We start from the raw sequence: 57671 nt of genomic DNA, 5'->3' as shown, positions 1-57671 counted from the left end.
CGGACTTTCCTCACCTGCCGCATTTCAGCATTAGACAAGCGCGGCTGCCCAGCCGACTGACGCATTAATTTATAAAGCATTTTCTGCTCCGTGAAAATAGCATCTTAAAATATTTTATAGCAAACCCGTCTAAAAAGATGTTTTTATTTTAATGAAGCCAGATAAGTTTTCACTTTTGCGCAATATTTCGCCGAAATGGAATTCATTTTTTTTGCAGCATGACCTGCGTTATATTTAAGGATTGTACCACACGTACTTCCACCACTGAGTTTATACGCCCGTGCCAAATAACGCATACCATATTCAAGATTGGTCGCAGGATCGTACAAATCCTGTACAGAACCACTAAAGCCCAACCCTCGTGCCGTAGAGGGTTTAATTTGCATCAAACCTATTTCGCCAGCAGCCCCCTTTATACCTGCCTTATAATTACTTTCAACTTTTACAACAGCATGTGCTAAATTAACGGGAACATTATATTTATTCGCAAGTTTCTGAATAAGAAACTCATAAGGACGATCAGGAATCTTAGAAGCAACAATCACTGAGGCTTCTCCTGATTCCGCAACATTTAAGACACTATGAGCCCAACTTACATCAAATACAAAAAATACAGCACACGCTGTATTTAACAAGATTTTCAAAAATTGCATTTTCTTTCTCTTCACTCAAACATTCTCAAATTCTAGCTGCAAATAATTTGCAAACGTATTGTACAAAAAAAGAAAGCAAAAGAACGGCTTGAAAAAGGAAAGAGTAAGACAATTTCAAGATAAAATTCTGCAACAAAAGAAAATCTCTTTATGCACAAATTATAGATTTATCTATATCATAAAATAAAAAAAATAAAGAGACTATAATTAATCTTATAGCGTATTAAATAAAATGATATAATCTGTAAGTTTCTGCTATCACTATTGTATCACTCAATTTTTATATTTAAAAAATAGCATCTTAAAGAGAGACAAGAACATCTTTTTACCGAAGATCCTCAATATCAAAAAAGTTTCACAAAAAATATAAACTGTTATCAACACTTCTCTCTGGTTAATAAACACCCACAGCACTCTTTATGTCCGATAAAACCCCAACAAATCATAAAACAAATCCCCACTCCCATCATTGCGCATAAAAAATTCATAAATATACTAAAACCATCATACTCTTTACCAATTCAAAATATTGCAACAGACTTTTAGCTCTCAAGATGCCTCAAAGAAGCTTTTTACTTCTTCTTTTGAAAGAGCTTTTATCCACACAAGCCTCTCACTTGTAGTGTACAAGAAACTAATTTTGATTTTTTCACCATGAATAAATTTAAAACGAGAGAATTTTACAATTCTTAAGATTCTCACTCAATATGAAAATGACAAATTATCATTACAAAACAATATGCTAAAAAAGCTATATACGTCTTTGTCTCTACAACAAAGCTTAACAATTACTTTTGTCTGTTTTTTGAAAAATGTTAGGAAACTCAATACCCCCAAAGCCTTTTAAATAAAAATAAACCCTCATCTTCATTCAAATATTTTTTTCTTTGTCACAAACTATCACCTTATCAGCCTTGCACCTCATTTTCAGAAATCATACAAATGAATAAATATCCTAAGATCCGTAGAACAAAGGAAGCTTAAATCCTTTAAAAATTTTTTTATTTGCCTATACAAGATAAAAAAATAACTGGCATATAAAATACGATTAACGTGCTTTATTATAGCCAATACTGCTTTTGCTTTTGTCATTGTAGCGATTGATAATACAATTAACTCGACCAATACCCTTGACAGACTTGCTTTCACTCCTGCAATGATTGCAACATTATCCTTATACTCTGATTGCTTACCTTTTGAGTAAGATAAACTTTGCTAATTATCTTACAAATTGATTATCTCCTCGCACTTTTCAAAAATTCATGAAAAGCTCTTGCTGCTTAAAATAAAACCCAAAAGCGCGATTAAAAAAACAGCTAAAAATAAGCATTAGCAATGGAAGGACGAGAAATCGCTTTTGAAAGAGCCATAGCAACAGTTTCACCAGATTTGTGAGCTTGCTCAAGACTCTGACCACTTTTAAAAGCAAGCGCAATTACATCACGACGCAGCTGCGCAATAAACAACTCTTGCTGTTGAGGACTCATCTTAGAAAGATGCTTGATAATATCTGGAAAAGATACAGACAACCTCTCTAACAACTCCTCCTCTGTTACATCAAGCTTCTGAGAAGAAAAAGAAGAGCGGCCGGAAAAAAACTGATAAACAGCACTACTTTGAGAAGCAAAAAAGACAGCGCCAAAAATAAAAAATACAAATAAAATAAAAACAATACGATGCGAAAAAGATTCCATTATCTCTTACCTAAAGATCACAGAACACAAACATAGATTCCTTTTATGATTCTCCTTATAGCATTCAACGATGCCTCAATAAAGAAAAATCAAATTATTGAAAATGAATACGCTAACACGATCCGCCCAACAAGACCTGCCCCTCTATGTATTTAGGTAGTATAGGCGAAACAATAACAGATCTTACACTTCCCCCTAATAACACGCTACAACATCCCCCAAAACAATTATAAAAAGCCTGACTGAGGAAATCCTCAGTCAGGCCAGACAATCTAGGGGATCCACGCGGGGGGGGGGGGAGGAGGTTCCCCGATCGTCCTCTCACATCAACCACTAAGATAGCCGATGCAATATTCTTGCTATGGAATAAAATTCTTTAAACAACAAGAAATTCTTATCATCTTCTACGCAAAAAAACATAAAAGAGTTATAAATTGTTTAAAAATGTTTAAATTTAGGCAAAAAAAGTTTAAAATGACCCAATTTGAAGCAATTTTATTTCAAGAAACATCAATTAGAATCTACGATCATTATAACTTTTAAATAGTTTCTTTCATAACTCTGATGACCATAATTAAAAAAACCGTAATTTCTACGTATCCACCCTATAAAAATCAAACTATGTAAAAGTAGAATCACTTTTCCAACAGCAATCACCACAAAAATAAAAATGTAGATTTTTAAAATCTTACACAAATAACCGTAAAAAATGAAAAACATCTTCTTGCAAGAAAACAATAAATTAGAGAAATAAAATCTTATCTATCTTCATAAAAAATTCTGTAAATGATTATTAAAATATTGTCGCATCTCTCATGTAACAATCAATGAAGAATTTAAACAGCTTAATTTTATGAAAAAATGAGAACTCTGAAGATATTTGTTTCGAATCACGTTCTATAATCATTCCAAATAACGATAAACTATTTTACAATAACCAACAGGCTCTAACGCATTTTAACATAACAAACCGAGATCAATGCAGACAGTTTCTCTTAATCTCTATCATTTAAATGATTCCGTAAAATAATACACACAGTAGTTTCTATGCTCAAAAAATGTTATAGTCTGTTCTTCTAACGTAAATAATGCATTGATTTACAATCATAACTCATCATTTTACAACTTACATGAGAGATCTCAAGAACGTAAAATTCCCTTATTTTAAATCTTCGTCTATTGAATCAATGAATAGCCATACTACGGCACATCAAAAACAAGAAAAAGCATATGGATAAAAAACATAAAACAATGATGCCCTATCAATTTTACGCTATACTAACGAGCTGCGTCATAAAATGAGCGGTAAGCATAAAAAGAAAAAAACACTTTTGGCAAGAAAAATGGACTTATTTAATAACCTTTTTAATAACCTTCATACTTCTCATGATAAAGAGATACGAAACTTTAGTGTAATATCACGCTTTTCTTTTCTACTTTCAGCCACGGACTATCCATAGATTATCGTCAATCTTATTTTTATGAATATAATGAAAAACACATAGACGAACGCCATATATGAATGCTTGTAAGAAGAAATAAACGTAAAGTCAGATACGCTATTATAACCATTGTTGTACAAAATGTTTTTAAAATTCAGAATATCACTCCAATCCATTACTAATTTATGAGTAATTTTATGGCGTCATCTACCAAGCTTTTACGTTTGCTATTACTTGTAAATCAACACCTGCTCCTAACATGGCAATGTGCTTGAGATAAAGACTAGAGCAAATGAGAACCATGTAAACAGTCCCAGCTTTTATATGCCCAATTAGAGTAAAAATATTTACGTCTGTTTGAGTAATCTTAAAAAAGCCATCATTTATTTTGAACAAAACATAAAAGCCCAAAGATAAAAACCTATTGCCATCTTTACCATCCTTTTCATTTGCCTTTACGACTTTCAAACACGCTCATAACGCTGTGTTTTAAATAATGAAAATCATGCATTGTCTTACCCTTTTACCCCTTCGTCTTTTTAGAGCATCTTTTTGCACCCTTCACTAAAAATTCCAAGGTACTTCTTATCTAAGCACCTGTTTTAAAGAGACATCGTAAGATCTATTGGGTACCACCATTTTTGACATTTATGAAGGTATGAGCCATTACTATATTATATTGTGCGCTATTACATCATATCGCCGCCGCTCTCATATTTAGAAATATGTATTTCCTTTTACAAACGGTATTATTTAGATAAATATCTTCTCTTGTAACAAACAAACAGACTCTTTTGGATTCTGAAACAGGAAATTTGAAATGAAAAAATATTCCTATATTCGAGCCTCTCATTGAAATCTAAAAAATCAATATATTGGCTAATAAAACAAATATGATATCAAGACACCTTAAATAACGATCCTCATAGGCTTATCTCTATAGAAGGTGCTTTCAGTACACAGCCACCAAGCCCCTGTAAAACACCAATACTCTCATATAAAAACATAATACAAATGTAAAAAACAATAGATTATCAATGATTGAATAAAGTTTTATCTCTACGCTATTCCTTAAAAAATCAGAGAATAAAGCAGGTCAACAAACGCGATTTATGCAAAATCGACTTGTTTATCTTTGATATCGTCAACTAATAAACGCGGATCACGAGCAAGCCAAAGCGTAACCATACCCTTCTCACTGTTTTCATTTTGTATAGGAGTAAGACAAACCGTTTGTTCTAGAATAAGTCCCGTATTTTTAAGCCATTGTTCTATTTGTAAAGCCGAAAATCCAAAACGCGTATGTGCTTGATCAGAATATGAAGACTCAATTTCATGATAACCAAAATCCACAATCAATAAACGTCCATGAGGACGCAAAACACTTGATATCTCATGAAGAAACATTTCAGGATTTTCAAGAAAATGTAAAACCCAATGAAGAATAACTAAATCAAAAGTTGTATCTCCAACAGACAAGTGAAAAACATTGCTATCAAGCACAACTTCAACCGCATGCGTATAAAGATTAGAAAACAATTTTAAGACAGAGTCTCCACCTATTCCAATATTCAGCATCGTTTGAAACGGTTTATCGCCAATGATTTCAAGTAAAGCGTTTTCTACACCATGATCTGCCATATAGGATGACCGTAATACATCCCATTGCAACGTATTTTGTAAAAAATGCTTCTTCCTCGTTTTTTGACGCTGCTTTTTAACATCCTTCAAACGTTCTAAATCATGCGCTAACAACATATCATGCTTTGGCAAAGCCGAAAGAACATCCATCACAATGTCTTTACCCAAAAAATCATGACAAAGCTTAAAATAAAGGCTATCTCCCTTCTGATAACGCTCAATCAATCGTGCTTCGTACAACAAACGTAAATATCGTGATATACACGCTTGCGACTGATCAAGAATAAAAATAAAATCAGGAATTGTTAAATCTTCATGACGCAAGAGCGTAAGAACACGTAAATGGTTTATTTCTGCGACCGCTTTTAGCAGCACAATCATTGCATCTAAACTTACACTTTTTTTCATAATTATCCCTTAAACATTCCTATAAACATTTGTTTACAGAAAAAAAAGTCAAGTATAAAACGCATATTCTCGTCTATTTTGTTCTCTCTATTTTATTATACTATGAAAAAAATAGGCTACTGTAAAAAACGAACAGATTATTCCCCTGCTTCTCGTTATAATGATAATGCATTGATTTATAATAATAATTAATCATTTTCAACTTGAATAAAACATCGGAGTACCGTAAATTTTCCTCATTTCAAACCTATTCATGATAAATCAATCCAAATTATTCTCTTACAGCTCATAAACAGAGGAGACATATGGATAAAAATACTTTTTATAGTCATCTCAAAACAAGAACTGCACACTATTGAGAGAAAATAAATAACATGATGGTGCCAGCTTGCATTTTTATTAAGTAAAAATGATAATGCTCAATGACTAGAGCATTTGTAGAAATAGCGCTATACTCTTCATCCCCTCCTTTTCATTACAATACAATTTTACAAGCAATAGTCGGTTATATATCATGAGTAGAATAACCCTATCTAGGTCGTAATTTCATAAAGTATCTCTTACTATTTTCAATGAATAAAAACTTCCACAGAGTACACTCACACTTTATTTATGAAATAACAAATGCAATAAAATACACCATTTTTTCAAAAACGTTGAGATAAGATAAAAAATTCTAGCGTGTAAGAGGTTTATAATTTGCATGCTTAGGATTAAGAGATTCCGCCCCAAGACGACGAACTTTATCAGCCTCATATTCAGCAAAATTACCTTCAAACCATTCTACATGGCCATCACCTTCAAAGGCTAAAATATGTGTTGCCAATCGATCAAGAAACATACGGTCATGCGATATGATAACTGCACAACCAGCGAAATTTTCCAATGCATCTTCCAATGCACCCAATGTTTCAGTATCAAGATCATTTGTCGGTTCATCAAGAAGAAGCACATTCCCCCCCTCTTTTAGAAGTTTTGCCAAATGTACGCGATTGCGCTGCCCTCCTGATAAATTTGCCACCTTCTGCTGTTGATCTGCCCCCTTGAAATTAAAAGCCCCGCAATAAGCGCGACTATTCATCTCATATTTGCCTAATTTAATAATGTCATTTCCACCAGAAATTTCCTCCCAAACAGTTTTATTCCCCACCAAGGAATCGCGACTCTGATCCACATAACTCATGTGAACTGTTTCACCGATACGTATTTGACCTGAATCGGGCTTTTCCTGTCCCGTCAACATTTTAAACAAGGTCGACTTTCCCATACCATTGGCCCCAATAACGCCGACAATGCCACCAGCAGGAAGTTTAAAAGAAAGAGAATCAATCAATACACGCTCACCATAAGCTTTAGAGAGATTATCAACTTCAATAACAACCTGTCCTAATCTTTCTCCAATAGGGATAATGATTTGCGCCTCTCCAGGACGACGCTCACGTGCTGCTTGAACCAACTCATCATAAGCCTTAATCCGAGCTTTTGACTTTGCTTGTCGCCCTTTTGGACTAGAAGCAATCCATTCTTGCTCACGTGATAACGCACGTTGACGCGCTGCCTCTTCACGTCCTTCTTGAGCCAAACGCTTGGCTTTAGCCCCCAAATAAGCAGAATAGTTCCCCTCATAAGGAATACCTCTCCCGCGATCTAACTCTAAAATCCAACCCGTTACATTGTCGAGAAAATAACGATCATGGGTTATCAAAAGCACAGCCCCAGGATATTCACGTAGATGCCTTTCAAGCCAAGCCGTCGTTTCAGCATCTAAATGGTTTGTCGGTTCATCCAAAAGTAACAAATCAGGTTTTGACAAAAGCAATTTACAAAGTGCAACACGCCGCTTCTCACCACCTGAAAGTTTTGTTACATCCCCATCGGCTGGCGGACAACCAAGAGCAGCCATAGCCATTTCCACTTGACTTTCTAAATCCCAAAGATTCTGACTATCAATAATGTCCTGAAGCCGTGCACTTTCATCAGCCGTTTCCTCGCTATAATTCATCATCAATTCGTTATAACGCTCAAGAATTTCTTGTTTATCTGCAACACCTTCCATCACATTGCCACGCACATCTTTGCTCACATCAAGCAAAGGTTCTTGTGGTAGATAGCCACAGCGTGCTCCTTCAGAAATCCATGCTTCTCCCGTATATTCCTTATCTAGCCCAGCCATAATACGTAAAATAGTTGACTTCCCTGCACCATTCGGCCCTAAAATACCGATCTTCGCATCTGGATAAAAAGACAAATGAATATTTTCTAGAACTTTTTTATTGCCGTAAGACTTGTTAAGCCCAGCCATATGATAGATAAATTGACGTGCCATAAATTTCTCTTTATATTGTGCGATATTAAAGATTAGGATTTTGAAAAAACTGCTTTTGCTTTTTGAAACTGTACAGTAAATAGCACTTACATTGTATCAAAAGCTTTCCGCTTTATATTGGTACATTTTTTCTAATCTCACAAGCCCCAGTATGGTCCTGAATGCAAAAAAACATCCCCCCAAAAAGCAAAAAGCAAATCTTTTTAGCTGTACCTGAAACCTGTTATCAAACATTGCCTCTCTTTTCCATACCAGATATAACATTGTATTTTTATCGTATTAAACCAACTTATCAATGTAATATGGTACCAAAAAGAAAAGCAATTCTCTATGCACCTTCTTTTTTCGCTTTATGGGCTTTATATTACGCAGTAAAAAATCCTTCCCTTTTTTCATCGATTTTTTGCTACGGGAAACAATGGTCTTCCCCCCTTGCCTTGATATGGCTTAAATTACGTTTACAAAATGATCGCCGCCTTATGGGATCTGACGTCCCAAGCCCAATGATCATGAAAGCTTTGCATCAACACGTAGCAACAAATGACTACAGTGCACTTCCCATTGGTACGTGGTTACAATTCGTAAAAAACTATAAAACCAATTGTAAAAACTTATCCATCCCCCTCTTTTGGCTTGATAATTATAAAAATAATATCAATATTCAGCAAATCATTTCAAAACTTCAAGACGAAATATAGCTTTTTAAAAATACGATAAAAGATCATCTCATATAGGAATATATTTATGGAAAAAAAAGCCTTAATCGTCATTGATGTTCAAAATGACTTCTTACTAGGTGGAGCACTTGCCGTACCACAAGGTGATGCTATCTTACCCGCCGTCAATAATCTCATAAATCATTTTGACCACGTTATCTTAACCCAAGACTGGCACCCAAAAAACCATTGTAGCTTTGCTTCCTGCTATCCTGAAAAAAAGCCCTATGATACCATCATTCTTGACTATGGTCCTCAAATACTCTGGCCTGATCATTGCATACGAGGAACACAAGGAGCAGAATTTCATCCATCTCTTAGAGTGGAAAAGGCACAACTTATCCTTAGAAAAGGCTATAATCAAAAAATGGATAGCTATTCTGCTTTTCTTGAAAATGATCAAAAAACACCAACAGGTTTACAAGTTTATCTCAAAGAACATGGTTTTACCAAGCTCATTATGTGTGGCTTAGCAACTGATTTTTGTGTCGGATTTTCTGCTCTTCACGCTATACAATGCGGTTTTAAAGTCAGTGTTTCATTAAATGCCTGTGCTGGTATTGATGTAAACGGATCACTAAACACTATGCTTAAAACTATGAACGAAGCTGGTATAGAGCTTTTAATGGTCTCTTAAAATATTCTTCTCTAATCTACTACTATAATATACTGATTTATAAAGGATAAATTATTTTTCACATATTTAAGTGAGAGTCCAGAATATCGTAAACTCTCTGATTTCAAACCTGTTTCAAAACCATTCTCCTACACGTTACAAAGAGAATCAATGTATGAATAAAAATCATTCAAAAAAACAGTAAAAATGCTTCTTATGAACCATTAAATGCAGGAGCTTGTCATAATATTGAAAGCTGGTAAAAAGTATAGCATCAGCTTTCTGTTTTAAATTTAGGTCAAAAAGCACCCTAGAGATTGTACACTATTCCCTTCATGGGTAGTATCATGCAATGGGCTCAACTTTAAAACAAAAACGCAAATAAGCAATAAAATAAAATAGTATTTTATTTTGCATAAAAGACCTCTTTCTATTCAAAGATATGCGATAAATAAAAGCCTGAGAAAAGAAGAAATCTCCATTACTTAGACACAACATGTTTATCCAATTGACGATGCTTAAAACGAATCGAAGAATATAATGCCATTCCAATAATACAGACTCCTACAAGTCCTGTTAAAACTTCAGGAACCGATATAATCGTTTGCAGATACATAATCACTGCAAGAACCAAAATTGCATAAAAAGCACCATGCTCCAAATAACGATAATGCAATAATGTTCCTGATTCAACCAACATAATTGTCATAGAACGAACGTAAAATGCACCGATACCAAGACCTATCGCAATAATAAAAAGGTTGTGTGAAAAGGCAAAAGCACCAACCACGCCATCGAAAGAAAAACTAGCATCAAGAACTTCTAAATAAAGAAACGCCCCTACTCCCCCGTGAGTTACTGTTGTTAAAGTCTTTTGAGGGGTATCCAAGAGATGACCGACAACTTCAACACCGATAAAGGTCAAAAGTCCATAAAGGGCTGCCAATAAAAAAGTTATTTTATCTTCTGTGTCAATCTGACCTGAAACAAATAAGATCAAAATCAAAACAATTGCAATATCAATCCCAACAAGCGCCCCAAACTTTTGAGCAGGTCTCTCTATAACATTAAGCCAATGTACCTCTTTTTCAGAATCAAAAAAATATTTTAAGCCAACCATCATAAGGAAAGTGCCTCCAAAAGCAGCAATCCCCATATGTGCATCGGTTAAAATTTCCGCATATCGGTGTGGTTCCCATATCGCTAATTTGACTGCCGCAATTGGATTAATCCCAACAGCAACGACAACCACCAATAATGGAAAAACAATTCGCATCCCAAATACAGCTATCAAAATGCCCCATATAAGAAAACGACGACGCCACAACGGATCCATTCTACTAAGAACACGCGCATTGATAATAGAATTATCAAAAGATAAAGAAATTTCCAAAACTCCTAAAACAAAGCAAATAAAAAAATATTTAAGAAAACCAGTAATACTTTCCGTTTCAAACCAACCAATAACCCCTCCTAAAAAAACACCAATAATCGTGAAAAAAAAAGCAAACCCAAAATAGCGTAATAGGGCCATGATCATTCCTCAAATTTTATTTTCTCATTCATCTAAAACACACCCAGTCCAAATCCAAAGTTTGCATCTCTTTAAAGTTGCATCTATTGATGCAGAAGTGTATAGAATATATATGGTAAAGTTACATGAAAATTCTCTCAAAAAAAGCAAGAGACAAATGTAGCAAACAGAGAATTTTGTTTTGAAATGAATATCAATTGTCAATACAACAAGCGAAAGATTTCTTTCTATCCACGAAAATAAAAAAATAAAAAGAAATTAAAGCTATAAATATTGACATTATATCATAGAATATTAATACATAGTGTGCTTTTATTATTTAATGATTTATACCATGATGATTTACTGAGGGAGATAATTCGTGGCACGTCCTGAAACTGAATCAAAAACCATATTTGGAAAACGTTTACGTTATGTACGTCTTGCTTTAGGCGATCCATCACGTGAGACCTTAGCTAAAAATTTTAGCATGACAAAAAATTCCATTGCTTTTTACGAGCGTGGAGAGAGAGAACCCAATCTTAGTGTCTTACAAACATACCGCACGTTATATGGTGTCAATATTAATTGGCTTTTAACTGGGCAAGGAAAAATGTTTGACACCGAATATACAAAAGGTGATTTTGACTGGAATTATTTTATTAAAAAAATCGAAGGACTGGAAGAAACACTTGCCAATAGTGATCGTAATGAAAAACCAAATCAAGAAAAAATCGACAGTTCTTATGAAAAATTGCAGCAATATTTGTCAAGACAAGGTTTATCAAATGGACTTAACCCCAAGACTACAACCTCTCTGATCGATATGAAAGCTAAAATGGCCAATTCTTATACTCTTAGCTTATTCATTGATTTACTCATTCGAAGCGTATCCCAAAAAGAGGTTATAGCTAATCAATAAACGTCTGTTTCAAAAGAAAAAGCAAGAAATGATAAAACTCTACCAGTATGGAGAAGAGTATTTTTTACTTTATCCATGCTGGTGAAATTTTGTATAATTTATAAAATTTATTTCTGTAACGACAATAAAAACATTCGCATTTTAAATGAAAGTATAGGGTCTTTAAATTAAAAAAAATAATTTTATAGTATAAAATTCTCATTCATATCTTATTGACAAGAATTTTTTTCTTGTTAAAAGAATAATAGCTCTCATAGAAATTATTTTTTAAGGTCAGAAAATTTAAGGGGAATATATTGACGACTTCCTATAGAGACATACATTAGTATTCACGTACGGATTAGTTAAATATTTATCCTGAAAATTATCAGCTATTTTATGAGGTGGGAAGCATGTATTTTGAGGTGTTTCAAGGTGTTCACAATCAATGGTACTGGCGTTTAATCTCAGGAGATGCACAAAAAATTGCTTTTTCTAGTAAAGGTTATCCAACAAAACAAGATATCCTAGTCAATATTGAACAAATCAAAGAGATTACACATAAGGCTCTTATTAGAGAACTACAGTCCTGACGTTCTTTACCATTAAAACAAACGTTTATTTTGTGTAATGGTATGGTGAGTTGCTTTTGTGACAAAAAGAAGTGATGGTTTTTCCCTCAATGGGAGGAGGTTTTTGTATTATTTCTGATACTCACAATAACAATCACATTCTTGCAGATTATTATGTTTGTTTTCAATCATACTTAAGTCTCTATAGCATTTATCAAAAAGAAAGTCTCTTAAGTCTTGTATTTTTCATAAAAAATAAACACACATGAAGAAAAGATAATTTATCAATGAGAATATAATTACTTTACAAGATATTAATATCTTTTATGTTCATATTCCTCTTCTGCATTTGATAATCATAACTGACTTACCCATTTCATCTTCATAAAACGAAAATATCTCTTTCTTTCTATTATTATGCAATTTTTTAGACATATTAGCTGAAACTATCGTAGCATTTATATCTTATATCTAAAAGGAACGTGCAAAATTGTTTCAAGCATACTGGATTGTATAGACGCGCTTTTTAATAACCAGTATACCTATAAACTGGTTTATCATCATAAACTCTTATTTTATAATCAAAGACGCTCTGTCTTATAAACTTAAATGTTTTCATAAAATCAGAGTAAACTTGAATATTCTCTTTCAATACAATCTCTCCATCAGCACCATAATTGGCTTCATTAAAGTTTATCTCTCTCGTCATTCCAATCTTCCTAACACATTTCCAAGCCCTTTAATGCAAAATATAAATACAATCACTCTTTATCATCTTCAGATTTAAGCATTTTTTGATATTTCTTTTCATTTTTTTCATATTGTTTAATTTGTTTTTTCAGTTTTTCAATTGCTTGGTCACGTCTTTTAATCACCATACTTTGCTCTCTAATAGCTCTATCTCGTTCTTCAGTCATCTTCATAGAATCTCTTAAAAACTCATGCTTTATTCTTCTAGATTCCTCTTTTAAAACTTTCACTTGACTGCGATAATATAAAGAAAACCGAAATATAACCCCACTGCACAACAAAACAACAACCATTGCTCCCAATAAAATTTCGTTTACACTCATTTGGATCTCCCTTAATTGTCGCTCAAGTGATCATCTTGACCAATTTGTTTCATCCTCAATCAAAAAAAGAATGCAATAAACCGCATGTTCCAAGTGTGAACAATCACTCTCGGCATTCTTATTTTCTCCATTAAAGCCATTGATAAATGACGCAAAAAAAATCTCTGAAAGCGGCTAAATCTACACGCTTACACCAAATTATTTGCGACACATTTATTGACACAAAAAACAAAAAATAAGGAACGTCAAATAAAACTAACGACGCAACGCAATCGTACAAGCCTTGCCCAAATCGTTCCTATCTTCCTTTTTACGCCATGGGGAATGCGGCTATATATGAAAGTTCTTCATTATTACAAAAATCATCAGTGTCACAAAGCACAGCATTTCTGTAAAATTTTGCCTTCCCAAAAATCTTTACATCACAATAAATTAAAGCATCACTATAAACTCGAGCCTTTCTATAATCACGAGTATCACCATAAAATTCAATACATTGAGCATTCAAAACTTGATCAAAAAAGACCCCATTAGCGTAAACATATGCATCTCCACTCATATTCAAATAACTATAAAGTTCTTATCTTTCATAAACATGCAAACTCTTAGGAACGACTACACAACCATATGTTAATACATTGTTATAAATAACAATATCATTGTAAACACAGACTTCATTATAAACTTCAGCTGCCTTAAAACACACTCACCCCCGTAAGGGCATTGATCGAATGTATACCCCCTACCAAACAACCACCTATGTGACTCAGATTACCTTCCTGTTTAATAAAATATCCAAGATCACTTCTTTGATATTTCCCAAATTTTTTAACGCATATATACGATATACCATCTGATAGTGATCTAATTTATTACAATAAAGCAGAAATCAGTATTCTTTGCCTATGAATTTACATTTTTTCTACAGCCATTATCCTATCTCTTAAGGCTCTAAAGCTTCGTTATACTCACACACCGCCTCAACGCAGAATTTTTTTTACAAATTCTGATGTTGGGGTATATCTTGATTTATAATGCTGCTACGTATACTATCACAGTGAAATCTCATAAACATACGAGTGTGTATCGCCATTTCTGGTATACACGTTTATTTTTTCACAACCGTGGAACCAAGCAACCATTTTTTATTGATTCGAATCTGAAAGTGTATGGGGACATTTTGTTATTAGTTAAAAACAACTCTATATGCTTCATTAGCGAAGAGCTACACATGGATATTTTCACGCTCCTTGTATCATATATTCTGGATTCGCAACGCAATATTAACGCTATAGCGTAAATATGTAAAGGTCTAAAAATGACAAAGACTGAAAAAGATTGGTTCCAACGCTTAGTTGAATTGATTAAAAGTGACGGACGAACAATGATTGAAATAAGCAGAGCTGCAGGCTGTGGACAAAATTACGTCCAACAAATGATAAATGGAGGAAAGAGGCCTTCAGTAGATAAACTCATGGCTATTTTGAACACACTGGGAAATGCTAGTGCCATATATGTAATAACTGGTTTCAACATCTCCGATGAAGACTTAAAACTCATAACTTTGATTTCGTCTGGAGATAAAAAGAAGATTGAAGCCTTAAATGTTCTGTTGAATGAGCAGAATCTGTAGAATTTTCTACTCTATCTAATATCGCTTGCTTTTGAGACGTCGACAAAGACTCCCATTTCACAATAATATCAGATAAAGTTGTTTCAAATTTTTTATCATTCTTCATAGTCATACTCCATGTAGTCAAACTATATAACGCTAAAGCGTTTAAATATATCTCATACCTTAGAAAAAAATATTTGCAATAGGCAGTATGGAAGCAATTGTGTACAAACTTATTTTACAAAATCAGATGAAGTTCTATTAGTCATGTACCATGGTGAAACAGAAAGCATCACACGATCCAGATCTTCTTATGAAAATTGGTATGATCTATCAAAAATGCGAATAATGTTACGCATATCTTGTGATTCGGACCAATAACAAACTAATGTGAAAATATCCCTGAAGACACTCCTGAACTCTATATAAGAGAACACGAAAAAGCTTTTTTGAAAAAAAATATATCACAATTTTATTCTACATAGCACCATCTATGTTTTTTAAACAATATTGCAAAGCAAGAATATAACAATGTTATAGGAATAAATTCTTATAAACAGAGCCACACTACCTAAAACTCTGTAACACGTTTATAGGTAACCTCCCCTCTAAACGCACCTTGTAAATACTAATATAAGTCTCTACCATAAGCAAAAATGATACTATTAAAAAATAAAACGAATCACCACGCATACTCTTTGCACGTAAATTGTATTGCAGATTTACAACAAGAGAGAAATTCCTTTATGTAAATGAAGAATTATATTTTCAAAGTATGATTTTGAAGAAAAGTATACTTTTCCAAAAAAATTACCCTCTCTGCCAATAATTTTTCATAAGAGAGAAAACTCATAACAAAAATAAAACTCTCTACACAATCAATACGAGAAAAATGTTAGTAATACAAAAAAGTGCTAGGTTTAGCGAAATATTGCCAATCCCTTATGAGAGTAAAATCAAAAAAGACTTCTGCTCTTCAATAATAATTCGGATTACATGAAAACTCTATAATTTGAGCCGCAAGCGAAAAAGACAGAAAACGGCATTTTAACGAATTTTCCAATATAATAGAAAACATTTCTTACAGAATAATAAAATGCTTATTACAATAAAATCTGGATGATGCAAAGCGATAGAAACAATCACTCAATTGACTTTTCAAAGAACAATTGATGAAATCCTTTTCAGAAAACACGCCACCGTCAATATTTCTCAAAAATCAAATAGAACTCCTCTTGGAAAAAAGAAAATATCAACAAATGTTATCATCGTTGACCCCATGAATACATACGATCGCCTATGGATCACATTCTCTTATATACAACCTTTTATCACGATAATGCTATTCGAACGTCTAAAAGACATTAACATCACCCAGAAAAAAGCAAATTTACCCTAAATGTTTTTTGAGCTATTTGTTCTAAACAGGTACAATCTTTAAAATTGGTTTTATTGGGATCTGTTTATTTACAGAACAAGCATAAATAAACTTATCCAATGAAGCTTTTAGCCTTCTATTTTATGAAGAACATCATACAGAAAAAGTACAAAACAGTATATGAATTAAGAAAGTAAATAGCGCCACATATCAGTTAATCCAAATGCTACAATGTTTCAAATGAGAGCACTTCTTTAATGAGACTAAAAAATTTAATGAGACTAAAAAACATACCATCACTTTATATTAAAGCGACTGATAGAAAAAAACAGCAACAAACAATGACAAAGGATTTTAGAACGAACAGGAAAATAAATAAAAAACGAAAAAGGTAGAATCCCAAAATTTTTATATAAGCGATCCATTTTTCTATTGGCCATTTCCCTATTGGTGGGCCCGGAGGGACTCGAACCCCCAACCAAGCGGTTATGAGCCGCTGGCTCTAACCAATTGAGCTACAGGCCCCATATATAGGTTGTTTCTCTCTAAACTAAAATGCCCTATGATACAAGAGCTGACAAAGATTATAACCCATCTTTTTCTCTTTTCTATTGGTTTTTTTTTCAGTGCCCTAATTTCTTTACAAGAACTCTTAAAAATGAGAGAATAGTTAACTGACAAATATAAAGGTATAGATATGATAGAAAAGAAAATTCAACCACTGAAGGGTTCTCTGGTTAAAGCAGTTATATTAGCATTTACACTCTTAGCTACATCGTTGACTGTACGTGCTTATGCTGAAGAAAATAAAATGAAAAATGCAACGATTACAGTGACTGCAATCGGAGAAAGTCAAGCTGCACCGGATATGGCAATTATTAATCTAGCCGTTGTTACCTATGACAAAACTGCCCAAAAGGCATTAGCTTCCAATAATCAATCCATCAATGATATTATACAAGCTTTTAAAAACAATGGCATCCAAGCAAATGATTTACAAACATCAGGTTTATCCATTTATCAGTCGACTTCTGATAAACACCACGAAAAAAAGAATAATGAAAAACTCTATCATGTTTCAAATTCTTTAACCGTGCGCATTCGTGATCTTGCCAATGCTGGTAAAATCTTTGATCAAGCGATGACTCTAGGTGTTAATTCAGTTAACGGCATTACTTTTACCAACGCAGATACAAAGCCGTTTTATCAAGAAGCACGAAAAAAAGCCATTACTGAAGCCATTGAAAAAGCGCAAACGATAGCGCAAGCAGCCGATTTAAAATTAGGAAAAATTATTGAAATCAATGAAAGGGATGATTACTACCACCCAACACCACGTCTCATGAGTAGAGCAGCAGATGCAAGCTACGCAAATACAAATTTTGCAGGTGGTGAATTAAATTATAATGTGAGCGTCACTGTCGTCTTTGCGATCGATTAAATCACCAACTGTTGTATAAAAAATCACATTACTGGCCTTTACATAGAAGACCAGTAATGTGATGAAGATAATCTTCCTCAGATAATAATTCGTCTTCGTAAACCTCTATCTGTCCGCGTGCAGAAATATGCGCTGTATGTACCGTCTGGCAATCTCCTGATACCAATGGATGCCACCAATGAAGATCTTTTCCCTCATAAATTAATCTATAAGCACAACTTTCTGGAAGCCAACGCGCTGTTTTAACTGTTGTAATGTCTAGCGATATACAATCTGGTACAATTGATTTACGATGAGCATAATCTCGACACCTACAAGTTTCCCCATCTAAAAGACGACAAGCAATACTGGTTGCATAAAGGTCACCCGTATCATCGTCCTCAACTTTATGGAGACAACAACGGCCACAGCCATCACAAAGGCTCTCCCACTCAGAAATGGAAATCTCTTCTAATTTTTTTACTTTCCAAAAGGGAAGTTCTCCACTCATAAACTCAGACACACCTTTTTTAATTAAGACGATCTATAAAAAATGAAACGTTTAATTTCTATAATTTCATCTATTTCTGTCTCTTAAAAAGATTCAACTCAATGTATACTTTAAACCGTTTTCTTAAAATCTATCTGAATAAAAAGAGAATATTCAAAAAATAGCGCATATAAATGAATATCACCTATTGAAACATCCCTCTATAAACTGACAAAGAATAAAATGCGTCACCTAAAATGATAGAAAAATTCCGCAACGAATACACATTTCTCATCAAAAAGTCCGTATGTTGCAATATAAGTTTATTCTTAATAAATCCTATTTCTTAAAAAACGAGCCGCTACACACAAGATAATGTTTTTCGTTCATTTTTTCAAATGACTACCACACCAGTATTTGCCCTACATCTGTTATTTTCAGAAAGAGAAATACAAAATTCAAAAGCTAAGAAAAAAATTAAACATCGTAAACTTTCTGGATTATTCAAATTCTTCCCATATTTTCTCAAAAAAGCATCCAAGTACAATGTGACACACCTCCCCTTCATTAAGAAGAAAGAGAGATTTATTAAAATACACACGAATTTCTTTATTTAAGAATCGAGAAAACTACGCAATTTTCGTGAACGGCTAGGATGTTTTAATTTACGAAGTGCCTTTGCTTCAATCTGACGAATACGCTCTCTTGTAACTGAAAATTGTTGTCCTACTTCTTCCAACGTATGATCTGTATTCATCCCTATTCCAAAACGCATCCGCAAAACACGTTCTTCCCGCGGTGTTAATGAAGCAAGAACGCGTGTTGTCGTATCTCGCAGATTAGCTTGGATAGCTGCATCAATTGGTAATAACGCATTCCTATCCTCAATAAAATCACCTAAATGGGAATCATCTTCATCACCAACAGGCGTTTCGAGTGAAATGGGTTCTTTTGCAATTTTCAGAACTTTTCGTACTTTTTCCAACGGCATAGAAAGCTTGCTAGATAATTCTTCTGGTGTTGGTTCTCGTCCAATTTCATGGAGAATCTGACGCGATGTACGAACGATTTTATTAATTGTTTCAATCATATGAACAGGGATACGAATAGTACGCGCCTGATCAGCAATTGAACGTGTAATAGCCTGACGAATCCACCATGTTGCATAAGTTGAAAACTTGTAGCCGCGCCGATATTCAAACTTATCCACAGCCTTCATCAAACCGATATTGCCCTCTTGAATAAGATCAAGAAACTGCAAACCACGATTAGTGTATTTTTTTGCAATTGAAATGACAAGACGCAAATTAGATTCTACCATCTCTTTTTTCGCAATTGTTGATTCGCGTTCACCTTTCTGCACCTGCATAACAATCCGACGAAATTCACCAATCGAAATAGCCGTTTCTTGCGCAAGATTTTGTATCTCACTTCGCAGTTTTTGGATTTCTTTTGCTTCCCGCATCGAAAATTCTTTCCAACCAGGTGTAGGCAAAGCAGCAATATAATTCATCCAATCTGCGTCCAATTCACGCCCTTGGTATTCTTTTAAAAAATCCTCGTGGCCAATGCCATAACTGTTGGCAATCCGTTTTAGCTTACCTTCATTATGAATCAATCTCTTATTGATGTCATAAAGCTGTTCAACCAAAGCTTCGATACGATTTTGGTTTAAAGAAAGAGATTTTACTGCTTGAATCAACTCACCCTTTAATTGAATATATTTCTTCTTCTGAGAAGATGTAAGGGCCCCCTCTTTACGCTCTGCCAAACTGCTTTCAACATGCTGATCTTGTAATTTTCGTAATTTCACATAGGTTTGAGCGATAAAATCCAATGTTTCCATAACTTGAGGACAAAGTTCATTTTCCATTGCAGCAAGCGATAAGTTAACATCGTCATCGTCTTCTTCATCATCGTCTTCAATGTTTCTCTCTCCTGCGCTCTCCCCCATATTACGTATACCAGAAGACATTTTTTCTTCTTCTGTCTTATTCACTTCACTTCGCTCAATAACAGGAGCCTGCTTTGCTTCTGGACCAGCATAAGTCGTTTCAAGATCAATAATTTCACGAAGAAGAATACGCTGTTCTTTTAACTCGTCACGCCATATAATAAGAGCCTGAAAAGTTAAAGGACTCTCACAAAGTCCCGCAATCATTGTCTCACGCCCTGCTTCAATACGCTTAGCAATGGCAATTTCACCTTCCCGTGAAAGAAGCTCAACAGCTCCCATTTCACGCAAATACATACGCACCGGATCATCCGTACGATCTGTTACTTCGCGTTTATTCGTTGTCGTTGCAATTGCGTGGCTAGAGGCCTCTACTAAATCACCACCCTCTACTGTAACTTCTTCTTCATAATTTTCAGACTCAACCTCATCCTCATCATCCACAACATTAACCCCCATCTCAGAGAACATCGCCAAGATATCTTCAATTTGTTCGGATGTAACCTCGTCAGAAGGAAGAACAGCATTGAGTTCATCCATTGTTACGTAGCCATTTTTTTTGGCAAGTTTAATCATTTTCTTGATGGCATCATCAGAAAAATCAAGAAGAGGACCATCCAAACTTGCTTGGCTTGTTACTTCTGCATTATCTTTCTGTTTAACCTTTGTTGCCATACCATAACTCCACTCGACCACTTCACAGTTTCCATGTAACCATAGTTTCCATGTGACCAGTTTTTTTTGCTCTCACTAAAATCTACCAATAGTTTCTCATATATACTTCCTTTTAAGAGATTACTATTGGAAAGAATACATTTTGTATACGCCTTAACATCCAGACAAGCTTGACATCCAGACAAAAACGCGGGAAAACTCCAGAAGTTTCCCCGACACCTCTCAGCCCTTCTGAGATAATCTCTGTACCCTATCGTAAGAACCAATTTCCCGCTTTTCCTAAAATTTACCCGCTTTTCCTAAAATTTAATTGCCATCTTTATGAAAATGTCACTCCCATAAACTTCCTCATCTAAAATTTAAGTGACTGATTCGCATTAAAAAAGCGAATCATTTTATCGTATCTTGTGTATTCCCGTCTATTTTTTCATCCAACCAACTTCCAAACCCTTCAATTAACGCTTCTGTTGCCTGCATCTGCTCCAGCTCATTTTTTACCTCACGAAGCAGATCAAAAACCTCACTCTTAGGATTTTCTACAAGTTGCTCTTTAATATCCTGTAATCTCTTATGTAGGTGGTGTTCTTGAAGATGCAAGTAGACAGCTTGTTTTAATATCGCACGTGCATCCTCTATAGAAGCTCTACCAAAAATAATACGCATACCAATATTTTGCACAAGATGTTTCATACGCTCTAACAGAGCCTTTTGCCCTCTTTTTTCTAAGAGCGCAACCATCGTCTCCTTATCATGAAGCTGTTGATTCCCAAGAATTTCCAACATAGCTTGATGAAAGCACATCAATTGAGTATTTTTTAATTCTAACTCAGAAAGAATTTCAAAATTTTCATACCACAACTCAGGGTAGTAAGCTAAAGTGAGTAAAATCACTGCTTCTCGCAAAGGAATAGATTGCGAAGAATTTCGTACTATTTCAGAATTTGCTAACAGAGAAAAGGATTGATCTTTAAAGATCCTATTTGATGAAGATTGATCATATCGCCCTTCTCCCTTTTTTTTCGAAAAAGAGGGACGAAAAAAATCAAAAAGGCGTTTTTTTACATCTTGCAAATAATAACGACGGACATCTTCATCCTTAATCGTAAAAATTTGTTGTTTTAGTTGTTTTTCTAGCGCTGCTCGTGTCTCTGGAGTTTCAAAATGCTTTCCATAGGTAGCTCGCCACCATAAAAGCTCACTCAAAGGAATTGCTTTTTGCAAAAAAGAAGAAAAAAGTTGTGCTCCACCAGCACAAACAATTTCATCAGGATCTTTTCCTTGTGGCAACAAAACAAAGCGTACACAAACCCCAGCCTTTAAAAGAGGCAACACACGATCAGCAACACGAAAAGCAGCGTTTAAACCAGCATCATCACCATCAAAACACAAAATGGGCTCCTTCCCCATCTGCCATAAAAGCTCAATTTGCGCTTCCGTTAATGCTGTCCCTAAGGGCGCTACAACTCCTTCAAAACCAGCTTTAGTCAATGCAATGACATCCATATACCCCTCAACAACAAGGAGTGAATGATTTTTTTCATCGCCAACAAAGCGACTGTTTTTGCGAGCTGCTACCGCGTTATAAAGTATATTTCCTTTATGAAACAGCACTGTTTCAGGGCTATTGAGATATTTTGCTCGTGTCTCTTTCTCTAATGCACGCCCTCCGAAAGCCACCACACGTCCGCGCAAATCTTCGATAGGAAACATAATGCGATTTCTAAATCGGTCATAAGAATCCGCACTCCCCTCACGCACTGTGAGAAGTCCACATTCTTCCATTTGCTTTATTGAAATGCCCCGTGCACTCAAAGCTTCTTTCAAAGCTGTACGCCTTACCGGTGCAAAACCAATGCGGAAACGCTCTACGAGCTCTGGTGTCACACCACGTGCATCCAGATAACGACGTGCTTGCACACCTCCTTTATCGCGTAAATTATATTGAAAAAAATCTGTAGCAATTTTCATCACATCATAAAGTTCAGCTTTTTCCAGTTGACGTTTATGACTTTGTGAATCCAAAATAGGGAGTTTCATTCCCGCAAAATCAGCCAAACGCTCTACACTTTCTGAAAAGTGCAATCCATCAAGCTCACACAAAAAGGTAAAAATATCTCCACTGACACCACAACCAAAACAATAATAGCGCCCTTTATGATCATCACAATGAAAACTTGGCGTTTTTTCACCATGAAATGGACAACAACACCAAAAGTCTCCCCGTGAAGGCTTACTTTTTCGAGGATCAAAATCCACCCGTTGACCAATCACTGTTGAAATTGGGAGTCTAGTACGCAGTTCATTAAGGAAATCGGGCGGAAAACGCATTATCTCTCACAGAGTTTGAAAATTCTTTTTTGCATATTTAACGACTTTAGAGCATAATTCCAATACTTCCTCTTAAGTAGTTGTAAAATTTTAAACTCTTAACTGCATATAATTTTAGAAATGGAGAGTGGAAAAGTGATCGAATTTATTGTTCAATATCCGTGGTTAGAGGCTATTTCTTGGCTTATTATTCTTACTATATTTGCCCTTTTAGTCAACTTTCTAGGACGAAAATTACTTATTCACGGAGCAAAAAAACTCTCTTCTTTTCTCCCCAAAAATACAACGATCGATATTAATAATGCTATTCAATACATAGCGAATATCATTTCAGCCTTTATTATTTCAGTTGGAGTTAATTTTATACCAACATTGCCCAATGCATTCAGTACTGTCATCGGTAATGTTGCTAACGCCTTCATTATCTTTTTTGTTGTTCTGACAATTTCTGCCTGTCTCAATGTCATTAACATCCTCTACGAACAACAACCAACAGCACGGTTAAAACCAATAAAAGGTTATATTCAAATTGCTAAAATTGCACTTTTTGCTGTTGCGACAGTTTTAATGGTCGCTACATTGATTGACCGCTCCCCTCTTATTCTCTTCTCCAGTCTTGGTGCAATGGCCGCGGTTCTCATGTTAATTTTTCAAGATACGCTTCTTTCTCTCGTTGCCGGTATTCAAATTTCATCCACTGACATGGTTCGCGTTGGTGATTGGATTGAAATTCCCAATCTCGGTGCCGATGGTGATGTTATTGAAATTGCCCTGCATACTGTTAAAGTTCAAAATTTCGACAACACCATCACCTCAGTTCCTATCCGTAAACTTGTGACCGACCCTTTTAAAAATTGGCGTGGAATGCAAGAATCGGGTGGAAGACGCATCAAACGCTCCCTTTTTATTGATCAATCAAGTATCCATTTTCTCACAGAAGAAGAACAAAAATATCTTTCCCGATTTAATTTATTAGAAAATTATTTCACGCAAAAAGTAGCAGAAATTGACCAATGGAACGCTCAATTAGATAAAAATCATGATGTCTTAGCCAATACGCGCCGTTTAACCAACATTGGAACTTTTCGTGCTTATGTTTTTGCTTATCTACAACAACATATAAACATCAACCCTAATATGACCTTTATGGCACGGCAATTACCTCCTACAGAAAATGGTTTACCATTGGAAATTTATTGCTTTACGAACACCACCGTTTGGATAGACTACGAACAAATTCAAGGTGATATTTTTGATCACCTTTATTCCATTCTTCCCTGTTTTGGTCTAAAGGTTTTTCAAAATCCAAGCGGTTATGATTTTAATCAAGTATTAAAAGCAAAAGCGAAATAAAAACGATAAACTTTAATTTATCAATTTTGAGGCAAACATACTCATAACAACAGAGAAAGAATAAAGTATCATGAATGGTTCATTGGTACTCCTTCATCTTGCCGGCGCTATTTCTTTACTTCTCTGGGCCACACGCATGGTGCGCACAGGAATTGAACGCGCCTATGGTGACAAACTTAAATATAAAATGTGCCACGTCATTTCAAAACCATTGTTTGCGGTAAGTTTTGGGCTTTTTACAGCAATGATTTTACAAAGCTCTACAGCAATAACGCTCCTTGTTGGTTCTTTCGTTGAATCTGGTTTTGTCTCTGGAGTAGCGGGACTTATGGCTGTACGCGGAGGAGAATTAGGATCAGCAATCGTTGTTAAAATTCTCACCTATGATCTCACACTTGTTGTACCCCTTTGTCTTTTAATTGGCACTTGTATCTTCATGACAACAGAAAAACGTGAGTGGCGTCAAATAGGACGTATTGTCATCGGTATTGGTCTGTTAATTTTATCTTTAGAGATGATAAGTACAGCGACAGAACCTTTACGTGAAAGCGAAATTTTGCCTAGCATCATTCGTTATCTTTCAACCGATCCTGTTTCCACTTTTTTGTTGGCTGCTGGCTTAACCTACCTCTTACATTCATCTATTGCAGGAATCATTTTGCTGGTCAATTTTGCCAACTACGATCTTATCCATACGCAACTCTGTGTTGTCATGGTTCTTGGTGTCAACTTTGGCTCTTCTCTTATAGCACCACTTTTAACGCGCAACGCCTCTCCTAATACCCGCCTCGTTCCCTTAGGAAATTTACTCATGCGTGGGGCCGGTTCAATCCTTGTACTTATCTTATTTCTCTCCTTTCGCCCTCCCATCACATGGCTTGGCAATAACGCCCCTACTCAAGTGATCAACGCCCACATTATTTTTAATGTTTTCATTCTCCTTGCTGGAATACCGCTTTCAAAATGGGTTTTAAAATTAACCACTCAAATTGTTCATATAAGTGCAAAAAAAACGCAAGCCGACAAAACGCTCAATTTATCGGATCAAACAGCTCTTGATGACAGTGTGCTTGAACGCCCCTCTCTCGCTCTCTCAAATGTCATGCGTGAAGTCATTCATATTTGTGATCTTGTAGACATCATGCTAGAAAAAATCATGGGACTTTATGAAAATCCTGATCCCAATATTATTCGTGAACTTAACCAACTCAACACCATATTGGACAAAAAACATATCGCCATCAAACTTTATCTTGCACGATTAGCGGGACAAAAATTATCTGACGAAGAAGCTCTTCAAACGCAAGAACTTCTAGGCGCCTGTATAAAATTAGACCAAGCAGGCGATATCATTATTCATAATATGCTGATGCTGGTTAAAAAGAAACAACAAAAAGGTTTACAGTTCAGCAGTGAGGGCTGGAATGATCTCCTTCGTTTCCACGCCATTGTACTAGCCAACGCGCATATAGCATTTAACGTTCTCGTCTCACGTGATACACACACTGCACACCTATTGGTACAAAAAAAGGATCAACTACGAAACTTAGAAAAGGAGATGAGTTTAAAACATTTTAAACGTTTGCGTGAAGGGGATCTCAAAAATATAGAATCATCCAGTCTTCATCTCGACACTGTCCGCGACCTCAAACAAATCAACTCTCTTTTGACCTCAATGATCTACCCCATTTTAGAAGAACAGGGACTTCTTCAAAGTTCTCGCCTACGCAACCCTGCTGAAGAACAAACAGAAAAACCTTAAACTTTTAAATAACTTGAATAAGAAATACATCATATCGATTACTCGATTTTGAATATGGTCAAGATATTGATTTAATTAAAATATTTTATTATTTGACAATTTAAATGAGCTTTCTGCATCGTAACTTTCTTTCATTTAAAATCTATTCATGATGAATTACTCAAAGTCATTTGCTTGCACATTATAAACAAAGCAGCATGTAGAATAGAACTCTTGAAGAAAGACGTAAAAATGCCTAATCATCTCAAAACCAAGACTGTTAAACACATAAAGAGAAAGTCAAGAGTATAATAGTTCCAACCTAAACTCGCCTTGTAAAAAGGAATTGCCCCACAGTAGCAGCAAAAACAGAAATACTCTAATAAGGGATGCAAAACTCCACAAAAATGCAACATTTATATCAAGATTGGTAGAGGCTCAACCTATACAGCCATTCTATAACGTGTCAACAAAACAGTTTTAATTTCATTTCAAACATCATTGATATCAATTAGCAAGCTCCAAACTTTTAAATATCCATTTTACTTATTGCTTTAATCACAATTGTTTTTTTAAACTTAAGAGAGAGCTTAAAAAAGCTTATAAATAAACTTTATGACTTCTTAAAGCATTTTCACTAATACTTTCTTCTTTTATTCATATTTTCTCAAATAATTAATTTATTTATAAATTAAAATGTGTTATATATTTACGCTTGTTAAGTATTATTATGATATAAATGTGAATATTATTTTAATATAAAGGAAAATAATAAGTAAAATTTCTAACAGAAATATCCTTTCCACTGGATAAAAAAGGAATAAATCTTGATTTTTATAAAGTTTACTCTAGTTACAATTTAAGTTCAGGCAAAGGAGGGTATCATGGAAGATGCAAACATCGGTTGGATTGCAGCTATTATTATCGGCGGGATCGCAGGTTGGGCTGCACAGTATATTATGAAAAGCCAAACAGGAATATTGTTAAATATTATCTTAGGGATTATTGGCGCTGCGCTAGCAAGCTTTCTTTTTAGTCTTTTAGGTGTAAGTTTTGCTGGTTGGCTTGGCTATCTTATTTCAGGTTTTATAGGAGCCTGTATTCTTATATGGATAGGACAAAAAATTCGATCATAGAGTATTTATTTTTTTACACCTTTTTAGGGATTCAATAAAAAACTGGGAAACAACTAGAAAAGTTTGAAATATTTCCCTGTAACTCGTTGTTACCAGTTTTGATATGATGGTGAGATGCTTAAGCTGCAATTTTGGGCATACACCATCACCGTATTTTAAAACGATTTTAAAACGAAATGCAGTAAAAACCTTTATAACGCACCATTTCATACCTATATAAACTTACGCATATCAGGAGAGATATGTTGCGTTATTTTAACGAAATACGAACTTATTTTTGTACCGTGTGCGCAAATCTAGCTCATCTCACTGCAAATCTAGCTCATCTCACTGTAATAACAATCCATAAGGTTACAAAAATCACTAACGATGATTAAAGATTCTACCGCACAGCACTTAAAGCCTATACACTTTATCAATAATACCTTTTTTACCGAAAAAATCGAAGAGCTCTTTTGCATTCTTAAGAAGTAAAGAGAGAAGGTAAGAAAAAATGATAAAGAAATTTTTTCTAATCTGTGAAATAAAAGAATATCTAAAGTAGATATACTATAAATACATATGAATATAACTTTATTATAAAATAACTACACATTCTGTAATATGAAGTAATTTATTACAATTTAAATAATATAATCTATTTTAAAGTTTTCAAAAATATATGTATTACTATAAAATTACTTATTATAAAGAATACGATCTTCTTTACATCTCAATTCAAAAGGTTTGAATACCTCTTCACTTTCTAAAGTATAAAATAAAGTTTTGTTTCTCTTACAGTTTCCTCTTTATATCATCTTACATAGATGATTTTTTATATGCGTTACAAACAAATTTTAAAGCACAAAACATTTTTCCCATTGCTCTCATGAGATAAAGAAATTTCCGTAATGCATTGTGTGAAAGCGCCTTGGATAAAACATAATACCTTATTTTGCCTTTTTAATGAAAATGATCCTATGATAGGTATTTTCCGCATATCTTCTTTTAAAGACCTTTGATATCTTTCTGTTAAAATCTTGCTGCTTTTATACTCCTTGTATTACAATAGAGCTATTTATTTTAGTTCGCCCAACATAACATATGGAATAAGACTTTAAATGTGGAGTAAAATGATGTCTGATCTTGAAGATTCCATCTTACCACCTCTAAAGTGGCTCTCTGATCAAAATCCTCCAATACCAGAAAATATTCGCGATTGGCTCATGGAATCGGGCTCAATGACGCTTCGATTAAAGAAATATTGTACCTGCCTCCAAGTTCAACCACAACGCGAATGTTTTATTACGCGAGATCAATTAACAGACGAAGCAGAGCATCTCCCCGAAAGTGCGCGTTATTGGCTACGCGAAATCATATTGATGGGAGATAATAAACCTTGGCTCCTTGGACGCACTGTAATTCCACAAGAAACCCTCCTACACAATCAAGCCTTGATGCATTTGGGAACTGTACCTCTAGGACATTATTTATTTAACCATGACCAATTAACCCGCGATTACATTCATATTGGTCAACAAGGTGTGCTATGGGCACGCCGTTCCCGTTTACGGTTAACGGGTAAGCCATTGTTGCTAACTGAACTATTTTTAACAGATTCACCACTGTATCCCTACAAATAGAGATTACTCATTTTATTCTGCATAATTTATAGATTTTATATAGCTTATAAGGGATTTAATCAGAGAAAAGAATTTCAAAATCAGCTCAAAACACATTACAAACAAAGACTTATTTTAAAAATATCTTTTCATTTCATCAACTCAGCTTAAAAATGTCTTCTATAGAAAAAACATTTTAAAGTTCTGATTTTCTTATCATTAAAACCAGCGCTTGAATTAAGAAGATACACATCATATTGATAAATATCATCTACATTTAAATCTCTTACCGAATAATCACCACTCTAAAAAATACGGCAACTCTTTATTAAAAAAATGCTTTGAAACAGCAAAAAAGACAGCAACACACTCCCCAAAATTAGAAATCTGTATCAATTAGCTTAATCATCCTATTTTAAAATTTTTAACAGTGCAGACAATAGATTTTTTTTTAAGTAGAGACTCTATAATTTTTTTATTTTGTTAATGATCTAACAGCTTTGAAGAACAGAAAAATATAATACATAAAAGATGTTTTTATTGCCCTATGAGCTCCAAAAAAGATTCGTTTATTTTAAAAAAATATTTTTTGATAATAGTATATATGTACAAGATAAATGATATTTATCAAAATCCTACTGACTTACAAAGGCGAAGCACAATAAAAAATATTTCCCAATCCCCTTGAATTAATAAGATCTATTGCAATTTCTTACGAAGACTATTGCACACTTTAGAAAAATTCATTTGCCCCGCATACCGTTCCTTAAGCCATGCCATCACCTTACCGATATCGCGTAATTTTTCAGCTTTTGTTTGTGCTAAAGCTTCACAGAGAACCTGTTCTACTTCCATCTCCTTAAGTTGATAAGGAAGAAACTCACGAATAACTTCTATTTCTGCTTGTCCTCTCTCTGCCAATTCTAGGCAACCAGACTCTTTATAGACTCGCATCAATTCTTCACGCTGTTGAAGCATTTTAGTGAAAACAGACTGTATCTGCTGATCATCCACTTCTAACTTCCCTTGATCATAATAAAGGATATCACGATCCCTAACTGCAGCATTCATTAAACGAAGTGTAGCAAGACGCGCACTATCTTGCGCTTTCAAAGCAGCCCTAAGAGCCCCATCAATCTGGTTACGCAACATAAATTTATCCAATTTTGTTCAAGAAAAAAAGCCTTTTAACCAATCTTTATCCATCTTGCAATGGAGGATAAAAAAATAATTAAGGACTCGATCTTCGAAAAGCTAAAACAAGACTTTACCTCTTCATGGAATGTACTTATACTGCCTATTTCAAGCGAAACATTACCAGAATAATATACACAGCATCTGTTAAAGGTATGATTTTTGTGTAAAGTTGATCATTATACCTTTCAGAGAATAAATTGTGGATACATACTATGATACAAACGACTTCACCCAGCCACCCTTGGAGTATCAAAAAACCTACAGCCCTCTTAGTCTTAGCTGATGGAACCGTTATTGAAGGCAAAGGAGCAGGTGCTACAGGTATTGCTGAAGCTGAAGTGTGTTTTAACACCGCTATCACAGGCTATGAAGAAATCCTCACAGACCCGTCATACACACAACAAATCGTTAATTTTACTTTTCCTCATATAGGAAATGTAGGGGCAAATAGTGAAGATATTGAAGATCTCTCTCCTCTCAATTGTCATGGTGCTGTTGGCGCTATTTTCAAGGCAGACATTACACATCCCTCAAATTATCGTGCCAATGAAAATCTTCATCAATGGCTTAAAACGCGTAAAATTATTGCACTTTGTGGTATTGATACACGTGCGCTCACAATTCTTATTCGTGAAAAAGGTGCGCAAAATGCTGTCATTGCACATGATTCTAATGGAATTTTTGATATTCCTTCATTAAAGAAACGTGCGCAAAAATGGCACGGTCTCGTCAATCTTGACCTTACGAAAGACGTGACATCTCAATCATCAATGCAATGGGATGAAAAACCATGGAGCTGGAATAAAGGATACGGTACAAACAATGTGCACAATCTTCATATCATTGCAATTGACTACGGTATTAAACGTAATATTCTTCGCCTTATGGCAACACAAAAAGCACGCATTACTGTTGTACCTGCCCACACAACTGCAAAAGAAATTCTAGCAATGAACCCTGATGGCGTTTTTCTTTCTAATGGACCAGGGGACCCCGCAGCTACGGCTCAATATGCCGTTCCAACGATCAAAACATTAATTGATCATAATTTACCAATTTTTGGAATATGTCTTGGTCACCAACTTCTCGCTCTTACGGTTGGTGCAAAAACCATGAAAATGCACCAAGGACATCATGGTGCCAACCACCCAGTTAAAGACCTCAACACTGGAAAAGTTGAGATTGTATCGATGAATCACGGTTTCGCCGTAGATTCTGCCTCTTTACCACAACATGTTCAAGAAACACATATTTCTCTCTTTGATGGTTCAAACTGTGGTATTCGAATCATTGGAAAACCAGTTTTTTCTGTTCAATATCACCCCGAAGCTTCTCCTGGACCACAAGATAGCCACTACCTCTTTCAGCATTTCTGTGATCTCATTATGAATTATAAAAAAATATCTTAAAATAAAATATCTCACTTTCTAGCTTCTCTCCTTTAAATTATATCATCTTCCCATACACAACTATATTATTTGTATACCTACAACTTATTGAATAAGTGTTATTATTTATCATTTTGCAACTAAGATGAGAGCACTGAATAACTTGAATTTTTCTCATGACCTCTCCTCTTAGAATTGTATTCATCAAAATCATTGGCTTCCCCCTAAGCAAGATAAGTGTGTCGATAAAAACCATTTTTAAAAAGAGTAAAGCACCTAACCGTACCAAGAGCTCAGAGCTATCGGAACATTAGAAACTAGCAAAGTGAATGATTGGTGCTGCATCTTTTATATACGTAAAGTAAGTAGTGTACAGCAGATCTTATACCATTGACAGTGACTTTTACCTTATATTCTTTATTGGCACTATCATGAAATTGGCGCAAACACATTGAAAGCTATTCCTTCAAATAAGTATTAGATTCATAATACAATTTTAAGCATTCTATTTTGCATGAGAAGCATAATTCCTATTAAAGAATAAAAAACTAAAGTGTGAGACCATGTAACAAATCTCTACTTTTTAAAAGATATTACCGTAGATGGTTTTGAAAGCTGTAAAGCCGAATAAAAAAGTGATGGCAAAACAGGAAACGGTTTTTCAATTTTACAACTTTATATTCTTCCAAAATGAGTTTTTTCGATTCCAGAAGTGATGCAAACAAATATACGCAATATTTTACTTCCAACTTGCCATATAAAATTTGGAATTGTTCGCACAGTACTGATACATCTAACGCAGATACGTTTTAATCTTTGTTTTCAATATGCTGCTGCATTAGCACTGGATATTAATTTACACGCAATAGAAAAAATACGGACTCTACTATACAAACAATATCACAAAAAGCTTTTTACCTATAAAATGATGCATTTTGTTTATCTTGTGCATTCTCTAGCAAAATAGTACGTACCAGCTCCCCTCAACAAATTAACGTACCCGCAAGACAAAAATAACTGTCGCAACGACAAGAAGAAAAAAGCCTCCAACAAAAGGAGCACCAGAAAAATAAAACTGTGTATTTTTATCTGTAAAACATTCAAAAAGAAACACATAAAAAACAGAACCAAATATTAAACTTAACGAAACAACAGATGTCATCGCTCCTTGCAGTTCTCCTTGTACATTTGTTGGTACCTGCGCTGAAGCAATAGCACGTATAGGTGCATGAACAAGATATTCAAGCATTGTACACGCACAAACCATATAAACCATCCACCCCTGCGTTGCGAATGTATAGCCTAGCATAGCAACGGAAGCAAACAAAAGCCCCACTATAACAATATGCCAATCACTCCATCGTTTAGAAAAATAAGGCAAAATGAGAGCGACTACAATAAATTGGCCTATCCCAAAAACACTATAGGAGAGCCCAATAGAAAAAGAACTCCAATCATAGCGTTCTTTTGCAATGAAAGCCCAAATGCTTAACCATACAGATTCCGCAAACCAATAAAGAAAAAAGACCAATAACACCCAAAGAACCATCGGATATTGTTTCAGGTGCCAAAAAGCACCTAAGGGATTTGCCCGCTTAATATCAAAAAAGCGCCTATTCCATAGAGAAAGAGTTTCTGGAAGCATAAGCCAAGAAAAAATAAAATTAATGAGTGAAAAACCAGCAGCAAAATAAAACGGAATACGCGGACCAAACTGACCTAAAAAACCACCAATAAACGATCCTAAAATAAACCCCAATGCGGATGCAACGCCTAACAGACCAAAATTGCGTGTACGGGTTTTGTCATCGGATATATCCGCAAGATAAGCTGTACAAGTTGCAAAACTAGCACCACTCATCCCTGACAAAAGACGCCCGATAAATAACATAGAATAACTCCATGCTATAGCACATATGAGGTTATCAAGAGCAAAGCAGATAATAGAGAGAAGCAAAATAGGACGACGACCATAACGATCAGAGAGATTGCCAATAACAGGAGCAAACAAAAACTGCATCACTGAATAAGCTGCAAGTAATTTTCCTCTTTCTACAAAAGATGTACTGACATCTTTTCCAGTTAATTGAGAAAAATATTCAGGCAAAACAGGACAAATGATCGCAATGCCAAGAATATCTAACAATAAAGTGATGAACACTAAAACGAGCCCACGCTGAACAAAATTCGGATTGAGCATTTGGTCTTGCATAACATACACACTATTTTACGCATACAACTACTCCCCCGCTATCTTTTTACTCCCTTTTCCTTTTAAAAGTATTCTATACCATATACTTGTCATATATAAAATAATAACAAAGTAAAAATTTAAGTAAGAGTCAAGATAAAAATATAAAATTACGTTTTAATTAGTATATCTTTAATTGGTATATCATTGTCAAAGCATAAAAATATTTTTTTGCATTATACGAATAAAATATTTGTGCGACCAACTCATAAACAAAATTTCATGAAGCACAGAGCATTTCCAATAGTTTTAGAGACATTATGATAGATTTTATCAGACATCATTTCCCCTTCTCATACCACCATTTTCAGGAATCTCAATTCCATTTGATACGTTAGATATCCTATAGCAATTGAAACCTTTTAAAAGATAAGCTCTTAAAGAATTTTCTTACCCTCAGAATGTGCTATAAGGTTAAAGCAGCATCACCCAAATAGCTTAACAATGCAAAAAGCTCATCATATTTTTAAAAGTATTTATCTGACAATCGTTTTATTTAAAAAATAAGTATATTATAGAGAAATATTCTTTAATTCTATAATCTTAGAAACTATTCATATCGCTTGCAATTTTTGTAACCTTAAAAACCATGATTATATCTTTATATTCATTGATGCTCTTAATGATTATATGCTACTGTTAAATCTAATGATGATCGTGATACGCATTTAAAAAATAGCACTTTTAGAAATAGTTAGTCATGAATTGTTAATGCAAAAATGGTGTATAGAATGCGAAAAATATCTCTATTAGTTCTCATTTTAATATTGGTAACAGGATATGATGTTCAGGATTCTGATTCACAAGAGAGTATTTTAGGAAATAAAATAAAAACACAACAAACAAACAACGTAAAACTAGATCCTTATACTCTAAATAAACTAAATGCTCTTCTCAAAAAACGTTCAGAAACAAATTATCAGGAAAAAGGGGCACTAATTGACTTTCTTTCTGAAGCTTTTTTAGGGACACCTTACCAAGCAAATATGTTACATGGCTCAGAAAATACACCAGAAAAACTGATTATTGATTTTAGAGGCTTAGATTGCTTCACTTATCTGGATTATGTTGAAGCATTACGCAAATCAACATCCCAAACAGAATTCATAAATAACGTCATAAAAACGCGTTATATTAACGGTAATGTTCATTTTTTAAATCGCAAACATTTTTTTACAGACTGGGCTTATAGAGAATATAAACTCGCCACTGATATTACCGCTGAAATAAGTCCCCATGCGGTAAAAATAGAAAAATATCTCAACAAAAAAGCTGATGGTGGAAGCTATCTACCTGGGTTGCCAGTTGTGAAACGCACGATAACATATATTCCAAGCAACTTTATTAATGAGGAGGTTATAGGTCGTTTACAGTCTGGTGATTTTATTGGTATTTATACAAAACTTGCTGGATTGGATGTAACACACGTGGGCTTCTTTATCATGACAGATAAAGGTCCAATGTTAAGAAATGCTTCTTCACGAAAAGCAAACGAAAAAGTCGTTGATTCTCCTTTTATGGATTATGTTGCAAAAACACCAGGAATCATTGTTTTAAGAGCTCTTTAATAACATCATAGTGATATGAAATATCTTCTCTATTCTTAAAATATATACTGTAGTTATTCAGGTAAACATCTAACTTCGTTTATAGGTATGATAAAATCACTTGTGACGAAATCACAGATTTGGGATCACTTTTACTGGTTAAACGATAAAGACAGGCAAAACTCTACTATAGTATCGCGCTTTCCTTTCATATTCTCAACCAAGAGTTATCTATAGATAACCGCTAATCTGATCTTTATGAATATAACGCAAAAGACATAAACGAACGTTTGTAAAAATAAGTAAAAGTAAAGCCAGATATGTTTGGTTGTTGTCTCATAAAGTATTTTATAAAAATTCGATCTATCTCTCTAATTTATTGCGTATAAATTTTTGACTTTATAGTATTATTTTCCTCATAAATTCTTTGCTTTTTCTTGTTGTCTATACATTAAAATAGCTCTGATATAGCAGCATATTTATGATTAGGATGCACCAGTACTGTACGCGTCATTGTAAAATTTTTGATGCTAAATTGGAATAAAAATATGAAGGCATCAATTAAAAACCAGTTTCTATCTTTAGCATCATTCTTTAGTTCAGCTTTGCGGTTTTCTAAAGCAACGACAATAATATCCTTTAAAGAATAGAGATATGAGCATTATTTTTTGTTTTTTCATTCTTTAATGAGTCCCCTATCCTTCATGCAATAAAGAACACTTAAAACAGAACACATTTTATCGATAGAATAACACATTTATTAGCAACAATAATGATTGATCTATGATCACAAACTTTAAAATTCTATTCATAACTTTCATATAAAATTTATAATTAAATCTCATTAAACTTATTACGAAAGCTTCATTCCTCTTCGCCCTAAGAAACGAAACATCTACTCCCGACAGTCTGTAAACAATCCGTTCTCTTAAGTGAATTTAAGCGGCTAACCATTTCATGAGATTCACTTACACAAGAATACATCGGCAAGCCCTATTTTGAATATTTACTCCACACTCTAAAAACACTTAATAGATCAAATTTTATATGCCTTATCTCCCCCCACCTTAAATGACAGTATTTTAACGAAATAGAATAAATCTTGCCTTAAATACTCTGTTTAATCTTTTATAATTGATTGATGCAAAAATTAAATCAACGAAAGAGATTCATTGTATTTTCGAGAGGTATGAATCGCCCCATCATAAAAAACAATCTCCATAACATGACAGGCAATTTGAAAAAAATCTTTTTATATAAAAGGTACCACCGTTGTACCGGGAGGCAATTTTGCCTCATCTTCAGGCTCGACATGAATAGAAATACGCACATTATCAAATTCTTTTTGAAGAACACCTTCGATTTTATCACAAATTTTATGTGCTTCTCCTACCTGCATTACAGCAGGCACAACCAAATGAAACTCTATAAAAGTAACCCTCCCAGCAACACGCGTCCGTAAATCATGAACCTCAAGCGCACCAGATGCATTTGCAGAAATCAGCTCCCGAATCCGCATGCTTTCATTCAATTCAACGCCGACATCCATTAATCCCTGAACAGCATTTCTAATCACCTTCCATCCCTGCAAGAGAATATTAACGGCAACGATTATCGCTAAAATTGGATCTAAAACTCCCCATCCTCCTACAAAACCAGCAATCAGACCAATTATAATTGCAAGCGAAGTAAAAACATCTGTTATAAAATGGACTCCATCAGCTTTAAGAGCCGGTGAGCGATGATGTTTTCCCTGCCAAATAAGGACCATTCCCCACATACAATTTATGACAGTTGCAATAAGATGAATAACAAGCCATATTCCAGGCTTCTGCAATAATTGAACGGTAGAAAGAGCTATCCATGCTTCTCTTAAAATAACAATTGCCGCAATAATAATGAGTATCCCTTCAAGAATGGCAGAAAAATATTCTGCTTTATGATGCCCAAAGGGATGATCCTGATCCGCTGGCTTCATACTCACTTTAACAGCCCACCATGCTGCCAATGACGCAAGAATATTAACTATTGATTCCAATGCATCAGAATAAAGTGCAACCGAACCTGTGATGTGATATGCCCAATATTTCAAAGCAAAAACAATACACGCAATAAAAATAGAGTATAAAGTTAAGCTTTGTATATTGATTTTTACATCCATGAACCTCATCCTTTTCTTCACGAAATAAGGGATTAATATTTTCAACCATATAATTATACTTTTGGCATATCGACAATATTTCCTCAATATTACAGAAGCTTCAGCATACAATAAACGCTTCAGCTCACATTATTATCGTAAAAACTGCTCAGTTACACGAACAGAATCAATAAAGGAAGAAGAGAGGAACAGAATAAACAAAGAGCTTTCCCAAGAGCAATCAAACACATCACCTTCATTATTAATCGTTTTCTGAATAACTTAAAGCCATCTCACATCTCATAAACGAAAAACTTTTTTGCTCAAATGTATCATGATCATGCATTACTTTTCAGTCTTATGATGCGCATTATAACCCATCTATAAGCCATCTTTGAACCCTAGAAAAATATCTTAGCACTCTACTGTAACCTTACAGGTCAACTGCATTTTGAAATGTGATTTACTAAAAAATTGAGATATAAATAAAGAAAAACAATGACTACCCTCAAAAAAAGAATCTGGGCATTGGGGACCCAGATTCTTTTCCCTTAGAAATTAAGGGCATACAGAACTTGGGAAATAGCGGGGACCCAAGACACTGCACCCGATACGAGAAAAATATATGATTCCGTACCAGTGTTTTTATACTACACCTATGGTTGTATATTGTCAACATAAATTCTACCATAAGTTTCAAAATAATGTTTTTTTATCTCTTTTTTTTAAATAAAATAAATTCTAACATCTGGAAATCATAAGAAAAAAGCACTAAAAATCTCGCATGCATTTGAATATCATAACAATCAATGAAACAGATGATCCACGCCTAAAAGCCTATCATAATATCCGTGAAAAAGATCTTGTTGGACGGCAACATCAATTTATTGCTGAAGGCAAAGTAACATTGTCCGCATTACTGCACTCGAAAGATTTTTCTGCCATCTCACTGCTCATCGTAGCAAACCGTCTCTCTGGACTTCTACCGCTTTTAGAAAAAACACAGCCTCTATGTCCCATTTATTGTGTTCCACAAAAAGTCATGGATAATATCACCGGCTTCCATGTTCATCGTGGTGTCTTGGGTATTGGTAAACGCAAAACACTGCCATCCTTACAAAGTTTTCTACAACATCTTCCAGAAAAAGCTTTGATTCTTGTTTTATGTGGTATCTCGAATCACGATAATATGGGATCAATTTTTCGTAATGCAGCAGCCTTTGCCAGCAATGGCATTATTGTCGACAAAACTTCATGCGATCCACTTTATCGTAAATCAATAAGAGTTTCTGCCGGCGCTGCTTTAAAAGTACCCTATACGCAAAACGCTGATATAAATGACATTATAGCTGCTCTAAAGGATAAAAACTTTCATCTTTATGCACTCTCCCCTTCTGCTTCACACACTCTCAAGCAAGCCAACAAAACTAAAAGAATGGCACTTATTTTTGGAACAGAAGGCGATGGCTTACCGCCCCATATACTACAACAATCAAAAACCTTACGTATTCCCATGACTAACGGTTTTGACAGCCTTAATGTTGCCACAGCCTCAGGTATTGCACTTGCCCATTTTACCAACTTTGACCACTAAAGATGATAACACTTTAAGTTGTAAAACATATCCGATGCTGTATGTTATCTATCAGTCCCAATAATGTTGCTGTTCCCTAGCATTTGAAAGCATTGATTAAAAAACATTTTATATTTTTCTTATCAATACTTTCCACCCCCTAACCCCGCTCATGACGTGCAAAAGACATAATTTTGATGGATCCAATCATAAAACAAACTCTCAATGAAAAAACCTTCTGGAAGTCTCTCACTCAAGTTTAAGGTTGAAAATTATCGTTATAAATCAATCAACTATGTTTTATGAAGCTGTTGTTTTAGTTCAGAGGAAACAGAATCTTTTGTTTCAAGATTGCATAAAACGCGCTTCAACATCATTTCAGTATCGGCCGCACGTTCTGAATGTGTTACAAATCCTCCCCCAAGAATACGCGCCTCATGACCATTTCCATCATAAAGAACGCAAGCTTGCCCTGGTGCCACACCATTTTCACATTCCAATAAATCAACGGAAAAAATACCTTCTTTATAATGTAAGCGCGCAAGGTGAGGAGGACGCGTTGAACGCACCTTTACAGCTACCTCAATACCTTGAGAAGGGAAATTATCTAACGACTCATCACCAAGCCAATTCACATCACGTAAAAAAAGCTTATGTGTTTCTAACATTTCACGCGGTCCAACAATAACACGTGCATTTTCCACATCGAGATAAACTACATAAAGCGCTTCACCCGTTGACACCCCAATACCACGCCGTTGACCAACCGTATAATTAACAATTCCCGAATGTTTACCTAAAATCTTTCCATCAATATGGACAATAACGCCAGGATTAGCGGCTTCTGGACGCAGTTTTGCGATAACATCTGAATATTTTCCTTGTGGAACAAAACAAATATCCTGACTATCATGCTTATTGGCAACCACAAATCCCATTTCTGCTGCCATTTCACGAACGCGGGCTTTTGGAAGGTCACCAAGTGGAAAACGCAAATAATCAATCTGTTCTTGTGTCGTTGCAAAGAGAAAATAACTCTGATCACGATCATTATCGAGAGGACGAAAGAGTGCTCGATGCGCTCCGTGGGAACGCGAACGAATATAATGTCCCGTAGCCAAAGCATCTGCCCCCAATTCACGTGCTGTTGCTAATAAATCAGCAAACTTAACCGTTTGATTACATGCAATACATGGTACTGGTGTCTCTCCATGAGCATAGCTTTCTGCAAAAGGGTCAATAACAGCTTCGCGAAAACGCTTTTCATAATCAAGAACATAATGCGGTATTCCTAATGTTTCTGCAACGCGGCGAGCATCCTCAATATCTTGTCCTGCACAACATGCCCCCACCCGATGCGTTGCTGCCCCGTGATCATAAAGCTGCAACGTAATGCCAATAACATTATACCCTTCCTTTTTCAAAAGACCTGCAACAACCGATGAATCAACCCCCCCCGACATTGCAACAACAATGCGAGAATCCTCAGGTTGCCCTGGTAAATCAAGACTGTTTAAAAACATGTATTCATTCTCTATTTAATGCTCTGTTTAATGGCTACCCATATGTTAACATTTTGATGTACGCTCTTCAGCACTTTTACACGATTGATTGTCTTTATATTGTTTTTTTATCTTTTCCACAACCATAGGCATTACTTTCTTAAAGGCTGCTGCAAACAAAAAAAGAATGATAGAAATAAGGCATAATGGCAATCGTTTGGGAGAAAACCTTTTTTGCTCTTTTTAAAATCTGAAAAATATTACAAGAAGTTCTTCTACACACTTCACTTAAGCTTCTTTTTACGTGCTCAATCACTTTATTAATTTTTTCTTTCAGCGCGTTTAGCTCTTTTTTAAATTTCATGCTCTATAAACGAATCAAGTCCTTGACTAAAGGTAGAGGATACGAATGACCAATTTGATAAAAACACAAATGAAATATGTTATTGGGCCAGATGGAAGTCCGCTTACAATTGCCGACCTACCGCCGCAAACAACACGACGCTGGGTGATTCGTCGCAAAGCTGAAGTTGTTGCGGCTGTCAGAGGTGGATTGTTAAGTCTTGACGAAGCGTGCCAACGTTATACTTTGACTGTAGAAGAATTTCTTTCATGGCAAAGTTTGATCGATGAACACGGTTTAGCGGGATTACGAACGACCAAGATTCAAAACTACAGGCATTAAGTTGCCATTGATTACGATTCGATAACATAAAAAAACTTATAAAACAGCCAAATTTGATAAAAATTTGGCTGTTTTATACTATACCCAAAAGATAAATCTAAAAGAATGGATTTTTCAATAATTGCTTTTATCATCCAACCGTTAAATTAGCCAACCATTGAATTAGATTGAATCAAAATATCCTCATCATCCGCAGCAATCTTCTTTTCTCGTGCTTCCAAAAGCTGTGCACGTTGCAGCTCTGTATTAGCTTCATGGAGAGCAATTTCAGCGTTTGTTTTTTGAAGCTGTAAATCACGAATTGAATTGATCAGATTATCACGTCTTTGCCGCGCTGCACGCGCAAAAGCAGAATAAGCAAAATGGTGAACATCATTGTTTCCAGATTTACGTTCTTCATGAGTAATCTGTGCTTCCAGCTCTAACACCATTCGTTCAAATTCTGCGATCATCATCTCAAGCTGTGCAATTTCACGGCGTTTTCCACGCACTTGAAACATCCTCAATCGCACCATATTTTCTCGTGGCTTCATACTCACTACTCCTTGATTGCGCCAACTCAAAACTCGCATTTACACCCAATAAATATCTTTTAGTTATATGTCTATCCGACAAAAACAGTCTATTGACTTGAAATTATAATAATTTTTGCCTTTCATTAAAGCGTCTGAAAATACAATCTGCTTTAAAGAGCAATAACTATTTCTTTACTTTTCCCCATATTATAAAATGAAGAAATTTAAAGCTCAGTAAACAAACACTGAAATTGTAAAAAAGTAATTTATAATGCTCTTTTACAAATTTTTTTAAGTTAAAGTTTATAGAAAAAGCCCTTCTTTTTTTATTATGTTAAAAAATATGCGATTTTTCTAAAATAATTTTGTAGCCTCTTTCAAAAATAAAAATATTTTGTTAACCACTATCATGGATAGTGGGGAATTTAGTAGTGATTGTTACGCGTACTACTGAAATATACATAAACACTTTGTTATAAGTGTTTGATTTCATGAATTGTTTTTATAACAGTGGCTTTGCTAACTGATTATAAAATAGAAATGCTCCTTATGATTCGTGAAGGAGCGAAGTGAGGGATCTAAAATGCGCGTATTATTAATTGAAGATGATAGAGCAGTTACTCAAAGCATTGAGTTAATGTTAAAGTCAGCTAACTTTAATGTTTATATCACTGATCTGGGTGAAGAAGGTATCGATTTAGGAAAACTCTATGATTATGATATCATTTTGCTTGATCTGAATCTCCCTGACATGTCAGGGTATGATGTCTTGCGGACTCTAAGGTTGGCAAAAATAAAAACTCCTGTCCTAATCCTTTCTGGTATGAATGCCATTGAAGACAAGGTCCGTGGTTTTGGCTTTGGAGCTGACGACTATATGACAAAGCCTTTTCATAAGGATGAGCTCATTGCACGTATCCATGCAGTTGTTCGTCGTTCTAAAGGACATGCACAATCGGTTATTGTTACCGGTGATCTCACTGTTAACCTTGATGCAAAAACCGTCGAAGTTGCAGGGCGCCCCGTTCATTTAACCGGAAAAGAGTATCAAATGCTAGAGCTTCTCTCTTTACGCAAAGGTACCACCCTTACCAAGGAAATGTTTCTCAATCATCTCTATGGTGGAATGGATGAACCAGAACTAAAGATTATCGATGTTTTTATCTGTAAATTGCGGAAAAAATTGGAAGCAGTCTCTTCTAGTGTAAATTACATTGATACAGTTTGGGGACGTGGTTATGTATTACGTGATCCAGTTGAAGAGAACGTACGAAAAACCGCTTAAGCAGTGAACATGCACTTTGTAAAATCTCGGAGTGTAGCGGGCCGAGATTTTTTCCCGAGATCTGTTCTCTGTTAAAAGTAGAAAACTCGCACACCAAGAATCTCATATAGAAAGCGCTTAAAGCTTAAGAAGTAACCACACAGAATTTACATATATAACCCTATTGCTCATAAGTTCAATCGAAGCCACTTTTCCCAACACGGCTTAAGCGCTTCTCTCTTATTCAAAGCTTTTTTACACTTTCTAAAACAATACAATGATCATTTTCATCAATATTTATTTTCATCTCTGTCATCTGAGAAAGTAACATTGTGTAATAAAATTGGATGACATGTGCATCAATAAGCTCTTCTTGAACTTCTCCACGAAATAACGCAAGAAAATGAGGGGGTATACGGAGAGTTTTACCGAAAACCTCAAATCGAAAAGAACGTTTATTTTCTTCTTGCAAAATCATAACAACAATTTCACCACCACGAGAAACTGTCGCGTTTGCAATCAATAATAAATTAAGCAAAAGTTTAACTTCATCTTTTGGTAACAATAAAGAAGAAGCTTGCCATTTTAAAGTTGCTTTTTCTTCTTTCATATATTGTTGAGCAACCTGCTCTGCAGCCCGTGTATCTATTTGTCCTCCACTTGCACCAGCAAAACCAAAAGCCAATCGCGCAAATTGTAGACGTGCAGCAGCACTCGCAACGGATAAACGCACCAATTGTAAAGCATCTTCTTCAGCTCCTCCTTCATCATAAAGCTCCATTGCATTTTGAATAGCCCCCACAGGTGAGATCAAATCATGGCAAATACGACTACAAAGCAAAGCAGCAAGATCCGTAGGATTCAAAGAAATATCTAACGTCATAATGATTGAAAACTCCTAGATTCAAAAAAACAAACTTTATTTTAAAGAAAAACTCTTAATATCTGATGCATAATAGGAAACATTAACAATCATGCTAAAAAAATTTCAGAAATAAATTCAAGAATTTAAATAACCTTATATCTTATTTTTTATTTGAATAGAATGAAAATTCTAATATTATCTTTTTGTTTATCACTAATAAAAGGAGAAAACTTCATGGCTCTCTCTCTGCTCAAATACTGGTACAAAAATATTATATCTTTAATCCTCCTTTTATTCATCACCATAAACACTGCACATGCTCAACTACAACCAATAGAGCAAAACGAACCCCATTATTCACTCCAAGAAATTATTGATTCTGGTCATCTTTTTTTTGGAAAAACAGCTAGTGGTCTGGCTGTTGCAATTCAAAATATTTTTTCACAATACGGTTATCCCAATGCTTATATTTTAGGAGAAGAAGCTTCTGGTGCCTTTTTTGCTGGATTAACCTATGGCGAAGGAAAAGTTTTTACCAAAAGCTATGGTCAACATAAAGTTTTTTGGCAAGGTCCCTCAGTAGGATGGGATTTTGGTGGCCAAGGCTCCCGTTTAATGATCTTAGTTTACAACCTTAATAGCATAAATAATTTATGGAAACGCTATGGTGGTATTTCAGGTTCTGCCTATTTAATTGCAGGTGTTGGTTTTCATGTCCTCAAATACCATAATACCTTGTTAATCCCAATACGTACAGGAATCGGCGCACGCCTTGGTATCAATATAGGATATTTAAAATTAACACCTAGACCGACATGGAATCCGTTTTAAACGTATTCTTATTTGAAAAGGGGTATTATGCTTATTCAATCGTTTCTTTTTTTTATTCTTGGAGTTGCTTTCACTTCTTGGGTACTGGTCCTTTTGTCTCCTTTTATTTGGCGTAAAGCCGTTCATTTTGCGTATAAAGATGTTTGTGCGCAAATGCCATTATCACTCGCGGAAATAGAAGCAAATCACGATTTTCTTCGTGCACAACATGCTGTAGAATTAGCAAACAACCAACAAAAGTACGAGTTTTTGCAAAAAAAATACGCCCAACAAAAAATACAACTGAGCCAAATAACAGAACAATTTTATCGGCTATGCCTCCCCACACAAGACACTCTCACCAAAGAAGCGATAGCAATCAAACAAAATATCGCCACAATACACACTTTCAAAGGAAAGAAAAATGATGCGTGAAAAAATCGCACACTATCAGCAACGTTTACAAAAAATCCAAACTCATGAGCTTGACACGACTGCTAACCACCAATTGCTGGAAGAACTCCGTGAAGAAACAAAAGAACTTGCAGCAACATTGGCAGCTCAAATAGCGCTACAAGAGGGGAATACATCACCCATCAATACATTGATTCAAAAATCAAAAAGCAAAAATGACCTCGCATCACGTATTCGCAAAAAAATCACTTGTCTCTCCAAAAGCCCCGTTAAATAGGTTATCTTTTAAAACACCCTTGAATGAAGAGTAAAACCAACAAAGGTTCATTGTAACTTTCATAACCCCAATCCTTTTTATTAAACGTGACTTTCTTGCTAAGCTAAAGGACAAAATTTCTTAACCCATACCGTTCTGTTAAAAAGCATCTTCTTGTCTAGCAGATTCCACTTGCTAATCATATCACCGCCCTAAAGGACAACATTTCATAGGTCCTAGAAAGCAAATAATACCAAAAACATTGGTCACACACTCTAACAAAAGATACCTTCTAAGATGAGTCACCAATAGAGCTTTGACCATAATTTTAAGGATAAAAATACGCTCTCAAGAGTGATAAAAATCTCTTATTTTTTGGATAATCATATCCTGATCCGTTTGTGTCAAGTAAGGATGCATTGGTAAACTTAAAACACACTCTCCTAAAGACTCTGAAACAGAAAGGGAATCTTTTACATAAGGAAAGTGTTTATAAGCTGGCTGTTGATGTAAAGGAGTTTTATAATAAATCATTGTAGGGATAGAATTTTTTTGTAAAAAATCTTTTAATTTATCACGTTCTTTTACCTTAATCGTATATTGCGCATAAGCAGAACGAATATTTTCTCCTATTTCTGGAACTGTAACAATATCTCTTAAGCCATTGGAATAGCGTTGAGCAATTTCTACACGCTTTTCCATTTCATCTTCAAAGATCGCAAACTTTTCTAGTAAAATTGCAGCCTGAATGCTATCTAAGCGCGAATTCATGCCAATACGTACATTGTCATATTGCGTTTCACCTTTACCATGAAACAAAATAGAACGTAAAAGTTCTGCAAAATGATCATCATTGGTCATCATAGCGCCTCCATCGCCATAACATCCTAATGGTTTTGCAGGATAAAAACTTGTAGCAGCCACATCACCAAAAGCACCGCACATGGTATTACCGCTTCTTCCACCCATAGATTGAGCAGCATCTTCAATTACAAAAAGATTTTCCTTTGCTGCCACTTGAGCAATTTGCACATAGTCAGCAGAAAGCCCAAATAAATCAACAGCAATAATAGCCTTTGGCTTTAAACGTCCCTCTTTTTTTACCATTTCGATAGCGTGAGAAAGTTTTTCAACATCAATATTGAATGTATCAGGTAAAACATCAACAAAAACAGGCTTAGCCCCCACCAAAGCAACCACTTCAGCCGTTGCTGAAAATGTAAAACTAGGACAAAACACAGCATCCCCTGGACCAATATTTTTAGCCATAAGAGGCATCTTCAAAGCATCTGTTCCATTAGCACATGCAATCACATGTTTAACGCCAAGATATTCTGCCAATTTCTCTTCAAATTCTGTTACTTCTGGTCCCAAAATATACTTACCACTAGCGACCACATGTGCAATTGCAGAATTAATTTTATCTTCAATACGCGCACGCTGCGCCCCAAGGTCGATGAATTGCATATTAACTCCATTGATCATCACAAGAATGCAAAAGCGCTACCTATCTCTTTTATCTATCATAATTGACACCAGCAGCTGTTAAAATCCGTAAAACCGCAATAGCATCATCACCATTTGTACGAGGTGATTGACGCGTTTCAATACAATGAAGAAAGTGCCGTAATTCGCAAGTAAGCGGCAAATCTTCACAAACATCAATATAATTCAGCTCATCCATGCTAAAAGCCCACTCTTGATTTTCTTTCCAAACGGCAAAATAGTGCATTGCCAATTTACGACTCCACGGTTCCATATCATCAAAAACGAGCATAGCTTTTGTTCCAACAACAGTTAAACGTCTCTCACGATAAGAACTCAAGCGTGAAGTAAAAAGATGACTACGCACACCATTTGGAAAAGTCATATGAATATGAGAAAAATCAGAAATCTGATCAACGACAGCAGCCCCCTCACCGCGAATTTCGGAAGGTTCACACCCTGTCAACGCCAAAATCATTGAGAGATCATGAGGCGCAAGATCCCATAAAGCATCGCTGTGTGTGTGAAATTTTCCAAAGCCTAATCTATGAGAATAAATATATCGCACATCTCCCACTTCTCCGTTTTTCACCAATTCACACATTTTTTCAAAAGCCGGATGAAAACGTAAAATATGGCCCACCATAAAAACTCGCTCATAAGCCTCAGCCTCCTGAACTTGGCGTTTAGCATCAGAAACATTCAAGGCTATTGGTTTTTCCACCAAAACATCTTTACCATTTTTAACAGCACGGAGCACATTTTGCGTATGCAATTGTGGCGGCAGTGCTAATACCAGCGCATCAATATCTCGATGCGTAAAAAGATCATCTGGTGTAACAAGCTCTACACCATACATCGTTGCAAAACTAGCAGCACGATCATTATCAATATCAGAGACTGCTGCCAAAGCCCCGAGAGAATGGAGTGTCCGTATATGATTTTCACCCCAATGACCGCATCCTAAAACCGCTACACGTGGCACCATTTTCATGCCTTACCCTACTTTATCATATAAAATTATACTTTTACATATCGAGGATAAAATAGAATGACAAGAGAAAAGCTTAAAAACGATGCTTGACATCTTACTATTCTACCCCTTATATCCGCAAAAGATGTAATTCTTTACAATTATGATTACTTATTTTGTATGATTGCTTATTTTGGCGGAGTAGCTCAGTAGGTTAGAGCAGAGGAATCATAATCCTTGTGTCGGGGGTTCAAATCCCTCCTCCGCTACCATTACTTTTTTTTGTTGTGTAGTTTTAGTTTGTCATCGGTGTAGCTTGCCAGCGTTTTTTTTATATTTTGACACTAGGCTTTGTACCAATTTATTTTTTTCTCAAAGAGTTTTTAAAGGGGTCTTCAAAGACCTTTCAAAGGTCATTTAAAGCCCCTTTCATGAATCTTTTTCTCTTCTTCTAAAAATCACAATTTGAGATGATGAGCTTTTGAACCAGAGTCTGATTCTTTGAACCGCATGTATAAGATGTACTCACCTCTTTTATCTTAAATTGGCTAAAGGTTTTTCGCATCCATGACACATCATTAAGAGACACAAGAAACTTCCCCTTCAATTGTGCAAGCAGTTTGGACATCGTCTGATAATCCTTCCGCTTAAACAAATCCTTTCCACAGTAATCCTCAACGCCAAAGTAAGGCGGGTCAAGGTAAAACAAGGTATTTGTCCGATCATAGCGCTTGATAAAGTCAAACCAATCTAAATATTCAATGGTCACACCTGCCAAGCGCCGGTAAATAAGCTTTAATAAGGCTTCAAGTTTGAAAGAGTTAAACCCACGCACCACGATGTGGATCAACTCCAAATATCCGCTTTGCCACCTGACCAGAAAAACTCAACCGCTGCAGATATAAAAACCGCAAAGCCCGCTCTAAATCCGTCAGGGTGTTTGGATCTTGTAGAGCGAAACGCTGAAACGCCTCACGGTTGCTTATCTGGAACTCCAACAGCTCCATAAAAGGGTGACAATGGCGTTGCAACACCCGAAAAAATTCACCACATCGCCTGAACGATCATTGATGACTTCATATAAGGGAATCAATTTCCGCCTGAAGAATATTCCCCCCATTTCAAAAAAAGGCTCAGCATAAGTGCGATGGAGAATGCCTTCAATAATTTTGATACAGCTACTGATCACTATCCATGCAATAACGCCGCCCGATTCCCAAACCAATTAGACCGCCTGTGGGAATAGGTAGGTTGTGGGGCTGAAAGTAATGGAACAGTACCAAACAGATAAGCCACGCGCCGCAAGTAAGCCTCTAGCGTGCATAGCTTATAGATTTTGGAAACAGACAATTATTATAATTCAGGCAATTAAAGATCGGGTCTAAGACTTTTAATCTAGTGGACAAACACGAATAATATGACCGTCGGGATCTTTGATTAGGAAGGTACGTCCAAAAATGTCAGTATACGGTTCCTTCAAGACATTTATCTCAACGGTGGTTTGCTCTTGCCATTCCGCATATAGCTTATCTACGTCCTCTCCCTTAGGCAACATAATGCCGATTTCTGAAAAACGAGGCACATTTTCCTCAGGTGCATCGCCCCCAGACCAGATAGCAAAGAGTGCATCACCCGAAGAAGCAAATGCAACATAGCGTGGTGAGATGAATACAGGCTCTTTCTTGAAGATGAATTTGTAAAAAGCCGTAGAATGCTCCACATTTGATACGTATACCAACTGCAGGTTTGGGGTAACAGGATAAATAGGAATATTACTCATAAATTCTCAATGATTTGCGATTGCCTGATATACAATACCTATATTAGAGAATATTACAACAAGAGTTTGTGATGCTTCCGTTTGCAGTGTGCTCTATTTATATGTTTTTACTCTCTTATTACTATATGTTAAAATACCGAAATCGCTACTACATCGTCTTCGCCAACTTGATTTTGCCACCAATATAAGCAGCAGCTGGTTCTATAGGATCAACAGATTTTAATGTTTCTTTACAAAGTGCATCCATCATTTTTTAACACTCTTTCATCTATATTAGCCATCTTCTCATTGCTTTAAGTGATAAGAAGTGGCTGCGATATTGAGTTGTGTTACGTCGGACGGGTTTGTCGCAAAACTTCTCCCGTTGGCTGGGCAACCAGCCCAGCCTCTATTCTTTGTTGCTTTCTTTTCCCTTGTCCGGTGCTTCGAGTGTAATTTCTGTGGTGTATCCGCTTTGTTTTTCATAGCAGTGGGTGACAGTGGAAGCTTTCCATGGACCATTGATTTGCATACGAAACCCTTGAAGAAGCAGAGGTTGATCCGCCATGATTTCGGGTCGCCCCTCAAGGGTCAAAGAACCACTGCCCACAGCACGACACAACCTGTCCGACTCGGAAGCAGCAGCAGCTCGTGCTTCCTCCTCACAAGTGTAACAAGTCCGCAAACGCCGCACGGGACCGCTAAACCCTGTCTGATGCTTGACTTGGTATTGCTGCCCTTTTGAGCGATCAAAATAAGCAGCTTCAATGGTGCCATATTGCGTACGTGGCTCTAATGTGAATTCCAAGCTGGAACAGTCATGCTTATGGATGTCGAGTGCTGGTAAATTGTCACCGCTTAAAAATAAAAACTTATTGTCCTTGATTAAAAAACGTGCCCGCATGCGATCGGCAAGGCGGGTTAGAAAATCAACAGCCGATTGATCTGTGCGAATCATATAAGGCAAAGTTTGTTGAGTGAACTGGGGACTGACCTTTGCTTGATAGCCATGGCGTTTGGCGAGTGTCTCAACAATCTCACCAACAGTTTTGTGATCAAAATGCTCACTCGCCTGTTCTTTGAGCTCTTTACGCATCGAGGCACTTTTGCCACAAAGGCGCAAAATCTCTCCATCACTGCCCCCACAACTTACCACTGACTCGACAACAAAACGCCCCATAAATGCACTGATGCTGTTCTCATAGCCAAAGATCACCTGCAGAGCGTTGCCCGTTTGTGGAACCTCTAAATCATTGCCACCATCATCAAACTCTGCTTCAAATGTATCGGCTTCATTACCGGCATGGTCCGTAATGGTTGCAGTTAAAAGACGCTGGTAAAAAACCTCATGAACAGGTTTATCTCCCACCTTGACCACAATAAAGGGGTATGTGCGCATTAATCCCATAACCGCTTCACCATGCTTTGGGGATTAGACAACACAAACTCAGGCAAAATGACCGTTAAGCCCCGAGGTAAAAGCACACCATATTTGGCAATCTCTGGATTGGCTTCTAGTGTGGCTTCTAAATAACCGTTTAGTGCCCCAACTTGGATGCGGTCCCTGAACACTGCCATGGCATGGTGAAAGCAGATAAGATCGAGACTCATATCCTCTAGCTCTACAACAACATGCTTTTCTGGTATCTTCATGGAGTTTGTCCCACTTGGTATTGTCCCACCTGATATTGTCCTTGCGGTTTTCCGCCATTGAAAAAGGGCAAGAGAGTAATGGAATAGCGGATGCGCTGTGATTGACCAGAGCGACTGATATAGTCGTGCTCTTTATTGATCGTGGTGATCACCACGGGGCCATGGAGAAGGACACTATGGTCGTATCATTAATCCAACGAAGCATCTGGACAGGCTTTGCTCTTCGAATCGTTCTGCTTATGGCATCAATGGCTACACGGTCACCAAATTCTTCTGGAAACCAAACGCCATGAATGGTTTTTGCATCATTGCCATAGCCGGTAAATTGCAAACTGGGGGACTTGCCAAAACGCTCCATACAAACCCATGAGGCAGAAAACTCTTCTTCAAAGGATTGGAAATTCAGCCAGTCCACATAAAATTGATGCGGTCCTAACATCATCAAAGGATCTCTCATAGGCTCCCTCCCCTCATTCTGTTCCCCCATGCAGAGCATTGGCACGTGCCCGTTGAATGGCGTGGGCAACCGCACGACCAGTGGCCACAGGATCACGGGCGCCATTGACATGCACTGTTACATTTTGATTGTGGGTGGTAGTGGAGCGGTCTTTCTCTCTTTGTTCTCTCACAGAGTAATTGGCATGCCCCGCCCCCGCAAATTGTGCAATCGGTTGAATGGCTGTTGTGCCTCCCAAAAAACTTGGCAAAAACTCTCTTAAATTAATGGACCCAAACCACCCCTTAATGCGATGAGGCAAAGATTTACAAAAATCTGTCAATTGTGAGATGGTGCCCATAAAACCATCAACAATCAGGATAAAACCGCGTACAATGCGTAACGTCATGCTTCACTCCTTGCTGCTTTACGATAAGTTTCAAACGTATCGCCAAAAGTGTGCATCATTTTCTTTTGGATATCTTCAGTAAGCCAATCAAATATGCGCTATTGCACTGGCTACCAAAAATTAAATCTCCTAAAGGTGGCACTTCTTCTGCATCAAATTTCACCCGAAACTGTCCTAATTGTAAAATACTGTTGCAATTTAAATCGCGATCAAACCAAACCCGCCCCCCAGCAGTGCACCCCCGCGCAATCAGATCATCAAGAAACTGCGTGAGAGAGCGGGTAATAGCAATGACATAGTGAGAAGTCAGATTCTCGTCATTAGCCCAAGGGCTAAAACTGTTAGTGATAGTTTTTTCAACGCTGCACAGGTGCACACTACATTGACAAAGCGCCAGAGTGGATCACTGGAGTTGGTATGGTTTCCCCATAAAATGCGTCCATTGGCAGCCATTTTCCCTACAGTATTATCTAAATGCATATTTTGACTAAGCCGTGCTAGTATAAAGGTAGCAATATCAGCTTGATTGAAACGCTTTGCCTCATGATCGATTTCGCCATCAAAATAGCTAATCGGGCGCGCCGTACCTAAAATGCCTTTAACATCTTGATTGGAAGGAGACAAAAAAAACACCTCCCCTTCACTTATCACGTTTGATAAACATCGCAGCCGCAAAAGGACTTGCTAGTTTAATACTAATACCACCCTCACTATTTGCCATCCGTACAAAGGGAGCAATCAAATAACAAAAATGCAATAATTAAATTTTCCCCTGAAGATATAGTGGAACTCGCGGCAGAGCTTTATAAAAAGTTACAAGAGCTTATTCAAGACATCAACGACAGTGAAGAAATAGAGCTTACCTTGCCTCTTTTTAAAATTGCATTTAAAACATCAAATAGAGGTTGAAAAAACACTCAAGAACGACACCAACCCAACCTAACCATCATTAAAAATGGAAAATGAAGGTGCCTTTCTCCTTACATTAAGATTTTTAATAACAATTTGTTTTTAAAATATCATATCTTTTTTTGCTTTTTTGGCTGATTTGGGAGCAAACTTCACAATTTATAGATTTTTTTCAAAGGGTCTTCAAAGGCGGTTTTCTAGGCTTCCACAGAGTTTTTAAATCCTCAAAGCCTTTTCCTATTTTTTCCATTGAAACACAGTTTTTTCTCATTTTCCCTCATTTTTAGATGTAAAAATCCATTTTGACAAAATGCACATTTAATGGTGAAAATTAATCATTTAAAAAAATCATAAATTCCCACCCAATCTCACCTATTCCCACTTAAAAAACTCCTGTCAAACGACAAGCTTTCTTTTTTGTATACTCACAGCAGCATAGATACTGCTATTCTTTATTGCTCATTTCCTCTTTTCTGGTTTCTTTTTTAATATCTTCTCCATTATTTTCTTTCTTGTGGTAACTCAACAAAGTTTATCTCTAAATAATACACAATAATAAAACGATGACCTACAATTAAAAAATTATAAACAACTTTTAATATCTTCAATTATTTTATAAATTTTTAATAAATTAGTGATTTAAATATTTTAATTTTTAATATTATAAAATAATTTTTATTTATAATTTAGTTTTATATTTATTTCACAATGAATAATAAAATAAATTTATAATAAAACATTATGTATTTTATTATAAATTTATAATTATACTTTACACGCAAATAAAAACAATCTATTCGTCTCAAAGCAGAAAACCATCCATTTGATATCCTTCTTAGTAAGCGGGGGAGGAATGTGTGGGGCTTATAAGTTAGGAAAATATCAATGTATAAAAAATCTCTGTTACTCTGTACAGCGGCTATCGCTGTTACGCTGTTTGGCACCCAATTCAACGCATATGCTGAAAATGTTCTTAAAAATGATGTAAAAGATACAACAACGACTGCCACTAAAGGCAGTTCCTATGATGCAATTGAGGCAACAAGTGGTGGCAAAATCAACGGTGAAGATTTAAAAGTAACCTCTCCTGATCCTGAAAAATTCGGCACTGGTGTAGCGTCGAAAAATTCCGGCAGTGAAATTACGTTAAAGGGCACAACAACCATTGAAAAAGTTAAGAACGGACTTTTTGCAGGAGAAGGCGGTAAAATCACCAGCGAAAATTTAACAATAAATGCAACCGATATTGGTTTAGTAGCCATAAATTCTGGTAGCAAGATTGAGTTAACGGGCACAACAACCATTGAAAAAGTTACTAGCGGGCTTCAAGCAAAAGACGGTGCAGTAATTACTAGTAAAGATTTAACGATAACCCTTAATGAATCTGGAGAACCTAATACGGGAGAATCTATTGTTGGTGTGCTCGTCCAAGATGCTAATAGCAAGATTGAGTTAAATGGAAAAACAACCATTGAAAACGCCACAGGCTATGGTCTTATGGCATTAAATGGTGCAATCGTTAGTGAAGATTTAACACTAATTGGTTCTGCAACCCAAGGAACAAGTATTGGTATAGGGGCCTACACACCTAATAGCAAGATTGAGTTAAATGGAAAAACAACCATTGAAAAATTCAAAAATGGACTTGTAATGAACAATGGAGCGACAATCAAGATAAACGGCGCTTCCATTACAGCTTCTGAAATTGGTGCTTCTTTCGAGAATAATAAGAGTGACAAAAACACGCTGGAAAATGTGAAAATATCAAGCGGTAACGATGACGCCTTAATGGATAAAGGAATAAATGCTGAAAAAAGCACTGTGGCTTTAAACAATGTAACCGTCACGAATGCAAACACAGGCATATTTGCAAATGATCACTCCACAATAACAGTCTCTGGAGGATCATTCGATGGAAAAACTGATGGGGTATATACTAAAGAAGGCAGCACCATTAATTTAGACGAAAAAGCTGCGGTTACATCATCTGATGGTTCTGGACTTCATGCAGAAGGTTCAGGAGCAAAAATCACGAAGACGGGAGGAACTGTCAGTGGAAAACAAAATGCATTATTTGCAGAAAAAGGTGGACAGATCGATGTCACGGATGTTGCTTTAACAACAACAGATAGCACTGGAACTGGCGCAAAAGCCGATGGCGCTAACAGCGTCATTACATTAAAAGGCACAACAACCATTGAAAAAGTTGTAAACGGCCTTGATGTAAAAAATGGAGCGACAGCCAAGATGACCGGTGGTTCTATTGCGGCTTCTCAAATAGGTGCCCTTTTCAACGCTAGCGGAAGTGATGAAAATAAAAACACGCTGGAAAATGTGAACATATCGAGCGGTAACGATAGCGCTTTGATGGATAAGGGAATAAGTGCCGAAAAAAGCACTGTGACTTTAAACAATGTAACCGTCACGAATGCAACCACAGGCATATTTGCAGATGATCACTCCACAATAACAGTCTCTGGAGGATCATTCGATGGAAAAACTGATGGGATATATGCTAAAGACGGCAGCACCATTAATTTAACCGGCGATGCTAAAATTACATCAACTGATGGTTATGGACTTCATGCAGAAGGTTCAGGATCTAAGATCACAATGGCAGGAGGAAAAGTAACAACAATAGGGGATGCGCTAGTTGCATTATTTGCAGAAAAAGGCGGACAAATTGACGCCACGAATGTTGCTTTAACAACAGATGGCAAAGGAACCGGTGCAAAGGCCTTTGGTCCTGATAGCAGAATTGAATTGCATGGCGATACAACAATTAACAATACTTGGAACGGTCTTGGAGCAGTTAGTGGTGGTAAAATTACCAGTGAAAATTTAACCGTAGTCGGTGGTGAAAGAATTGATCAAGACCCCAATGAAGAACGATCTGGTGTATGGACGGGGAGCTCTGGTAGTGAAATTCAGTTAACGGGAAAAACAACCATTGAAAATGTTGATGAAGGTCTTTATGCTGATAGTGGGGGTAAAATCGTTAGCGGAGATTTAACAATAACCGGTGGTAAATCCACAGAACCAACCGTTGGTGTAAACATTTGGGAGCCAGATAGTATAGTTGAATTAAATGGCAAAACAACCATTCAAAATGTTGATATTGGTCTTTTTGCTATTGAAGGTAGTACAATTAAAACGAGTAATGGCGCTATTGATGCTAATTCTAAAGGACTAGATACCCAATCCGACACTCCTCAGAATGGGAAGAAAAATAAAATAGAAGCAAAAAAAGCTGCGCTGGTTGTAATAAATGGCGGACATATTGATCTGAAAGATGTTTCTGCCACAGCAGAAGTTGCCGGTTTACAATTCGCAACTTTCTCTGATAATGATCCAAATGGCCCAAATTATCCACAAAGATATCATAGCAATGAGATCAATCTTACCAATGCAGAGCTTCATACTGAAAATGGTACAGGAATTTTTGTTGGAACTGTTGTTGAAAAAAGCATCGAAGATGCTGCTGCTCCATCTATCGGCACAGTCAATCTTAAAGATTCAGAAGTTCATGCGGACGTATTATTAGGAGATGGTATTTTTTGGGACAAAACATCATGGAAAGATAAAGATTTGTGGGATGGTAAAGAGGTTAAAGCGATCTCCAACGGCACTTTCACATTAAGCGCTGATCAGTCTACTCTAGAAGGCAGAGCGAATATTGCTAAAGATAGAAATGTACACTTTGATCTAAAAAACAATACGCAATGGATCTTAAAAAACAGTGCCCATGAAACAGATGATGATGGACAACTGATTGATATTGCTCAAAGATCTCGTTCTGATATTTCCACGCTTAATCTCGACAATAGCTCCATTATCTTTAATGGACCAACAGAAGAGCATTATCACACATTGCATATAGGTTCTGGTAAACCAGACACGCAAAAAGTCTACAAAGCCTCTGGTGACGCAAAGATTTACTTCAACATTGCTTGGAGTGATGGCGTAGCAAGTGCCGATCAAAAAACCGATAGGCTTCTCATTCACGGTGATGTCTCAGGCAACACAACAGTTTATATCAAAAGCGATTCAGGGGATAAAAATAGTGTAGTAAATGCTGCTGATCCTTCGAATATCGGTGGACTTTCGCTCATTCAAGTTTCGGGAAAAGCAAAAGAAGACTCCTTTAAATTAGCCAATGGCTATACCACACTAGGGGGAGAACCTTATAAATATACGCTGACTGCTTATGGACCAGACTCAAGCCATGGACAAGCCGATATTGCGCAAAACCTGTTTGATGAAAAGAATGAAAATTTCTGGGATTTCCGTTTACACAAAGAAATTCTTGAAACTGGTTCTGGTCCAAGTGTAGCCGCTCTTGTACCACAGACAGCAAGCTATTTGGTCATGCCAAATGCTCTTTTCAGTACAGG

42 protein-coding genes, 2 tRNA genes, 1 other RNA gene and 6 pseudogenes (1 of these 51 running past the window's edge) are annotated in these 57671 nt (G+C 36.0%); 20 read left to right on the top strand and 31 right to left on the bottom strand.

Annotated features, from left to right (window positions below):
• From rnpB to ettA, 6 genes are all read right to left on the bottom strand, one after another.
• Positions 1–60: RNase P RNA component class A (rnpB, locus tag ACFIJ8_RS06405), an RNA gene on the bottom strand (it extends 331 nt beyond the left edge of the window).
• An 83-nt stretch (positions 61–143) separates the two neighbouring features.
• A complete protein-coding gene (locus ACFIJ8_RS06400; RefSeq protein ID WP_273788045.1) occupies positions 144–653 on the bottom strand; it encodes a lytic transglycosylase domain-containing protein in 510 nt (169 codons plus the stop codon).
• 1316 nt (positions 654–1969) lie between these two features.
• The gene (locus ACFIJ8_RS06395) at positions 1970–2347 is read right to left on the bottom strand and encodes a hypothetical protein (RefSeq protein ID WP_273788044.1); all 378 of its coding nucleotides are present in this window, start codon (positions 2345–2347) and stop codon (positions 1970–1972) included.
• Positions 2348–3996: 1649 nt separating this feature from the next.
• Positions 3997–4257 (bottom strand): hypothetical protein, encoded by a 261-nt coding sequence (locus ACFIJ8_RS06390; protein WP_375639226.1) that lies wholly within the window; start codon positions 4255–4257, stop codon positions 3997–3999.
• 642 nt (positions 4258–4899) lie between these two features.
• Positions 4900–5838: an ArsR/SmtB family transcription factor gene (locus ACFIJ8_RS06385; protein ID WP_375639225.1), complete on the bottom strand. Its 939-nt coding sequence runs from the start codon at positions 5836–5838 to the stop codon at positions 4900–4902.
• A gap of 676 nt (positions 5839–6514) precedes the next feature.
• Positions 6515–8164, bottom strand: a complete 1650-nt coding sequence (gene ettA / locus ACFIJ8_RS06380; protein ID WP_375629000.1) for an energy-dependent translational throttle protein EttA — start codon at positions 8162–8164, stop codon at positions 6515–6517.
• 161 nt (positions 8165–8325) lie between these two features.
• Here ettA and ACFIJ8_RS06375 point away from each other — a divergent pair, with 161 nt between their 5' ends.
• Both ACFIJ8_RS06375 and pncA read left to right on the top strand, forming a co-directional pair.
• Positions 8326–8862 carry a hypothetical protein gene (locus tag ACFIJ8_RS06375; protein WP_330167867.1) on the top strand — a complete coding sequence of 179 codons (537 nt, stop codon included), beginning with the start codon at positions 8326–8328 and terminating at the stop codon, positions 8860–8862.
• Positions 8863–8908: 46 nt separating this feature from the next.
• Positions 8909–9517: a bifunctional nicotinamidase/pyrazinamidase gene (gene pncA / locus ACFIJ8_RS06370; protein WP_273722866.1), complete on the top strand. Its 609-nt coding sequence runs from the start codon at positions 8909–8911 to the stop codon at positions 9515–9517.
• A gap of 460 nt (positions 9518–9977) precedes the next feature.
• Here pncA and ACFIJ8_RS06365 read toward each other — a convergent pair whose 3' ends face one another.
• On the bottom strand, positions 9978–11030 hold the full coding sequence (locus ACFIJ8_RS06365) for a DUF475 domain-containing protein (RefSeq protein ID WP_375629002.1): 1053 nt from the start codon (positions 11028–11030) through the stop codon (positions 9978–9980).
• Positions 11031–11391: 361 nt separating this feature from the next.
• Here ACFIJ8_RS06365 and ACFIJ8_RS06360 point away from each other — a divergent pair, with 361 nt between their 5' ends.
• Positions 11392–11931 carry a helix-turn-helix domain-containing protein gene (locus ACFIJ8_RS06360; protein WP_026500335.1) on the top strand — a complete coding sequence of 180 codons (540 nt, stop codon included), beginning with the start codon at positions 11392–11394 and terminating at the stop codon, positions 11929–11931.
• A 392-nt stretch (positions 11932–12323) separates the two neighbouring features.
• A complete protein-coding gene (locus ACFIJ8_RS06355; RefSeq protein WP_015856658.1) occupies positions 12324–12503 on the top strand; it encodes a DUF1508 domain-containing protein in 180 nt (59 codons plus the stop codon).
• 740 nt (positions 12504–13243) lie between these two features.
• Here the strand turns inward: ACFIJ8_RS06355 and ACFIJ8_RS06350 are convergent.
• On the bottom strand, positions 13244–13555 hold the full coding sequence (locus ACFIJ8_RS06350) for a hypothetical protein (RefSeq protein WP_273788037.1): 312 nt from the start codon (positions 13553–13555) through the stop codon (positions 13244–13246).
• Positions 13556–13865: 310 nt separating this feature from the next.
• Entirely contained in the window at positions 13866–14114 is a 249-nt protein-coding gene (locus ACFIJ8_RS06345; RefSeq protein WP_375639224.1) for a hypothetical protein, read from the bottom strand.
• Between the two features lie 759 nt (positions 14115–14873).
• Here ACFIJ8_RS06345 and ACFIJ8_RS06340 point away from each other — a divergent pair.
• Entirely contained in the window at positions 14874–15188 is a 315-nt protein-coding gene (locus tag ACFIJ8_RS06340; protein WP_007347852.1) for a helix-turn-helix domain-containing protein, read from the top strand.
• On the opposite strand, the gene ACFIJ8_RS06335 is transcribed toward ACFIJ8_RS06340, so the two are convergent.
• Together ACFIJ8_RS06335 and ACFIJ8_RS06330 are read right to left on the bottom strand one after the other, a co-directional pair.
• Positions 15112–15294 (bottom strand): hypothetical protein, encoded by a 183-nt coding sequence (locus ACFIJ8_RS06335; RefSeq protein WP_015856659.1) that lies wholly within the window; start codon positions 15292–15294, stop codon positions 15112–15114. The two genes, ACFIJ8_RS06340 and ACFIJ8_RS06335, sit on opposite strands and share 77 nt — an antisense overlap.
• Before the next feature lie 1702 nt (positions 15295–16996).
• A tRNA-Ile gene (locus tag ACFIJ8_RS06330) sits at positions 16997–17073 on the bottom strand.
• Positions 17074–17245: 172 nt separating this feature from the next.
• Between ACFIJ8_RS06330 and ACFIJ8_RS06325 the strand changes: the two genes are divergently transcribed.
• Entirely contained in the window at positions 17246–17989 is a 744-nt protein-coding gene (locus tag ACFIJ8_RS06325) for an SIMPL domain-containing protein (protein WP_273788035.1), read from the top strand.
• A gap of 28 nt (positions 17990–18017) precedes the next feature.
• Here ACFIJ8_RS06325 and ACFIJ8_RS06320 read toward each other — a convergent pair whose 3' ends face one another.
• From ACFIJ8_RS06320 to dnaG, 3 genes are all read right to left on the bottom strand, one after another.
• Entirely contained in the window at positions 18018–18479 is a 462-nt protein-coding gene (locus ACFIJ8_RS06320; RefSeq protein WP_015856661.1) for a YcgN family cysteine cluster protein, read from the bottom strand.
• A 592-nt stretch (positions 18480–19071) separates the two neighbouring features.
• A complete protein-coding gene (gene rpoD / locus ACFIJ8_RS06315) occupies positions 19072–21087 on the bottom strand; it encodes an RNA polymerase sigma factor RpoD (protein ID WP_273788086.1) in 2016 nt (671 codons plus the stop codon).
• A gap of 390 nt (positions 21088–21477) precedes the next feature.
• Positions 21478–23415 (bottom strand): DNA primase, encoded by a 1938-nt coding sequence (gene dnaG / locus ACFIJ8_RS06310; RefSeq protein ID WP_375639223.1) that lies wholly within the window; start codon positions 23413–23415, stop codon positions 21478–21480.
• Positions 23416–23550: 135 nt separating this feature from the next.
• Here dnaG and ACFIJ8_RS06305 point away from each other — a divergent pair, with 135 nt between their 5' ends.
• From ACFIJ8_RS06305 to ubiC, 4 genes are all read left to right on the top strand, one after another.
• Positions 23551–24768 (top strand): mechanosensitive ion channel family protein, encoded by a 1218-nt coding sequence (locus ACFIJ8_RS06305; protein ID WP_375639222.1) that lies wholly within the window; start codon positions 23551–23553, stop codon positions 24766–24768.
• Positions 24769–24838: 70 nt separating this feature from the next.
• Positions 24839–26530 (top strand): Na/Pi cotransporter family protein, encoded by a 1692-nt coding sequence (locus ACFIJ8_RS06300; RefSeq protein ID WP_273788032.1) that lies wholly within the window; start codon positions 24839–24841, stop codon positions 26528–26530.
• Between the two features lie 863 nt (positions 26531–27393).
• Positions 27394–27645, top strand: coding sequence for a GlsB/YeaQ/YmgE family stress response membrane protein (locus ACFIJ8_RS06295; RefSeq protein ID WP_015856666.1), 252 nt, complete (start codon positions 27394–27396; stop codon positions 27643–27645).
• A gap of 1112 nt (positions 27646–28757) precedes the next feature.
• The gene (ubiC, locus tag ACFIJ8_RS06290; protein WP_375629032.1) at positions 28758–29267 is read left to right on the top strand and encodes a chorismate lyase; all 510 of its coding nucleotides are present in this window, start codon (positions 28758–28760) and stop codon (positions 29265–29267) included.
• Between the two features lie 678 nt (positions 29268–29945).
• On the opposite strand, the gene ACFIJ8_RS06285 is transcribed toward ubiC, so the two are convergent.
• On the bottom strand, positions 29946–30398 hold the full coding sequence (locus ACFIJ8_RS06285) for a GatB/YqeY domain-containing protein (RefSeq protein WP_015856668.1): 453 nt from the start codon (positions 30396–30398) through the stop codon (positions 29946–29948).
• Between the two features lie 257 nt (positions 30399–30655).
• Between ACFIJ8_RS06285 and carA the strand changes: the two genes are divergently transcribed.
• The gene (gene carA / locus ACFIJ8_RS06280; RefSeq protein WP_375639221.1) at positions 30656–31852 is read left to right on the top strand and encodes a glutamine-hydrolyzing carbamoyl-phosphate synthase small subunit; all 1197 of its coding nucleotides are present in this window, start codon (positions 30656–30658) and stop codon (positions 31850–31852) included.
• A 970-nt stretch (positions 31853–32822) separates the two neighbouring features.
• On the opposite strand, the gene ACFIJ8_RS06275 is transcribed toward carA, so the two are convergent.
• Positions 32823–34043, bottom strand: a complete 1221-nt coding sequence (locus ACFIJ8_RS06275; protein ID WP_375639220.1) for an MFS transporter — start codon at positions 34041–34043, stop codon at positions 32823–32825.
• Between the two features lie 770 nt (positions 34044–34813).
• Between ACFIJ8_RS06275 and ACFIJ8_RS06270 the strand changes: the two genes are divergently transcribed.
• The gene (locus ACFIJ8_RS06270; protein ID WP_273788028.1) at positions 34814–35650 is read left to right on the top strand and encodes a DUF1460 domain-containing protein; all 837 of its coding nucleotides are present in this window, start codon (positions 34814–34816) and stop codon (positions 35648–35650) included.
• A gap of 1231 nt (positions 35651–36881) precedes the next feature.
• Here ACFIJ8_RS06270 and ACFIJ8_RS06265 read toward each other — a convergent pair.
• The gene (locus tag ACFIJ8_RS06265; protein ID WP_273788027.1) at positions 36882–37790 is read right to left on the bottom strand and encodes a cation diffusion facilitator family transporter; all 909 of its coding nucleotides are present in this window, start codon (positions 37788–37790) and stop codon (positions 36882–36884) included.
• A 763-nt stretch (positions 37791–38553) separates the two neighbouring features.
• On the opposite strand from ACFIJ8_RS06265, the gene ACFIJ8_RS06260 reads away from it, so the two are divergent.
• Positions 38554–39363: a TrmH family RNA methyltransferase gene (locus ACFIJ8_RS06260; RefSeq protein ID WP_375629021.1), complete on the top strand. Its 810-nt coding sequence runs from the start codon at positions 38554–38556 to the stop codon at positions 39361–39363.
• Between the two features lie 272 nt (positions 39364–39635).
• Here the strand turns inward: ACFIJ8_RS06260 and mnmA are convergent, their stop codons facing one another.
• A complete protein-coding gene (mnmA, locus tag ACFIJ8_RS06255) occupies positions 39636–40865 on the bottom strand; it encodes a tRNA 2-thiouridine(34) synthase MnmA (RefSeq protein ID WP_273788025.1) in 1230 nt (409 codons plus the stop codon).
• A gap of 139 nt (positions 40866–41004) precedes the next feature.
• On the bottom strand, positions 41005–41208 hold the full coding sequence (locus ACFIJ8_RS06250; RefSeq protein ID WP_375629024.1) for a hypothetical protein: 204 nt from the start codon (positions 41206–41208) through the stop codon (positions 41005–41007).
• Between the two features lie 45 nt (positions 41209–41253).
• Here ACFIJ8_RS06250 and ACFIJ8_RS06245 point away from each other — a divergent pair, with 45 nt between their 5' ends.
• Positions 41254–41529 (top strand): DUF1153 domain-containing protein, encoded by a 276-nt coding sequence (locus ACFIJ8_RS06245; RefSeq protein ID WP_015856675.1) that lies wholly within the window; start codon positions 41254–41256, stop codon positions 41527–41529.
• 146 nt (positions 41530–41675) lie between these two features.
• On the opposite strand, the gene ACFIJ8_RS06240 is transcribed toward ACFIJ8_RS06245, so the two are convergent.
• The gene (locus ACFIJ8_RS06240; protein WP_015856676.1) at positions 41676–42062 is read right to left on the bottom strand and encodes a hypothetical protein; all 387 of its coding nucleotides are present in this window, start codon (positions 42060–42062) and stop codon (positions 41676–41678) included.
• Positions 42063–42627: 565 nt separating this feature from the next.
• On the opposite strand from ACFIJ8_RS06240, the gene ctrA reads away from it, so the two are divergent.
• Complete coding sequence (gene ctrA, locus ACFIJ8_RS06235; RefSeq protein ID WP_015856677.1) at positions 42628–43329, top strand: response regulator transcription factor CtrA; 702 nt, start codon at positions 42628–42630, stop codon at positions 43327–43329.
• Positions 43330–43552: 223 nt separating this feature from the next.
• Here the strand turns inward: ctrA and chpT are convergent, their stop codons facing one another.
• Positions 43553–44191: a histidine phosphotransferase ChpT gene (chpT, locus tag ACFIJ8_RS06230; protein WP_015856678.1), complete on the bottom strand. Its 639-nt coding sequence runs from the start codon at positions 44189–44191 to the stop codon at positions 43553–43555.
• Positions 44192–44407: 216 nt separating this feature from the next.
• Here chpT and ACFIJ8_RS06225 point away from each other — a divergent pair, with 216 nt between their 5' ends.
• Together ACFIJ8_RS06225 and ACFIJ8_RS06220 are read left to right on the top strand one after the other, a co-directional pair.
• Positions 44408–45004: a DUF1134 domain-containing protein gene (locus ACFIJ8_RS06225; RefSeq protein WP_015856679.1), complete on the top strand. Its 597-nt coding sequence runs from the start codon at positions 44408–44410 to the stop codon at positions 45002–45004.
• A 27-nt stretch (positions 45005–45031) separates the two neighbouring features.
• Positions 45032–45674: pseudogene (locus tag ACFIJ8_RS06220) on the top strand (hypothetical protein).
• Between the two features lie 327 nt (positions 45675–46001).
• Here ACFIJ8_RS06220 and ACFIJ8_RS06215 read toward each other — a convergent pair.
• Together ACFIJ8_RS06215 and ACFIJ8_RS06210 are read right to left on the bottom strand one after the other, a co-directional pair.
• Positions 46002–47120 carry a DegT/DnrJ/EryC1/StrS aminotransferase family protein gene (locus tag ACFIJ8_RS06215; protein WP_273788023.1) on the bottom strand — a complete coding sequence of 373 codons (1119 nt, stop codon included), beginning with the start codon at positions 47118–47120 and terminating at the stop codon, positions 46002–46004.
• Between the two features lie 49 nt (positions 47121–47169).
• Positions 47170–48126, bottom strand: coding sequence for a Gfo/Idh/MocA family protein (locus ACFIJ8_RS06210; RefSeq protein ID WP_273788085.1), 957 nt, complete (start codon positions 48124–48126; stop codon positions 47170–47172).
• A gap of 180 nt (positions 48127–48306) precedes the next feature.
• Here ACFIJ8_RS06210 and ACFIJ8_RS06205 point away from each other — a divergent pair.
• Positions 48307–48383 (top strand) — tRNA-Met (locus ACFIJ8_RS06205).
• Between the two features lie 179 nt (positions 48384–48562).
• On the opposite strand, the pseudogene ACFIJ8_RS06200 reads toward ACFIJ8_RS06205, so the two are convergent.
• The 8 genes and pseudogenes from ACFIJ8_RS06200 to ACFIJ8_RS06170 all read right to left on the bottom strand — a co-directional run.
• Positions 48563–49231: pseudogene (locus tag ACFIJ8_RS06200) on the bottom strand (DNA adenine methylase).
• A gap of 270 nt (positions 49232–49501) precedes the next feature.
• Entirely contained in the window at positions 49502–49891 is a 390-nt protein-coding gene (locus ACFIJ8_RS06195; RefSeq protein WP_273788019.1) for a VOC family protein, read from the bottom strand.
• A 151-nt stretch (positions 49892–50042) separates the two neighbouring features.
• Positions 50043–50138, bottom strand: a pseudogene (locus tag ACFIJ8_RS08550) (DNA adenine methylase); the annotation flags it as partial.
• A 141-nt stretch (positions 50139–50279) separates the two neighbouring features.
• Entirely contained in the window at positions 50280–51269 is a 990-nt protein-coding gene (locus tag ACFIJ8_RS06190; RefSeq protein WP_375639249.1) for a phage late control D family protein, read from the bottom strand.
• Positions 51269–51523, bottom strand: coding sequence for a tail protein X (locus tag ACFIJ8_RS06185; RefSeq protein WP_015856306.1), 255 nt, complete (start codon positions 51521–51523; stop codon positions 51269–51271). Before ACFIJ8_RS06185 ends, ACFIJ8_RS06190 begins: the two co-directional genes overlap by 1 nt.
• A pseudogene (locus ACFIJ8_RS06180) lies at positions 51520–51980 on the bottom strand (phage tail protein). The gene ACFIJ8_RS06185 and the pseudogene ACFIJ8_RS06180 overlap by 4 nt, the downstream one beginning before the upstream one ends.
• 13 nt (positions 51981–51993) lie before the next feature.
• Positions 51994–52368, bottom strand: a complete 375-nt coding sequence (locus ACFIJ8_RS06175; protein ID WP_375639219.1) for a hypothetical protein — start codon at positions 52366–52368, stop codon at positions 51994–51996.
• Positions 52365–53119: pseudogene (locus ACFIJ8_RS06170) on the bottom strand (phage tail protein); the annotation flags it as partial. The pseudogene ACFIJ8_RS06170 and the gene ACFIJ8_RS06175, both read right to left, overlap by 4 nt.
• On the opposite strand from ACFIJ8_RS06170, the pseudogene ACFIJ8_RS06165 reads away from it, so the two are divergent.
• Together ACFIJ8_RS06165 and ACFIJ8_RS06160 are read left to right on the top strand one after the other, a co-directional pair.
• A pseudogene (locus ACFIJ8_RS06165) lies at positions 53116–53311 on the top strand (transcriptional regulator); the annotation flags it as partial. The pseudogenes ACFIJ8_RS06170 and ACFIJ8_RS06165 overlap by 4 nt on opposite strands.
• A gap of 851 nt (positions 53312–54162) precedes the next feature.
• Positions 54163–57671 (top strand): autotransporter outer membrane beta-barrel domain-containing protein (locus ACFIJ8_RS06160; protein ID WP_375639218.1); only part of this gene is annotated, 3509 nt, incomplete at its 3' end.

It is taken from the genome of Bartonella sp. MF74HXZ (assembly GCF_042194445.1).
Taxonomy (GTDB): domain Bacteria; phylum Pseudomonadota; class Alphaproteobacteria; order Rhizobiales; family Rhizobiaceae; genus Bartonella; species Bartonella grahamii.
This window is presented reverse-complemented; position numbering and strand designations above follow the sequence as displayed.

Bases quoted from the DNA above. Each gene is read 5' to 3' on its own strand.
- ACFIJ8_RS06225 (WP_015856679.1), top strand. From the start codon at position 44,408: ATGGCTCTCTCTCTGCTCAAATACTGGTACAAAAATATTATATCTTTA.
- ACFIJ8_RS06295 (WP_015856666.1), top strand. From the start codon at position 27,394: ATGGAAGATGCAAACATCGGTTGGATTGCAGCTATTATTATCGGCGGG.
- ACFIJ8_RS06260 (WP_375629021.1), top strand. From the start codon at position 38,554: ATGCATTTGAATATCATAACAATCAATGAAACAGATGATCCACGCCTA.
- ACFIJ8_RS06320 (WP_015856661.1), bottom strand. From the start codon at position 18,479: ATGAGTGGAGAACTTCCCTTTTGGAAAGTAAAAAAATTAGAAGAGATT.
- ACFIJ8_RS06385 (WP_375639225.1), bottom strand. From the start codon at position 5,838: ATGAAAAAAAGTGTAAGTTTAGATGCAATGATTGTGCTGCTAAAAGCG.
- ACFIJ8_RS06250 (WP_375629024.1), bottom strand. From the start codon at position 41,208: ATGAAATTTAAAAAAGAGCTAAACGCGCTGAAAGAAAAAATTAATAAA.
- ACFIJ8_RS06240 (WP_015856676.1), bottom strand. From the start codon at position 42,062: ATGAAGCCACGAGAAAATATGGTGCGATTGAGGATGTTTCAAGTGCGT.
- rpoD (WP_273788086.1), bottom strand. From the start codon at position 21,087: ATGGCAACAAAGGTTAAACAGAAAGATAATGCAGAAGTAACAAGCCAA.
- ACFIJ8_RS06210 (WP_273788085.1), bottom strand. From the start codon at position 48,126: ATGGTGCCACGTGTAGCGGTTTTAGGATGCGGTCATTGGGGTGAAAAT.
- ACFIJ8_RS06275 (WP_375639220.1), bottom strand. From the start codon at position 34,043: ATGCAAGACCAAATGCTCAATCCGAATTTTGTTCAGCGTGGGCTCGTT.
- ACFIJ8_RS06395 (WP_273788044.1), bottom strand. From the start codon at position 2,347: ATGGAATCTTTTTCGCATCGTATTGTTTTTATTTTATTTGTATTTTTT.
- ubiC (WP_375629032.1), top strand. From the start codon at position 28,758: ATGATGTCTGATCTTGAAGATTCCATCTTACCACCTCTAAAGTGGCTC.
- ACFIJ8_RS06185 (WP_015856306.1), bottom strand. From the start codon at position 51,523: ATGAAGATACCAGAAAAGCATGTTGTTGTAGAGCTAGAGGATATGAGT.
- ACFIJ8_RS06345 (WP_375639224.1), bottom strand. From the start codon at position 14,114: ATGAGTGGAGATGCATATGTTTACGCTAATGGGGTCTTTTTTGATCAA.
- ACFIJ8_RS06340 (WP_007347852.1), top strand. From the start codon at position 14,874: ATGACAAAGACTGAAAAAGATTGGTTCCAACGCTTAGTTGAATTGATT.
- chpT (WP_015856678.1), bottom strand. From the start codon at position 44,191: ATGACGTTAGATATTTCTTTGAATCCTACGGATCTTGCTGCTTTGCTT.
- mnmA (WP_273788025.1), bottom strand. From the start codon at position 40,865: ATGTTTTTAAACAGTCTTGATTTACCAGGGCAACCTGAGGATTCTCGC.
- ACFIJ8_RS06300 (WP_273788032.1), top strand. From the start codon at position 24,839: ATGAATGGTTCATTGGTACTCCTTCATCTTGCCGGCGCTATTTCTTTA.
- carA (WP_375639221.1), top strand. From the start codon at position 30,656: ATGATACAAACGACTTCACCCAGCCACCCTTGGAGTATCAAAAAACCT.
- ettA (WP_375629000.1), bottom strand. From the start codon at position 8,164: ATGGCACGTCAATTTATCTATCATATGGCTGGGCTTAACAAGTCTTAC.
- ACFIJ8_RS06175 (WP_375639219.1), bottom strand. From the start codon at position 52,368: ATGACGTTACGCATTGTACGCGGTTTTATCCTGATTGTTGATGGTTTT.
- ACFIJ8_RS06270 (WP_273788028.1), top strand. From the start codon at position 34,814: ATGCGAAAAATATCTCTATTAGTTCTCATTTTAATATTGGTAACAGGA.
- ctrA (WP_015856677.1), top strand. From the start codon at position 42,628: ATGCGCGTATTATTAATTGAAGATGATAGAGCAGTTACTCAAAGCATT.
- dnaG (WP_375639223.1), bottom strand. From the start codon at position 23,415: ATGCGTTTTCCGCCCGATTTCCTTAATGAACTGCGTACTAGACTCCCA.
- pncA (WP_273722866.1), top strand. From the start codon at position 8,909: ATGGAAAAAAAAGCCTTAATCGTCATTGATGTTCAAAATGACTTCTTA.
- ACFIJ8_RS06365 (WP_375629002.1), bottom strand. From the start codon at position 11,030: ATGGCCCTATTACGCTATTTTGGGTTTGCTTTTTTTTTCACGATTATT.
- ACFIJ8_RS06195 (WP_273788019.1), bottom strand. From the start codon at position 49,891: ATGAGTAATATTCCTATTTATCCTGTTACCCCAAACCTGCAGTTGGTA.
- ACFIJ8_RS06190 (WP_375639249.1), bottom strand. From the start codon at position 51,269: ATGCGCACATACCCCTTTATTGTGGTCAAGGTGGGAGATAAACCTGTT.
- ACFIJ8_RS06335 (WP_015856659.1), bottom strand. From the start codon at position 15,294: ATGAAGAATGATAAAAAATTTGAAACAACTTTATCTGATATTATTGTG.
- ACFIJ8_RS06375 (WP_330167867.1), top strand. From the start codon at position 8,326: ATGCAAAAAAACATCCCCCCAAAAAGCAAAAAGCAAATCTTTTTAGCT.
- ACFIJ8_RS06215 (WP_273788023.1), bottom strand. From the start codon at position 47,120: ATGCAATTCATCGACCTTGGGGCGCAGCGTGCGCGTATTGAAGATAAA.
- ACFIJ8_RS06265 (WP_273788027.1), bottom strand. From the start codon at position 37,790: ATGGATGTAAAAATCAATATACAAAGCTTAACTTTATACTCTATTTTT.
- ACFIJ8_RS06285 (WP_015856668.1), bottom strand. From the start codon at position 30,398: ATGTTGCGTAACCAGATTGATGGGGCTCTTAGGGCTGCTTTGAAAGCG.
- ACFIJ8_RS06355 (WP_015856658.1), top strand. From the start codon at position 12,324: ATGTATTTTGAGGTGTTTCAAGGTGTTCACAATCAATGGTACTGGCGT.
- ACFIJ8_RS06325 (WP_273788035.1), top strand. From the start codon at position 17,246: ATGATAGAAAAGAAAATTCAACCACTGAAGGGTTCTCTGGTTAAAGCA.
- ACFIJ8_RS06245 (WP_015856675.1), top strand. From the start codon at position 41,254: ATGACCAATTTGATAAAAACACAAATGAAATATGTTATTGGGCCAGAT.
- ACFIJ8_RS06350 (WP_273788037.1), bottom strand. From the start codon at position 13,555: ATGAGTGTAAACGAAATTTTATTGGGAGCAATGGTTGTTGTTTTGTTG.
- ACFIJ8_RS06400 (WP_273788045.1), bottom strand. From the start codon at position 653: ATGCAATTTTTGAAAATCTTGTTAAATACAGCGTGTGCTGTATTTTTT.